The sequence below is a fragment of the Spirillospora sp. NPDC029432 genome, assembly GCF_040703975.1.
Lineage (GTDB): Bacteria > Actinomycetota > Actinomycetes > Streptosporangiales > Streptosporangiaceae > Spirillospora.
This window is the reverse complement of the sequence record NZ_JBEZWH010000011.1, coordinates 1-57,671: the sequence shown is the minus strand read 5'-3', so window position 1 is coordinate 57,671 and position 57,671 is coordinate 1. Positions and strand designations below refer to the sequence as shown.

49 protein-coding genes, 2 tRNA genes and 1 pseudogene (1 of these 52 running past the window's edge) are annotated in these 57,671 nt (G+C 72.8%); 32 read left to right on the top strand and 20 right to left on the bottom strand.

What is annotated here, in order from left to right; genetic code table 11:
* The 4 genes in view from AB0881_RS11540 to AB0881_RS11525 are tightly spaced (at most 28 nt apart) and all read left to right on the top strand, a layout consistent with a single transcriptional unit that may run on beyond the window.
* Positions 1-1,257, top strand: partial view of an AMP-binding protein gene (locus tag AB0881_RS11540; RefSeq protein ID WP_366616274.1) — the 3' portion only. It extends 393 nt beyond the left edge of the window; 1,257 of the gene's 1,650 nt are visible here — the last part of the coding sequence; its start codon lies beyond the left edge, outside the window; its stop codon occupies positions 1,255-1,257.
* Between the two features lie 11 nt (positions 1,258-1,268).
* Complete coding sequence (locus AB0881_RS11535; RefSeq protein ID WP_366616273.1) at positions 1,269-2,150, top strand: CoA ester lyase; 882 nt, start codon at positions 1,269-1,271, stop codon at positions 2,148-2,150.
* 23 nt (positions 2,151-2,173) lie between these two features.
* A complete protein-coding gene (locus tag AB0881_RS11530; protein ID WP_366616272.1) occupies positions 2,174-4,138 on the top strand; it encodes an NAD(P)-binding protein in 1,965 nt (654 codons plus the stop codon).
* Positions 4,139-4,166: 28 nt separating this feature from the next.
* Positions 4,167-4,937: an SDR family NAD(P)-dependent oxidoreductase gene (locus AB0881_RS11525; protein ID WP_366616271.1), complete on the top strand. Its 771-nt coding sequence runs from the start codon at positions 4,167-4,169 to the stop codon at positions 4,935-4,937.
* Between the two features lies 1 nt (position 4,938).
* On the opposite strand, the gene AB0881_RS11520 is transcribed toward AB0881_RS11525, so the two are convergent.
* Positions 4,939-5,583, bottom strand: coding sequence for a TetR/AcrR family transcriptional regulator (locus AB0881_RS11520; protein WP_366616270.1), 645 nt, complete (start codon positions 5,581-5,583; stop codon positions 4,939-4,941).
* Positions 5,584-5,714: 131 nt separating this feature from the next.
* On the opposite strand from AB0881_RS11520, the gene AB0881_RS11515 reads away from it, so the two are divergent.
* Positions 5,715-6,911, top strand: coding sequence for a YncE family protein (locus AB0881_RS11515; RefSeq protein WP_366616269.1), 1,197 nt, complete (start codon positions 5,715-5,717; stop codon positions 6,909-6,911).
* A gap of 28 nt (positions 6,912-6,939) precedes the next feature.
* On the opposite strand, the gene AB0881_RS11510 is transcribed toward AB0881_RS11515, so the two are convergent.
* From AB0881_RS11510 to AB0881_RS11500, 3 genes are all read right to left on the bottom strand, one after another.
* Complete coding sequence (locus AB0881_RS11510; RefSeq protein WP_366616267.1) at positions 6,940-7,212, bottom strand: GlsB/YeaQ/YmgE family stress response membrane protein; 273 nt, start codon at positions 7,210-7,212, stop codon at positions 6,940-6,942.
* 135 nt (positions 7,213-7,347) lie between these two features.
* Positions 7,348-8,778 (bottom strand): MFS transporter, encoded by a 1,431-nt coding sequence (locus tag AB0881_RS11505; RefSeq protein ID WP_366616266.1) that lies wholly within the window; start codon positions 8,776-8,778, stop codon positions 7,348-7,350.
* A gap of 17 nt (positions 8,779-8,795) precedes the next feature.
* Entirely contained in the window at positions 8,796-9,491 is a 696-nt protein-coding gene (locus AB0881_RS11500) for a hypothetical protein (RefSeq protein ID WP_366616264.1), read from the bottom strand.
* Positions 9,492-10,165: 674 nt separating this feature from the next.
* On the opposite strand from AB0881_RS11500, the gene AB0881_RS11495 reads away from it, so the two are divergent.
* Entirely contained in the window at positions 10,166-11,215 is a 1,050-nt protein-coding gene (locus AB0881_RS11495) for a hypothetical protein (RefSeq protein ID WP_366616263.1), read from the top strand.
* Positions 11,216-11,323: 108 nt separating this feature from the next.
* On the opposite strand, the gene AB0881_RS11490 is transcribed toward AB0881_RS11495, so the two are convergent.
* On the bottom strand, positions 11,324-11,503 hold the full coding sequence (locus AB0881_RS11490; protein WP_366616262.1) for a hypothetical protein: 180 nt from the start codon (positions 11,501-11,503) through the stop codon (positions 11,324-11,326).
* A 294-nt stretch (positions 11,504-11,797) separates the two neighbouring features.
* On the opposite strand from AB0881_RS11490, the gene AB0881_RS11485 reads away from it, so the two are divergent.
* Entirely contained in the window at positions 11,798-12,046 is a 249-nt protein-coding gene (locus AB0881_RS11485; protein WP_366616261.1) for a DUF2798 domain-containing protein, read from the top strand.
* A 991-nt stretch (positions 12,047-13,037) separates the two neighbouring features.
* Here AB0881_RS11485 and AB0881_RS11480 read toward each other — a convergent pair.
* Positions 13,038-13,111 (bottom strand) — tRNA-Gly (locus tag AB0881_RS11480).
* 146 nt (positions 13,112-13,257) lie between these two features.
* Between AB0881_RS11480 and AB0881_RS11475 the strand changes: the two genes are divergently transcribed.
* The 5 genes and pseudogenes from AB0881_RS11475 (at position 13,258) to AB0881_RS11455 (ending at position 17,050) form a co-directional block, all read left to right on the top strand.
* Positions 13,258-13,331 (top strand) — tRNA-Pro (locus tag AB0881_RS11475).
* A gap of 61 nt (positions 13,332-13,392) precedes the next feature.
* On the top strand, positions 13,393-14,094 hold the full coding sequence (locus tag AB0881_RS11470) for a nucleotidyltransferase domain-containing protein (RefSeq protein ID WP_366616260.1): 702 nt from the start codon (positions 13,393-13,395) through the stop codon (positions 14,092-14,094).
* 7 nt (positions 14,095-14,101) lie between these two features.
* A pseudogene (locus AB0881_RS11465) lies at positions 14,102-14,722 on the top strand (SDR family NAD(P)-dependent oxidoreductase); the annotation flags it as partial.
* A 109-nt stretch (positions 14,723-14,831) separates the two neighbouring features.
* Entirely contained in the window at positions 14,832-15,860 is a 1,029-nt protein-coding gene (locus tag AB0881_RS11460) for an NAD(P)-dependent alcohol dehydrogenase (protein WP_366616259.1), read from the top strand.
* A gap of 92 nt (positions 15,861-15,952) precedes the next feature.
* Positions 15,953-17,050 carry a hypothetical protein gene (locus tag AB0881_RS11455; RefSeq protein ID WP_366616257.1) on the top strand — a complete coding sequence of 366 codons (1,098 nt, stop codon included), beginning with the start codon at positions 15,953-15,955 and terminating at the stop codon, positions 17,048-17,050.
* Here the strand turns inward: AB0881_RS11455 and AB0881_RS11450 are convergent.
* The 6 genes from AB0881_RS11450 to AB0881_RS11425 form a co-directional block, all read right to left on the bottom strand.
* Complete coding sequence (locus AB0881_RS11450; protein ID WP_366616255.1) at positions 17,044-17,556, bottom strand: hypothetical protein; 513 nt, start codon at positions 17,554-17,556, stop codon at positions 17,044-17,046. The two genes, AB0881_RS11455 and AB0881_RS11450, sit on opposite strands and share 7 nt — an antisense overlap.
* A 44-nt stretch (positions 17,557-17,600) precedes the next feature.
* Positions 17,601-20,231 (bottom strand): alanine--tRNA ligase, encoded by a 2,631-nt coding sequence (alaS, locus tag AB0881_RS11445; RefSeq protein ID WP_366616254.1) that lies wholly within the window; start codon positions 20,229-20,231, stop codon positions 17,601-17,603.
* 174 nt (positions 20,232-20,405) lie between these two features.
* Entirely contained in the window at positions 20,406-21,098 is a 693-nt protein-coding gene (locus AB0881_RS11440; protein WP_366616253.1) for an HAD family hydrolase, read from the bottom strand.
* Positions 21,095-21,931 carry an alpha/beta fold hydrolase gene (locus AB0881_RS11435; protein ID WP_366616252.1) on the bottom strand — a complete coding sequence of 279 codons (837 nt, stop codon included), beginning with the start codon at positions 21,929-21,931 and terminating at the stop codon, positions 21,095-21,097. The genes AB0881_RS11440 and AB0881_RS11435 overlap by 4 nt, the downstream gene beginning before the upstream one ends.
* Positions 21,932-21,956: 25 nt before the next feature.
* Positions 21,957-23,225: a glycoside hydrolase family 18 protein gene (locus AB0881_RS11430; RefSeq protein ID WP_366616250.1), complete on the bottom strand. Its 1,269-nt coding sequence runs from the start codon at positions 23,223-23,225 to the stop codon at positions 21,957-21,959.
* Positions 23,226-23,320: 95 nt separating this feature from the next.
* Entirely contained in the window at positions 23,321-23,794 is a 474-nt protein-coding gene (locus AB0881_RS11425) for a MarR family winged helix-turn-helix transcriptional regulator (RefSeq protein ID WP_366616249.1), read from the bottom strand.
* 71 nt (positions 23,795-23,865) lie between these two features.
* On the opposite strand from AB0881_RS11425, the gene AB0881_RS11420 reads away from it, so the two are divergent.
* On the top strand, positions 23,866-24,267 hold the full coding sequence (locus AB0881_RS11420; RefSeq protein WP_366616247.1) for a cupin domain-containing protein: 402 nt from the start codon (positions 23,866-23,868) through the stop codon (positions 24,265-24,267).
* Positions 24,268-24,271: 4 nt separating this feature from the next.
* Here AB0881_RS11420 and AB0881_RS11415 read toward each other — a convergent pair whose 3' ends face one another.
* Positions 24,272-24,916 (bottom strand): response regulator transcription factor, encoded by a 645-nt coding sequence (locus tag AB0881_RS11415; RefSeq protein ID WP_366616245.1) that lies wholly within the window; start codon positions 24,914-24,916, stop codon positions 24,272-24,274.
* Complete coding sequence (locus AB0881_RS11410; RefSeq protein ID WP_366616243.1) at positions 24,868-26,184, bottom strand: sensor domain-containing protein; 1,317 nt, start codon at positions 26,182-26,184, stop codon at positions 24,868-24,870. Before AB0881_RS11410 ends, AB0881_RS11415 begins: the two co-directional genes overlap by 49 nt.
* Before the next feature lie 486 nt (positions 26,185-26,670).
* Between AB0881_RS11410 and AB0881_RS11405 the strand changes: the two genes are divergently transcribed.
* Positions 26,671-29,133, top strand: a complete 2,463-nt coding sequence (locus tag AB0881_RS11405) for a Tex family protein (protein WP_366616242.1) — start codon at positions 26,671-26,673, stop codon at positions 29,131-29,133.
* 51 nt (positions 29,134-29,184) lie between these two features.
* On the opposite strand, the gene AB0881_RS11400 is transcribed toward AB0881_RS11405, so the two are convergent.
* Positions 29,185-30,525 (bottom strand): hypothetical protein, encoded by a 1,341-nt coding sequence (locus tag AB0881_RS11400; RefSeq protein ID WP_366616240.1) that lies wholly within the window; start codon positions 30,523-30,525, stop codon positions 29,185-29,187.
* Between the two features lie 320 nt (positions 30,526-30,845).
* On the opposite strand from AB0881_RS11400, the gene tig reads away from it, so the two are divergent.
* The 4 genes from tig to clpX all read left to right on the top strand — a co-directional run bounded on the left by tig (position 30,846) and on the right by clpX (position 35,402).
* Complete coding sequence (tig, locus tag AB0881_RS11395; protein ID WP_366616239.1) at positions 30,846-32,333, top strand: trigger factor; 1,488 nt, start codon at positions 30,846-30,848, stop codon at positions 32,331-32,333.
* A gap of 262 nt (positions 32,334-32,595) precedes the next feature.
* Positions 32,596-33,228 (top strand): ATP-dependent Clp protease proteolytic subunit, encoded by a 633-nt coding sequence (locus AB0881_RS11390; protein WP_366616238.1) that lies wholly within the window; start codon positions 32,596-32,598, stop codon positions 33,226-33,228.
* A 66-nt stretch (positions 33,229-33,294) separates the two neighbouring features.
* Complete coding sequence (locus AB0881_RS11385) at positions 33,295-33,954, top strand: ATP-dependent Clp protease proteolytic subunit (protein WP_366616480.1); 660 nt, start codon at positions 33,295-33,297, stop codon at positions 33,952-33,954.
* Between the two features lie 173 nt (positions 33,955-34,127).
* A complete protein-coding gene (clpX, locus tag AB0881_RS11380) occupies positions 34,128-35,402 on the top strand; it encodes an ATP-dependent Clp protease ATP-binding subunit ClpX (protein WP_366616237.1) in 1,275 nt (424 codons plus the stop codon).
* 87 nt (positions 35,403-35,489) lie between these two features.
* Here clpX and AB0881_RS11375 read toward each other — a convergent pair whose 3' ends face one another.
* The 3 genes from AB0881_RS11375 to AB0881_RS11365 form a co-directional block, all read right to left on the bottom strand.
* The gene (locus AB0881_RS11375; RefSeq protein ID WP_366616236.1) at positions 35,490-36,167 is read right to left on the bottom strand and encodes a response regulator transcription factor; all 678 of its coding nucleotides are present in this window, start codon (positions 36,165-36,167) and stop codon (positions 35,490-35,492) included.
* Positions 36,164-36,949 carry a histidine kinase gene (locus tag AB0881_RS11370; protein WP_366616235.1) on the bottom strand — a complete coding sequence of 262 codons (786 nt, stop codon included), beginning with the start codon at positions 36,947-36,949 and terminating at the stop codon, positions 36,164-36,166. Before AB0881_RS11370 ends, AB0881_RS11375 begins: the two co-directional genes overlap by 4 nt.
* A 148-nt stretch (positions 36,950-37,097) precedes the next feature.
* Positions 37,098-37,823: a hypothetical protein gene (locus AB0881_RS11365; protein ID WP_366616233.1), complete on the bottom strand. Its 726-nt coding sequence runs from the start codon at positions 37,821-37,823 to the stop codon at positions 37,098-37,100.
* A 169-nt stretch (positions 37,824-37,992) separates the two neighbouring features.
* Here AB0881_RS11365 and AB0881_RS11360 point away from each other — a divergent pair, with 169 nt between their 5' ends.
* Entirely contained in the window at positions 37,993-40,617 is a 2,625-nt protein-coding gene (locus AB0881_RS11360; RefSeq protein ID WP_366616232.1) for a valine--tRNA ligase, read from the top strand.
* 52 nt (positions 40,618-40,669) lie between these two features.
* A complete protein-coding gene (locus tag AB0881_RS11355) occupies positions 40,670-41,668 on the top strand; it encodes a hypothetical protein (RefSeq protein WP_366616230.1) in 999 nt (332 codons plus the stop codon).
* Here the strand turns inward: AB0881_RS11355 and AB0881_RS11350 are convergent.
* Both AB0881_RS11350 and AB0881_RS11345 read right to left on the bottom strand, forming a co-directional pair.
* On the bottom strand, positions 41,665-42,867 hold the full coding sequence (locus AB0881_RS11350) for a hypothetical protein (protein WP_366616228.1): 1,203 nt from the start codon (positions 42,865-42,867) through the stop codon (positions 41,665-41,667). The genes AB0881_RS11355 and AB0881_RS11350 overlap by 4 nt on opposite strands.
* Positions 42,864-44,090, bottom strand: coding sequence for a hypothetical protein (locus tag AB0881_RS11345; RefSeq protein ID WP_366616227.1), 1,227 nt, complete (start codon positions 44,088-44,090; stop codon positions 42,864-42,866). Before AB0881_RS11345 ends, AB0881_RS11350 begins: the two co-directional genes overlap by 4 nt.
* Positions 44,091-44,217: 127 nt before the next feature.
* On the opposite strand from AB0881_RS11345, the gene AB0881_RS11340 reads away from it, so the two are divergent.
* The 12 genes from AB0881_RS11340 to AB0881_RS11285 all read left to right on the top strand — a co-directional run.
* Entirely contained in the window at positions 44,218-45,591 is a 1,374-nt protein-coding gene (locus AB0881_RS11340; protein WP_366616479.1) for a folylpolyglutamate synthase/dihydrofolate synthase family protein, read from the top strand.
* A 40-nt stretch (positions 45,592-45,631) separates the two neighbouring features.
* The gene (locus tag AB0881_RS11335) at positions 45,632-45,985 is read left to right on the top strand and encodes a DUF4233 domain-containing protein (RefSeq protein WP_366616225.1); all 354 of its coding nucleotides are present in this window, start codon (positions 45,632-45,634) and stop codon (positions 45,983-45,985) included.
* Positions 45,986-46,097: 112 nt separating this feature from the next.
* Positions 46,098-47,480: a hypothetical protein gene (locus AB0881_RS11330; protein ID WP_366616223.1), complete on the top strand. Its 1,383-nt coding sequence runs from the start codon at positions 46,098-46,100 to the stop codon at positions 47,478-47,480.
* An 89-nt stretch (positions 47,481-47,569) separates the two neighbouring features.
* Positions 47,570-47,980, top strand: a complete 411-nt coding sequence (ndk, locus tag AB0881_RS11325) for a nucleoside-diphosphate kinase (RefSeq protein ID WP_366616222.1) — start codon at positions 47,570-47,572, stop codon at positions 47,978-47,980.
* A gap of 187 nt (positions 47,981-48,167) precedes the next feature.
* Positions 48,168-49,202, top strand: coding sequence for a rod shape-determining protein (locus tag AB0881_RS11320; RefSeq protein WP_366616221.1), 1,035 nt, complete (start codon positions 48,168-48,170; stop codon positions 49,200-49,202).
* 93 nt (positions 49,203-49,295) lie between these two features.
* The gene (gene mreC, locus AB0881_RS11315) at positions 49,296-50,312 is read left to right on the top strand and encodes a rod shape-determining protein MreC (protein WP_366616220.1); all 1,017 of its coding nucleotides are present in this window, start codon (positions 49,296-49,298) and stop codon (positions 50,310-50,312) included.
* A 1-nt stretch (position 50,313) separates the two neighbouring features.
* On the top strand, positions 50,314-50,910 hold the full coding sequence (gene mreD, locus AB0881_RS11310; RefSeq protein ID WP_366616218.1) for a rod shape-determining protein MreD: 597 nt from the start codon (positions 50,314-50,316) through the stop codon (positions 50,908-50,910).
* The gene (gene mrdA, locus AB0881_RS11305) at positions 50,907-52,988 is read left to right on the top strand and encodes a penicillin-binding protein 2 (protein ID WP_366616216.1); all 2,082 of its coding nucleotides are present in this window, start codon (positions 50,907-50,909) and stop codon (positions 52,986-52,988) included. Before mreD ends, mrdA begins: the two co-directional genes overlap by 4 nt.
* On the top strand, positions 52,985-54,181 hold the full coding sequence (rodA, locus tag AB0881_RS11300; protein ID WP_366616215.1) for a rod shape-determining protein RodA: 1,197 nt from the start codon (positions 52,985-52,987) through the stop codon (positions 54,179-54,181). The genes mrdA and rodA overlap by 4 nt, the downstream gene beginning before the upstream one ends.
* Positions 54,182-54,254: 73 nt before the next feature.
* The gene (locus tag AB0881_RS11295) at positions 54,255-56,177 is read left to right on the top strand and encodes a TIGR03960 family B12-binding radical SAM protein (RefSeq protein ID WP_366616213.1); all 1,923 of its coding nucleotides are present in this window, start codon (positions 54,255-54,257) and stop codon (positions 56,175-56,177) included.
* A 129-nt stretch (positions 56,178-56,306) separates the two neighbouring features.
* Positions 56,307-57,164, top strand: coding sequence for a TIGR03936 family radical SAM-associated protein (locus AB0881_RS11290; protein ID WP_366616212.1), 858 nt, complete (start codon positions 56,307-56,309; stop codon positions 57,162-57,164).
* A gap of 206 nt (positions 57,165-57,370) precedes the next feature.
* On the top strand, positions 57,371-57,671 hold a 301-nt coding region (locus AB0881_RS11285), incomplete at its 3' end, for a hypothetical protein (protein WP_366616210.1).

The following is a 57,671-nucleotide window of genomic DNA, read 5'->3' as shown; positions in this document are numbered from 1 at the left end:
TTCGCCGAGGTCGCCGAGGCGGCCCGGGACATCACGAAGTTCTGGGTCATCGACACCGGCACGGGCCGGCAGGCCGAGGCGATCGAGACGCTGCGCAGCGCCGGGTGGGAGGCCGCGCCCTGGGACGAGCTGCTCGCCGGCGGCGGCGCCGAACTGCCCGAGGTGCTGCCGCGCGACCTGGCCTCGGTGTTCTTCACCTCCGGGACGACCGGCCCGTCCAAGGGCGTCGCGATGCCGCACGCCCAGATGTACTTCTTCGCCAACGAGTGCGTGTCGCTGACCCGGCTCACCGACGCGGACGCCTGGATGGCGGTGACCCCGCTCTTCCACGGGAACGCGCAGTTCATGGCGGCATACCCGACGCTGGTCGCGGGCGCCCGGTTCGTCGTGCGGAGCCGGTTCAGCGCCAGCCGGTGGATCGACCAGATCCGCGAGAGCCGGGTCACGGTCACCAACTTCATCGGCGTGATGATGGACTTCATCTGGAAGCAGGACCGCCGCCCCGACGACGCCGACAACGTCCTGCGCTGCGTGTTCGCCGCGCCGACCGCGGCCACGATCCTGGAGCCGATGAGGGAGCGCTTCGGGATCGAGGCGTTCGTCGAGGTGTTCGGGCTGACGGAGACCTCCGCGCCGATCCTGTCGCCGTACGGCGAGGCCCGCCCGGCCGGCGCCGCCGGGCTGGCCGCCGACGAGTGGTTCGACGTGGCCCTGGTGGACCCGGAGACCGACGAGGAGGTCCCGGTCGGCGAGATCGGCGAGCTGGTCATCCGGCCGAAGGTCCCGTTCATCTCCAGCAACGGCTACTTCAACATGCCGGACAAGACCGTCGAGGCGTGGCGCAACCTGTGGTTCCACACCGGCGACGCGCTGCGGCGCGACGCGGACGGCTGGTTCTACTTCGTCGACCGGTTCAAGGACGCGCTGCGCCGGCGCGGCGAGAACATCAGCTCGTACGAGGTCGAGACCGCGGTCCTCAGCCACCCCGCCGTCGTGGAGTGCGCGGTCATCGCGGTGCCCGCCACCACCGAGGCGGGCGAGGACGAGGTCATGGCCTACCTCGTCACCCGCGAGGACACCACGCCCGAGAGCGTGTGGGAGTGGTGCGAGAGCCGCATCCCGTCCTTCGCCGTACCGCGCTTCCTGCGGTTCGTGGACGAGCTGCCGAAGACGCCGTCGCAGCGGGTGCAGAAGGCCAAGCTGCGCGCGGCCGGGGTCACGCCCGACACCCACGACCGCACGCCCGAGACCCGCTGAGGGGCCGCCCGATGCACCCGTACCGATCGGTCCTGTTCGTCCCCGGCCACAAGTCCGCCTGGGCGCGCAAGGCCCTCGCCGCCGGCGCCGACGCGATCGTGCTCGACCTCGAGGACTCCGTGCCCGAAGGCCTGAAGGCGGAGTCGCGGGCGACGGTCCGCGCGACGCTGGCCGAGCTGCGCGCCGAGGCGCCGGGCGCGGGCCTGTTCGTCCGGCCCAACGCCCTGGACACCGGCACCGCCGGCGCCGACCTGGAGGAGGTCGTCGGGCCCGGGCTGACCGGCCTGTTCACCCCCAAGATCCGCAACGCCGCGGACGTGCTCCGCTGGGAGACGCTGATCGACTGGTTCGAGACCCGCAACGGCGCCTCCGGCCTGGAGATGATCGTCCCGGTCGAGACGGTCGACGCGATCGTGAACTGCCACGAGATCGCCGGGGCCTCGCCGCGCGTCGGCGCGATGATCGGCCCGACCTCCGCGCACGCCGACATCGCCCGCGCGGTCGGCTACCGCTGGTCGCCCGAGGGCACCGAGACCCTCTACCTGCGCAGCCGCATCCTGCTCGCCTGCCGCCAGCACGGCCTGCACGCGCTGACCGGCCTCTGGGAGGACCTCGCCGACCTGGACGGGCTCCGCGCGTTCGCCGACTCCGGCCTGCAGCTCGGCTTCCGCGGGCAGATCGTCATCCACCCCTCGCACGTCCCCGTGGTGAACGAGGTGTTCACGCCCTCCGACGCGGAGGTCGCCTACCACCGGGACCTCGTCGCGGCGGTCGAGAAGGCGGTCGCCGAGGGGCAGGGCGCCGTCCGGTTCCGCGGGCAGCACATCGACCTCGCGCACGCCGACAAGGCGCGCGACTGGCTGGAGCACGCCCGGCGCGTCCGCGGCGCATGACCTTCCCTGGAGAGCCTCGCACGATGACATACCCGCACGTCTTCCAGCCCGTCCGGATCGGCCCGATGCGGCTGCGCAACCGGGTGATGGTGCCGCCGCACGGCTCGGCCATCGGCGACCTGTGGGGCACCGAGGAGCAGGCCGCCCGGCACATCGCGTACTGGAGGGAGCGCGCCAGGGACGGCGCGTCGTGGTTCGACGGCGTGCGCGGCCGCGTGCTCAACCCGGTGGTCCCCGGCTTCGAGCCGCACGGGTACGGCGCCGAGACCCGCGGCAACTACCGCTCGCCGAACTACGTCGAGCGCGTCCAGGAGCTGGTGTCGGTCCTGCACCGCGAGGGCGCCGTCGTCACCTCCCAGCTGACCGTGATCGGCGGCGTCCCGCAGGCGCCCTCGGCGCGGACCAGCTCCCCGATGCACACCTCGCGGCCGCACGTCATGCGGCGCGACGAGATCAAGGGGTACGTGGAGGAGTACCGCTACTCGGCGTCGCGCGCCCGCCAGGCCGGGCTGGACGGCATCGAGCTGCACCTCAACCACGACGACATGCTCGAATGGTTCCTGTCGCCGTACACCAACGACCGCGACGACGAGTACGGCGGCTCCCTGGAGAACCGCGCCCGCTTCGCCGTCGAGGCGCTCACCGCCGTCCGCGAGGAGATCGGCGACGGCATGGCCCTCGGCGTGCGGTTCAACCTGCGCGAGGAGATGCCCGGCGGGTACGACGCCGACGACGGCCTGGTCATCGCCCGCTACCTGGAGTCGACCGGCCTGATCGACTTTCTGCACACCGTCATCGGCTCCCCGTGGGGCGACCCCAGCTACATCCAGCCGCAGTTCTACCGCTCCGCCGAATGGGCGGACCTGGCGGGCCGGGTCCGCGCGGCCGTCGCGCTGCCGATCGTCTACACCGGCCGGGTGAACTCGGTCGCCGTCGCGGAGGAGGTCCTGGCCGCCGGGCACGCCGACGTCGTCGGGATGGCCCGCGCCTACATCGCCGAGCCCCGGCTGCTCACCAAGGCCCGCGAAGGCCGCGCGGACGAGTCGCGCCCCTGCGTCGGCGGCAACGACTGCATCAGCCGCGCGTACGTCGAGCGGCTGCCGTTCGGATGCGCGGTCAACCCGCACTCCTCCCACGAGGTGGAGGGCCCCTGGGGACGGGCCTCGCGCCCGCGTTCCCTCCTCGTCGTGGGCGGCGGCCCGGCCGGGATGGAGCTGGCGGGGCTGGCCGCCGAGAGCGGCCACGCGGTCGAACTCTGGGAGGCCGCGGACGAGCTGGGCGGCCAGCTCCGCATCGCCGCCAAGGCTCCGAGCTACGAGCAGTACGCCAGATACCTCGCCTGGCAGGCCGGACGCCTGGACCGCGCCGGCGTCAAGGTCCGCCTCGGCCACCGCGCGACCGCCGCCGACGTCACGGCCGTGGGCGCCGACATCGTGGCCGTCGCGACGGGCGCCACCGCGTACCGCCCGCCCATCGACGGCATCGGCGGACCGAACGTCGCCGACGGCCGCGAGATCCTCACGGGCGCGGCCACGCCCGGCGAGCGCGTCCTGGTGATCGCCCAGGACGACCACCTGCCGCCGCTCAGCCTCGCCGATCACCTCAGCGAGCGCGGGCACCAGGTGACGCTCGTGTACGGCACCGCGCAGCCCGGCCAGCTCCTCGGCCGCTACATCCTCGGCGGCATCCTGGCGCGGCTGCACAAGCGCGGCGTCGCGTTCCGGCAGCTCGAAGAGGTCGTCGCGATCCACCCCGACGGCGTCCGCGTGCGGAACGTGTACTCCCTCGCCACCGAGGACCTGCGCGGCTTCGACACGATCGCCCTCTCCTGCGGCGGCGACTCCGACGCGGCCCTGTTCGGCGAGCTGCGCGAGCTGCCGCCCGGACGGCTGCCCGAGCTCCACGTCCTCGGCGACGCGTACGCGCCGCGCCGCCTCGTCAACGCCACCCGCCAGGCGTACGCGCTCGCCCGGCTGCTCGCCGAATGACCCCCCTGGTGACCTTCTGGAGGACCGCATGACCGGCCGGCTCGACGGCAAGAACACCCTGATCACCGGCGCCGGATCGGGCCTCGGCCGCGCCACCGCGCTCCGCTTCGCCCGCGAGGGCGCCCGCGTCGCCGTCGTCGACCGCGACATCGAGACCGCCAAGGCGGTCGCCGCCGAGATCGGGCCGGCCGCCCTGCCCCTCGCCGCGGACGTGACCTCCCGCGCGCAGACCGAGGACGCGACCCGTTCCGCGATCGGGGCGTTCGGCCACCTCGACGCGGTCTTCGCCAACGCCGGGATCTCCGGAACGGGCACCGCCGCCGAGACCTCCGAGGAGCAGTGGGACCGGGTCGTCGACGTCAACCTCAAGGGCGTCTGGCTCACCGGCCGCGCCGTCCTGCCGCACCTGGTCGAGCGCGGCGAGGGCGTCATCATCAACATGGCCAGCATGGGCGGGCTGGTCGGCATCGCGGGCATCTTCCCGTACACCGCGGCCAAGGGCGGGGTCGTCGCGATGACCAAGCAGATGGCCGTCGAGTACGGGCCGTCCGGCGTCCGCGTCAACGCCATCTGCCCCGGCACGATCTTCACCCCGCTGGTCGCGGAGAGCCGGGCCGCGCGCGGCGTGCCGGGCCGTACCGACGAGGAGGCCAACGCCGACGCCGCGCAGCGCTTCCCGCTGCGCCGGCTGGGCGAGGTCGGCGACGTCGCCGCGCTCGCGCTGTTCCTGGCGTCCGACGAGGCGAACTGGGTGAGCGGCGGGATCTACACCGTCGACGGCGGCCGCGCCGCGATGTGAGTCAGGCCGCCGGGCGCATCGCGCCCAGGAGCATGCGGACCAGCTCGTCGATGATCTCGTCGAGGGTGGCGTCGACCCAGCCGACGGTCCAGTCGTGCAGGAGGCCGTTGACGCCGCCGATGAACGCGGTCGCGGCGAGGCGGTAGTCGCGGTCGGCCAGCTCGCCGCGCTCGACGGCGCGGGCGGCCTCCGCGCACAGGAAGTCGATCCAGCGGCGGCGCCGGGCGAGGCGCTGGTGGTCCAGCCGCGGGCTCACCCCGATGATCTCGACGAACGCGATCCTGATGCGGCGCGGGTCGCCGGTGACGTCGGTGGCGTACGCGTGGAACAGGGCGGTGGCGCGCTCGGGGAGCGGGAGATCCCCGGCGCCCGCCAGGGCGGCGAGCACGGCGCGTTCCGCGCGGTCGTTCACCTCCAGGTGCAGCTCGGCGAGGAGGTCTTCGAGGGTGCGGAACTCCTCGTAGAACTGGCGGGTCGACAGGCCGGCGGCCCGGCTCAGCTCGGCGACCCCGGTGGCGCGGTAGCCGGGGCCGCCGCCGAACAGCTCCAGGCCCGCGTCCAGGAACCGCCGCCGCCGCTCGGCCCGCCGCTCCTCGGCCGTCCGGCCGCCGTAGGCCCCGGTCGGCCGCCTGAGCCTGCCCGCCATCGCGCCCCCTCTCGCCTCCCCACAGTTTCGCGGATGTGGGCCTTGCCGCCCGCCCCGCCCGCTGTTACCTTCCAGTAACCCAAATCTGAATACGCCGGTATTCGGATTTATCCGCCCCCTGGAGGTGGACCATGGCCCGCACACGCACACGCGCCCTGAGCGCCGCGGTGACGATCGCCGTACTGGCCGGGACCGGCACCGCGAACGCCGCCGCCCCGGCCCTGCGGGAGGTGATGGCGATCGGCAACGGCCAGGGCGGCACGGTCAGCTTCATCGACACCGCGACCCTGGAGAACCTCGGCTCCATCAACGTGGTCCCCGACCTCCAGGAACGCCTCGACGCCATGAACCCGGTGGAACGCGTCGGGTACGAGGCCGTCAACGCCGCCCAGGGCTACCGCAAGCTCGTCGACGACATGGCCGTCTCCCCGGACGGCACCACGCTCTACATCTCGCGCGGCAACCTCGCCGACAGCGTCGCGTTCGACATCGCCTCCAAGCGGATGCTGTGGCGGCACAAGACCGAGGGCTTCAAGGCCGACCACGCCGCCCTGTCCGCCGACGGGAAGCACTTCGTGGTGTCGGCCACGACCGCGAGCAAGTCCGAGGTCATCGACACCGCCACCGGCCGTACCGCCGCCTCGTTCGCCACCGGCACGTACCCGCACGCCAACGACTACTCGCCGGACGGGACGATCCTCTACAACTCCAGCATCGGGATCACGTCCCTGCCGAGGGCCCTCAACGCCCTCAAGGGCAGCAAGGCCGTCACCGCGGTGGACGCGAAGACGTTCCGGCCGCTGCGGACGTACTCGTTCCAGTTCGGCATCCGCCCCGCCGCGTTCACGCGCGACAACAGGACGATGTACGCGCAGCTGTCGTACCTGAACGGCTTCGTGGAGTACGACCTCGCCGCCGGCCGGATCGCGCGCACCGTGAACATGCCGCTCAGCGACAAGGCCGCCGCGATGAAGCCCGACGACTACCCGCAGAACTCGGCGCACCACGGCATGGCCATGAACGGGTCCGAGTCCAAGCTGTGCGTCGCCGCCACGATCAGCGACTACGTCTCCATCGTCTCCCGCCCGGGCCTGACCACGGACGGGACCGTCCGGTACGACACCGACTCCCTGCCGTACTGGACGCAGACCAGCGGCAACGGCCGGCACTGCTTCGTCTCGCTCGCCGAGAAGAACCAGATCTCGGTCGTCGACTACGCCACCGCCAGGGAGGTCGCCCGCATTCCCGTCGGCGACTTCCCGCAGCGCCAGCGGCTGGCCGGGCTGACCCCGCAGGCGGTGGCCGCGCTCGACCCGTCCGACGGCTGACCGGCCCCCGGAGCGGGGGCCGGAGCGGTCAGCGGCCCGAGCGCCTGGCGTACAGGCCCGCGGTCGCCGCCACGCCCGCCGCCGCGACGCCGATCTGCAGCGCCAGCTCGATCCAGTCGATCCCGGCGGTGTCGGCGACGCCGAAGCCGCCGGCGACGGCGGTCCCGATGAACGCCGCGACGATGCCGATGACGACCGTCAGCCAGATGGGGATCGACTGGCGGCCGGGGAGCACGAGCCGTCCCAGCGCGCCGATGATCAGGCCGATGACCAGTGCCGAGATGATGCCGGAGATTTCCATGGCTACCCTGCCTTTCCGGTCGGCGCCAGGTACCTACCACCGGGTACGGATTTCACACCATCCCGGCGGCCCCAATGTCCTGGCCTTCTCACACCGATGAGGGGGGCCGCTGGATGCGGCCCCCCATCCCGCTGGTCAGCGGCTCGCGACCTGATCGCGTTCCACCGTTGAGGCGGCTTCGGGCTTGGGCGTACGCAGGGTCACGGCGGCCAGGACGGCCCCCACAAGGGCGATCAGCCCGGCACCGACGAACGCGGCGGAGAAGCCGTCGGTGAGCGCGGGCAGGTTCCCGACCTCCCCGGCGCCGCCGGCGGCCGCGATGGCGGTCATGGCGGCCAGGCCGAGCGCCGAACCCACCTGGTAGCCGGTGTTGACGATGCCGGACGCCAGCCCGCCCTCCTCGGGCCGCGCGGCGGAGATCGCCGTGCCCAGCGAGGGGATGAAGGCCAGCGACATGCCCAGCGCCGCGAGCAGCGACGCGGGCAGCACGTCCACCAGGAACGAGCCGTCCGGCCGGATCAGCGACAGCCAGCCCATCCCGGCGGCCAGCAGCGCCAGCCCCGCCACGGTGACCGCCTTCGGACCGAAGCGCCCGATCGCCCGCGGCGCCAGGACGATCATCCCGGCCATGATGAGCACGGTCATCGGCACCAATGCCGCGCCCGACGGGAAGGCGCTGTAGCCGAGCACCTGCTGCAGATAGAGGTTCAGGAAGAACCACATCGGGATCCACGCCGCGCCGAGCAGCAGCTGGGCCAGGTTGGCCGCGCCGAGGTTCGGCGTACGGAAGATCGACAGCGGCATCAGCGGCTCCCGCCGCCTGGCCTGCACCGCCAGGAACACTCCCAGCAGCACCAGCCCGCCCGCCAGCACGGCCCAGGTCCCGGCCGCCGTCCAGCCGACCTCTGGAGCGCGGACGATCGCGTACACCACCGCGCCCAGCCCGGCGGTCACCGTCAGCGCGCCCAGCACGTCCACCGAACCGCGGGAGCCGCCGCCGGCGGGCATCAGGAACGGCGCGGCGGCCAGCGCCAGCACCGCGATCGGGATGTTGATGTAGAACACCCAGGGCCAGGAGGCGTACTCGGTGATGACGCCGCCGAGGAAGACACCGGCCGTGCCACCCGCCGGGGCCGCCGCGCCGTACAGGGCCAGGGCCTTCGTCAGCTCGCGTGGCTCGCCGCCGAACAGCATCATCAGCAGCGTCAATGCCGCCGGCGCGATGAGCGCGGCCCCCGCGCCCTGAACCGCACGCCCGGCCAGCTCCACACCGACGCCGCCCGCCGCGCCGGCCATGGCCGAGCCGACGAGCAGGACGGCCCAGCCGAGGCCGAACATCCTCCGCGCGCCGAACAGATCCGACAACCTGCCGCCGAGCAGCAGCAGCCCGCCGAGCGCGACGACGTAGGCGTTGAAGACCCACGACAGGTCCTCCTGCGAGAACCCGAGGTCCTCCTGTATCCGGGGCAGCGCCACCCCGATGATCGAGGTGTCCATGATGACCATGAACTGGGCCAGCGCGATGAGCGCCAGCGCCCACCAGCGGCGGGCCGAGGAAATGGACATGATCACTCCTTGGGAGATCAGGCGGTCACGGTGAAGTCGGCGGTCCGGACGGTGCCGCCGTGCTTGAAGTCGAGGAACAGCCGGTACGTGCCGGGCCCGGGAAGCTCGATGTGGAACCCGATGCCCGGCCCGGGCTCGCCGTCCGGGTGCACGTGGACGTAGGCGAGGTCGCCGGCCCGCAGCACCACCAGGTGCCCGTACGCCGCCAGGTACGGCTCCAGATCATCGACCGGCCGCCCGTCCTTCCGGACGGTGAAGGTCAGCGCCCGGCCCTCGCCGGCCGCCGGCTCGCCCTCCAGCGCGATCTCGTACGCGCCGTCCGTCCAGGTCCGCGCGGGCCCGGGCAGCGGCCGGGGCGCGTACGCACCGGCGACCTCCACGTCCGCGCCGAGCGTCAGCGTGCGGCCGAGTTCCTCCGGAGCGACATCGGCGAAGACCCGGTACGCCCCCGCCTCCGGCAGGTCCAGCCGCACCGTCCACACGCCCCCGTCCTCGACCGGGTGCACGTGCCAGAAGGCGGTGAGGTCCCGGCGGGCCACGATCAGGTGCAGCTTCCTGTCATGGACGGTCGCGTACTCGCGCACGGGCTCCCCGTCCGGCCCCAGGACCCGGAACCGGAAGTCGGCCGCGCCCGGCCGCAACACCCTCGCCTCCGGCTCCAGCGTGTACCCGTCCTCCTTGATGGCGGGCCCAGCGTGGTGCGTCACGTTCATCATCGGCTCCTTCGCTCGTCACTGTGCCCGCCACAACCAGATACCCCTAGGGGGTATTTCACGAACAGACCACTGTTACCTCTTCGTGACCTTCCTGGTCAGAGCAGATCCGCTTGACGCTCGCGTGCCCCAAAGCGGAGGGTGCTACCGGACAGGAGCCCCCTCGCCGCCCTGGCCGCCGCAAGGCCAGAACCCGAATCACCGAGGACTGAGCCGTACCGGTCTGGTGAAGTCTGGTGTACCCCGGGTTTCGTGGTGTCGGGATACTGGAAGCTCATGCCGGTAGTCGGTTCGGGTGGAGTCTTTCGTACTCGATGGGGCTGAGCATGCCCAGTGCGCTGTGGCGGCGTCCGGCTCATTCGCGGTCGTCGGGGGTGGTGATCCACAGCGAACCCTGTGATCGTTGGAGCACTGTCAGTGGTGCCCCCCGACACGGATGAGGCTGGACGATGGCGACTCCAAGAATGCGGACCGACTCGGTGACCAGGGAGCGGCTCGGTCCGCGGGTGCTCGCCGATCTGGAGGCGAACCTGTGGCCGGTCGACTGCCAGACGTGCGGGCGGTCGCTCGGGCGATGGGGGAGCCCCGCGCTGGAGGTCCGGGGGGAGGACGGGTTCGCTACGGCGTCACTGCACCACCGGCGGTGCCGCCCGCCCGCGTGGGTCGAGGGCGGCGTGCAGGCCACCGGGCGACAGCACCTCACATGGCGGGCGGGCTGTTTTCGGCTGCCGCCCGGTGAAATGCCCCTCTTCCTGGTCAACCCCTCGTACGAGTGCGCCCTGCTGCGCGAGGACGGCGGATGGCGGGTCGCCAACCTGGAGCCGTTCACGCGGTTGGGGTTCGGCCTGGAGTTCCCGTCGAGGCCGCTCCCTCCGCTTCCCTCACTGTCGGCGTCGATCGACGGAGACCGCATCCGCGTCGACGTCCGGCACGAAGGCGCGGTCCTGCACGCTTGGCACGACGTTCCGATCGCGCACGACATCGCCAGGGTGACGCACGAGTGGGGAGTCATCATGGTCGCGGCCACCACGCTCATGGACGTCAGCAAGCGGTTCACGATCGGGCAGGTGATGGATCTGATGGCGGCGGGCAGGGTAGCGCTCGCGCAGGCGCCGCTCGTCTCCGTCTCGTACGCGCCGCAGGCCCAGAAGCTCAAACCGCGCGACACCTCCGACCAGCAGGTCAGGGCGTTCAGCCTGGCCGCCGAGGCGATTCGGAGAACCTTCGCTCTGGAGGTGGACGACAGGCAGGTCGCCGCCGGACTCGCGTTGTCGGACGGCGAGACCCTGCTGATCCGGCAGCTGACAGGTAGGGACAGGATCGCAGTCCTGTTCTTGTTGAGCGTTTACTACGCGCTCTGGTCGCGGGACCGGGACGGCGAGCCGGACCGGGCGTGCGGTGTGCACCTCATCGCCCCCGACGCCGCGAGCGCCGACGAACTCGCGGAGTTCTTCTCGGCCGCCGGAGAGACGGGCGTGCTCAAATCGGTCGGCAGATTGGGCGCCCCGCCTCTGTCCGACGAGGGCTCGACCGCGTACCTGTCCGATGCCGTCATCGGGACAGCGGAGCAGTTCGCCGCCGCCTTCACTGCTTACCGCGACGCGGGCGACGACTGGTCCCTTCACGCGAGCCGCGGATACATCGCCATCGCGATCGACGCGTCCGAGCCGGACATCACTCGGACGGACTTCATCCGGCACTACCCGAAGGTGGCCGCCTTCTAAGGAGTGGTCGCCCCGGTAAGGTGCCCGGCGCTGGCCTGTGCATGGGGCGGTGGGCGGGCTATTCGCCCAGGGCGTGGAAGCGGGCGAGCGGGTCCAGGCGACCGCCGTTCACCGCGCGCAGCAGGTCCAGCGCCAGCGCGCGGTAGGCCGGGTACTGGTCGACCTGCAGGGTGAGGTCGGTGTCGCGGCGACCTTGTCGACCAGCGCGGTCTGTGCCTGGTCCAGTTCGCCGGCGACGGCGATCAGGGCGGCCAGGCGCTGGGCGAGGCCGGCAAGGTAGGCACTCATACCCCTTAATGTCCTGGGGTTCGCCTCGATGGCCAGGTATCTGCCGTGGAAGTGCCGGTTCCCGCAGGGACGGTCGGCAACGTTCCTGGGCACCGGACCGGCCGCGAGGATCCGTTATCCTGACCGGGCCTAAAAGATTCAGGCTGGTGTGGTTATTCCAGCCCTCGCGCTCCCGTGAGATGCAGTCGCAGCCGATCATGCGAACCCGAGGCGCAGCCCAACTCCCGCAATGCAGGGGTCGGCGGCGCCACTGCGAGCATCGACGGCGTCGTCGTCCTGGACAAGGAACCGACGATGAACAAGAAGAGCGCCCTCCTGACTCAGGTCATCATGACCTTCATCATGGCTGCGACGATGTCGGGCATCATGGGCCTCATTTTCACGGGGCCGTCCATGGAGTGGCTGACCGGATGGCCCGGGCAGTTCATCATCGCGTGGCCGATCGCCTTCGCTGTCACGATGGTCGCCTGGCCGGCGTCGATGGCATTGAGCAGCGCGATCCTTCGGTCCCGCAAGGGCACGCCTGGCGCCGAAGAGGCCTGACCTCTGCCCTCGAGCGGGCGGTACAGGGCTCGCCGCGCCTGGGCTGTCATCGCCTCCCCGTGATGACCTAGACCAGACCGACCCGCGCCCGCCGTCCGGGCCGTTTCGTCGCCGAGGCCTCCGCCGCGGTGCGCGCGCCGGAAGGCCCGCGGGAGGCTGCGTCACCGTGGTCGATGACCCGGTCACCGACCCATCGGCGGCGATCGCTCCGGCACCCGACGCCGCCACCTGCTTTGGGGGCACCGGTTCCAGGTTGGGTGCCGCCCGGTAGGTCAGCCAGCCCAGCAGGCCACCACCAACCACCACGCACGCCACCGTCGCCGCCAGCCACGCCAGCCCCCACTGCTGGGTCAGCATCCCGGTGGCCACGTTCACCACCGCCCCGACCCCCCACCCCCCCCAGCAGCAGCGGCCGCCTGCCGCCGCCGACCGCTCCCACCGCTCATCACGCTTCCCACAGCGGCGCCCGCCGTACACCAATTGCTTCGCGCCACCCGACGACCCGCCGCTATTTCGCCGTACCCGGACACGACCTACAGAGGCCGAAGTCGTGGCCTTGCCAGGAGCGCGGGTCCTCGGCGGGCAGGCGCAGGTGGCTGCCGATGAGCCGGATGATCGTGTGCCGGACCTCGCGTAGCCCCAGGTAGGCGGTGCGGCGCTGGTTTGTCTGGTGTCCCGTGTCAGCCCGGCAATTCGTCAGGATGCGATCCGGACCACCTCCGCCTGCGCGGAGAGACCACTCCCTGACCTGTATCTCTCTGCGGATGTTTTACGGAGGGAGCCCATGGCTCGGTCGGCTTCCGTGGAACGGTCGAGCAGGCGTCTGTGCTCGACCGTCGACGGAGCATCGGGCCGGGCGGGAAGGCAGTGGGCCTTCCTCGTGGGGTGCCGGTGGAGTCTCAAGGAGCCCGGGAGGAGAGGGGGGCGCGGACAAACGATCACCGACGTGATCGTGGATCCGCGTGATCATGGTGCTGACCTGCGAGAACTCTGGAGCGGGCGACGGGAATCGAACCCGCGTAGCCAGTTTGGAAGACTGGGGCTCTACCATTGAGCTACGCCCGCGCGCTGATGCGGCGCGGCCCCGCGTGCGGGGGCGCCGATCGCCTTCCGTAGGGTACAGGGTTTCGGGGGTGGTCGCGTTCTCCCTGAAAATGGGCGAGGCGTTCGCCGCTGATCGGGTCTAGACTTCACGCGTCGCCGTGACGGAACGGGCTGTGGCGCAGCTTGGTAGCGCACCGGCTTTGGGTGCCGGGGGCCGTGGGTTCAAATCCCGCCAGCCCGACATGAGGTGAGGGGCCCTGTCTCCCGAGGGAGGCGGGGCCCTTCGCGTCCGAGGAGGGGTCGTGGAGATCGCCGAGGTGCTGCTGGCCGGGGTCGTGGGATCGACGGCGTACGGGCTGGCGACGCCCGAGTCCGATGTGGACCGGCTGGCGGTGTTCGCCGCGCCGACGGTGCTGTTCCACGGGCTGCGGCCGCCGACGGGGAAGCAGGCCACGCGGGTCAGGACGGACCCGGACGTCACCGAGCACGAGGCGGGGAAGTTCGCCGGGCTGTGCCTCGGGGTGAATCCGACGGTGACCGAGCTGCTGTGGCTCGAGGAGTACGAGGTCCGGACGGAGCTGGGGGAGCGGCTCGTCGGGATCCGGGAGGCGTTCCTGTCGGCGGCGCGGGTGCGGGACGCCTACTTCGGGTACGCGGTGTCGCAGTTCAGGCGGCTGGAGGGCCGCGGGGACGGGTCGTTCTCGGCGGACACGCGGAAGCGGACGGCCAAGCACGCCCGGCATCTGGCGCGGCTGATCCATCAGGGGCTCGGGCTGTACCGGACGGGGACGCTCAAGGTGCGCCTGGACGATCCGCAGTGGTACCGGGACTTCGGCGAGCGCGTGGCGCGGGGCGAGCTGGACGAGGCCAGGGCCGTGCTGGCGAAGGCCGAGGAGGACTTCGACGCGGCACGGACGCCGCTGCCGGAGCGGCCCGACGAGGCCGCGGTGGAGAAGTGGCTGCACGCGGTCCGAGCGGAGTTCCTGCCGCCCCGCGGGGAATGATCTCGCCATGAGCGAATTCGAGGGCAGGGTCGCGCTGGTCACCGGCGGGGCGTCGGGGATCGGGCTGGCGGTCGTGCGGCGGCTCGTGGCGGGCGGTGCGCGGGTCGTGATGGCCGACCGGGACGAGCGGGTGCGGCGGGTCGCGCGGGAGGAGGGCGCGTCGGCGGCCGTGTTCGACGTCTCGGACCCGGCGGCGGTCGAGCGGGCCGTGGAGGAAATTGGAACGCTCCACCTCGCCGTCAACAACGCGGGGATCAGCGGCGCCGGCGCGACCGTGGGGGAGTACGAGCCCGCGGAGTGGCGGAAGGTCATCGACGTCAACCTGAGCGGCGTCTTCTACTCGATGCGGTACGAGCTGCCCGCGATCGTGGCGTCCGGGGGCGGGGCGATCGTGAACGTGGCGTCCATCCTCGGGACGAACGGGTTCCCGACCGCGCCGGCGTACGTGGCGGCCAAGCACGGGGTCGTGGGGCTGACGAAGTCGGCGGCGTTGGAGTACGCCGAACAGGGGGTACGGATCAACGCGGTGGGCCCGGGGTTCATCGACACGCCGCTGCTGTCGGCGGGTGGGGCCGAGAAGGAGGCGGTGGTCGCGCTGCATCCGGTGGGCCGGCTCGGCCGGCCGGAGGAAGTGGCGGAGATGATCGCGTTCCTGCTGGGGGAACGGGCCTCGTTCGTTACCGGGGAGCTACCACCTGGTCGACGGCGGCTACTCGGCGCGTTGAGATGGGGGAGACATGAAGGCTGTTCAGTACCGGGAGGTCGGGGGATCGCCCGAGGTCGTGGACGTGCCGGAGCCGGAACCGGGGCCGGGGCAGGTCCTGCTGAAGGTGACCGCGGCGGGGGTGTGCCACTCCGACATCGCGGTGATGAGCTGGCCGGAGGTGCCGTTCGGGCTGCCGCTGACGCTGGGGCACGAGGGCGCGGGCACGGTCGCGGCGCTGGGCGACGGCGTCACCGGGCTGGAGGTCGGTGAGTCGGTCGCGGTGTACGGGCCGTGGGGCTGCGGTACGTGCCTGGAGTGCAGCCGCGGCAAGGAGAACTACTGCCTGCGCGCCGACGAGTTGGGGATCCGGCCGCCGGGGCTGGGGGCGCCGGGGGCGATCGCCGAGTACATGCTGGTCGACGATCCTCGCCATCTGGTGCCGCTGAAGGGCCTCGACCCGGTCCAGAACGTGCCGCTGACGGACGCGGGCCTGACGCCGTACCACGCGATCAAGACGGCGCTGCCGAAGATGGTGCCGGGCAGCACCGCGGTGGTGATCGGCACCGGCGGGCTCGGGCATGTGGGGGTGCAGCTGATCCGGGCGCTGTCGCCGGCGCGGGTGATCGCGCTGGACGTGTCGGAGGAGAAGCTGGAGCTGGCCCGCAAGGTGGGCGCGCACGAGACGCTGAAGTCGGACGAGCGCGCGGCCGGCCGGGTACGGGAGATGACCGGCGGTGCGGAGGCGGTGTTCGACTTCGTGGGCGTCCAGCCGACGGTGGAGCTGGCGGTGGCGGTCGCGGGCGTGGACTCGGCGGTGATGCTGGTCGGGGTCGGCGGCGGCGCGGCCAAGGTCGGGTTCGGGGTGAACCCGTACGACATGGCCGTGCGGACGCCGTACTGGGGGAGCCGGTCGGAGCTGATCGAGGTGCTGGAGCTGGCGCGGGCCGGGGCGGTCGACGTGCACGTGGAGACGTACTCGATCGACGAGGCGCCGCGGGCGTACGAGCGGCTGCACGCCGGCAGGGTCAACGGCCGGGCGGTCATCCTGCCGAACGGCTAGCGGGTAAACCGGCGCGGCAGATCGTCCGTCCTCCTGGGTAGGCGACGCGTGCTCACGACTCCCCGCTTCGGCGAGCGCGGGATGGAGGGAGCATGCGATCCACGGTTTTCACGACGCTGGCCTGCGCGGTGCTGCTGGGCCTGGGGGCGGCGCCGGCCGCGGCCGGTACGGGCTGGCAGGTGGCGCACACCTCGCCGGGATTCCCGCAGGACGAATTCGGCGACATCGCCGCGACCGGGCCGGACGACGCATGGGCGGTCGGGTCCGGTCCGTGCTGCGGGGCGCCCGGCGAGCCCCAGAAGATCAGCCGCTGGGACGGCACGGCCTGGCGGGACGTCGCCGCGCCCGCGCCGCCGGGCGCGACGTCCTACGCGACGCTCACGCACGTCGGCGCGTCCTCGCCGCGGAACGCGTGGGTGTTCGGCATCGACGGGAACGGCCTCACCTACGGGCACCGCTGGGACGGTACGGCGTGGCGGACGAGCGTCTTCGAGGAGTACGCCCGGATCCACGACACCGCCGTGACCGGCCCGCGCAGCGCATGGGTCGTGGGGATGCGGCCGACCGCCGACGGTGAGGAGCCGGTGTCCCGGCGCTGGGACGGGCAGGGCTGGACGGTGGCGCCCATGCCCGTCCCCGCGCAGGCTGTGAGCGACCCGCCGCGCGGGCGGCCGTGGGCGATCGGGCAGGGCGAGGGCCAGCCGGTGGTCGCCATGCGCTGGACGGGCTCCGCGTGGCGGACCGTGCCCCTTCCGAAGCCGGAGCTGCCCCCGGACGTCGACGCGTACCCCGGCGACATCCTCGCCCTGGCGCCCGACGACATCTGGGCGAGCGCGGTCCTCGGCAAGGGCGAGAGCGTGTGGCCGGGGGCGGTGCTCTGGCACTGGAACGGGCGCCGCTGGCGGCAGGTGAGGATCGACGCGCCGCGGGACTCCGTGGAGCGGCTCGCGTCCGACGGGCGGGGCGGGCTGTGGATCGCCTCCACCAACGTCCACGAGTCCTCGTACCTGCTGCACTACTCGAAGGGCCGGGTCACCAGGCATCCGGCGCCGCTCGGGGACGGCACCGCCGCGAACGTCCAGGCGATCGCGCGCGTGCCCGGCACGGGCACGGTGCTGGCGGCCGGGCGGCTGCACGGCGACAACAGCGGGGCGTGGGCCGCGACCGTCTGGCGGTACGCGGGTCAGTAGCCGCCTTCGCGCGGTCCCGGGCGGACCGCGACCGTGGCCCGGTCTCTGGCGCGGACCTCGTCGAGGACGGTGGACACCGTCCGCACGATCTCGGCGAGGTCCGCGGGGGCCGGCGGCCCGGCCTTCGGGGCGTCGATCCCGGCCGCCTCCAGGAGGGCCGCCGGGTCGGAGAGCTGCTGTTCCAGCCAGCCCATCGGGTCGCCGGTCAGCTCGTCCACGAAGGTGCGGCGGCCGGGCTCGTTGTCCTTCATGCCGGGGTGGAAGTGCATCCGGTCCCTGGTGCCCGGCCCGCCCGCGGCGGTCTCCAGGAAGTCGGCGCGCCAGACCGCGCGGTCGGCCACGACCTTCTGGGACGCGCTGCGCGAGCCGCGCCAGGGTTCGGGCGCGAGCAGCCGCAGCTCGACCCGCACGCCGCGCTCGCGCCCGCCCCGGACGGGATCGGGATCCACCAGGTAGACGTCCTCCACGGTCACGCCGAGATGGCCGAAACAGAACACCCGCAGCACCGCCGTCTCCTTTCGCCCGGTATGTCGGACGATACGCCGGGCCGTCAGGAGATCAAGGCGCGCGCGGTCCGCGCCGCCCGCGCGACCGCCCGTTCCAGGTGCTCGGGACGGCCGCCGCCCGCGTGGGCGACACTTCCCTTGCCTCCCGCCCCGCCGCCGACCTCCGCCGCCGCCTCCGCGAGGATCTCGCGGGCCGGGACGCGGCCGTCCGACAGCGCCGCGACGAGCGTCGCCCTGCCGCCCGCGCGGGTGCCGAGGACGACGGTCCCGGGCCGCAGCGCCAGCACGTCCAGCGCGAGCGGGCGCAGGTCGCCGTCGGTGACCTCGTCGGGAACGACCTCCGCGACCAGCCACGAGCCGTCCGGCAGGCGCTCGGCCCGTTCCGCCAGGCGGGACGTGAGCGCGGTGCGTTCCGCCGCGCGCAGCGCGTCCAGCTCGCGGCGGGTCTCCGCGAGCACGTCCAGGCGCTGCCGCAGCCGCGCGGGCGCCTGGTCCGCCGGGACCTTGAGCAGCGCCGCCAGCTCCGCCAGCAGCGCGTGCTCGTGGTCGTGATGGCGCAGCGCGTCCGCGCCGGTCAGCGCCTCGATCCGGCGGAGGCCCGTCCCGACGGACGTGTCGCCGACGATCCGCAGCGGGCCCGCCTGCGTGCCGTGCCCGACATGCGTGCCGACGCACAGCTCGCGGGACGCGTCGCCGATGTCGACGACCCGGACGCGGTCGCCGTACTTCTCGCCGAACATCGCGACCGCCCCGGCCGCCACCGCCTCGTCCCGGCCCGCCTCCCAGACCCGCACGTCCGGGTCGTCGAGCAGGTAGTCGTTCACCAGCGCCTGCACCGCCTCGACGTCCACGCCGGTGAAGTGCGCGAAGTCGAAGCGCAGCCGGCCGGGCTCGACGCGGGAGCCGCGCTGGCCCGCGTGCTCGCCCAGGAGCCGGCGCAGCATCGCGTGCAGGACGTGCGTCGCGCTGTGCGAGCGCGCCACCGCCGCCCGGCGCCGGCCGTCCACGACCGCCTCCGCCTCCTGCCCGGTGCGCACCTCGCCCTCGGTCACCCGCACCGCGTGGACGTGCAGGCCGTCCACGCCGAGGCGGGTGTCCACGACCTCCAGGACCGCCGAGTCCGTGCGGAGGGTCCCGGTGTCGCCGACCTGGCCGCCCGACTCCGCGTAGAACGGGGTCCGGTCCAGGACCACCTCGATCTCGCCGCCCTCGGACGCGTGCCCGACGAGGCCGGGGCCGTCCAGCAGCGCCACCACGCGGCCGGTCCCGGACGTCGCGCCGTACCCGGTGAACGACGTGGGCCCGTGCCGCGCCGCGACCTGCCCGTAGACCTCGCGCCGCGCGACCGCGCCGCCCTTGCGGTCCCGCTCGTCGCGGTGCGCGCGGCGCTGCTGCTCGTCCAGCAGCGCCGCGAACGCGTCCTCGTCCACCGTCAGCCCCGCCGACCGCGCCGCGTCGATCGTCAGCTCGACCGGGAACCCGTGGATGTTGAGCAGGTCGAACGCGGTCCGCCCGGGAAGCACCGGCGAGCCCGCCGAGCGCGCCTTCGCGATCTCCGACTCCAGCACCCGCGACCCCTGCCGCAGCGCCCGGTCGAAGCCCTCCTCCTCCGCCTCGGTGACCTGCCGGATCAGCTCGCGGCCGCGTTCCAGTTCGGGCCACGCGGGCGCGAGCGTCTCGACGACCCGGGACGTGAGCGCGGGCAGCACCGGCCCGTCGATCCCGAGCAGCCGCGCGTGCCGCACCGCGCCGCGCATCAGCCGCCGCAGCACGTGCCCGCGCCCGTCCTGGGACGGCAGCACGCCGTCCGCGACCAGGAACGCGATCGTCCGCGCGTGCTCGGCCGCCACCAGGAACGACCGCGACGCCTCCGACCCGTCCCGCCCCGGGTACTCGCGCCCCGCCATCTCCTGGACGAGCCGCAGCACGGGCCCGACGAGGTCGGTCTCGCACAGCGTGTCGACGCCCTGGAGGATCGCCGCGAGCCGGTCCAGGCCGAGGCCGGTGTCGATGCTGCGCGCCGGCAGCCCGCCGACGATCGGGTAGCCCTCCTTCGCGGGGCCCTCGCCGCGGACGTCCTGCATGAAGACGAGGTTCCAGATCTCCAGGTACCGCTCGCCGTCCACCGCCGGGCCGCCCTCGCGCCCGAACGCCGGACCCCGGTCGTAGTGCAGCTCCGACGACGGCCCGCACGGCCCCGGGACGCCCATCGACCAGTAGTTGTCGGCCATCCCGAGCCGCTGGATCCGGGACGCGGGGACGCCGAGCCGCAGCCACAGCCGCTCGGCCTCGTCGTCGTCGCGGTAGACGGTCGCCCAGAGCCGCTCCCGCTCCAGCCCGAAGCCCTCGGTGAGCAGCTCCCACGCCCAGCCGGCCGCCTCCTCCTTGAAGTAGTCGCCGAACGAGAAGTTGCCGAGCATCTCGAAGAACGTCGAGTGCCGCGCCGTGCGGCCGACGTTGCCGATGTCGGACGTCCGCGCGCACTTCTGCACCGACGCCGCGCGCGGATGGTCGGGCACGGACCGCCCGAGGAAGTACGGCTTGAACTGGTCCATCCCCGCGCCGGTCAGCAGCAGCGTGGGATCGGACGGGACGAGCGTGCTGGACGGCACGACCCGGTGGCCGCGCGCGGAGAAGAAGTCGAGAAAGATCTGCCGGATTTCAGGCGAACGCATGGAAAGCCCTCACGAGGTCGACGGGACGACGGCGCACACCGCCGAGCCGGACCGCGCGCGACCGCGCGTTCTCCGGCTCGGCGCGGCTAGCTCGCCGCCCCACCTCGTGGAAGGACATGCCGCCAAAGTACCTCGCGCCAGCGGCCCCGGGCAGCCCATTATCCGTGCCGCGCGCTACGGCGACACGGGACCGCCCGAGTCCAGGACGGCCGCCAGGTCCGCGAGGGTGGTGATGCGGACGACGCCCGGATCGTCCGGCGCGGCGGCGCCCGAGCGGTCCAGCCAGATCCCGCGCAGCCCGGCCGCCCGCGCGCCCAGCGCGTCGGTCGTCAGCCGGTCGCCGACGTAGGCCGTGCGGGACGGCTCCACGTCCAGCAGCCGGCAGGCCACCCGGAAGATCTCCGGGTCGGGCTTGGCGACGCCGACGTCCTCGGACGCCACGACGACCGGGAACCGGCCGTCCAGCCCCACGGCCGCCAGCTTGGCCCGCTGGAAGTCGCCGTTGCTGTTGGTGACGACGGCCATCGGGAGCCCGCACGCGTCCAGGCACGCGAGCACGTCCGGGAAGAGCCGCCAGTTCGCCTCGTAGCGCTCCGCGTACGCGGCGATCCAGGCGTCGGCGCGGGCCGCCGCCCACTCGCCCAGGTCCAGCTCGGCGGCCAGGGCCGTCACCCGCAGCCGGCGCTGCTCGGCGAAGCCCAGCTCGCCCGCCAGGTAGCGGCCGTAGTACTCCTCCTCCAGCTCGAACCAGCGGCGCGCGACCAGGGCCGCGTCGGCCTCCGGGAACGCCGCCACGACGGCCGCGCGGGCCGCGCCCGAGTGGTCCACGAGCGTGTCGTCGATGTCGAAGAGGACGGCCTCGATCACGCGTCCGGCCCGTCCAGGAAGCCCATGAGGGCGGCGGTCAGCTCGGCGGGCGCGTCCTCCTGCACCAGGTGCCCGGCGCCCTCGATCAGGTGGAGGCGGGCGCCGGGGATCGCGGCGGCCAGCTCGTGCCCCTTGGCCACCGGGATCCAGGCGTCCGCGGTGCCCCAGCACACCAGGACGGGGATCGCGATCTCCCCGTACCGGCCCTGGACCTCGTCGGTGTACCGCTGGTCGGCCTGCGCGATCTGGCGGTAGAACGCCGGCCTGCCGTCCTCGCCCAGCCACGGCTCGACGAGGGCGTCCAGCGTCGCCGGGTGCAGGCCGGGCCCGCCGGTCGTGGTGATGTACTCGCGGACGAGCGCGCGGTGCAGGTTCTCCGGGAGCTGCTCGAACACCTCCGCGCTCTCGTTCACCAGCCGGAAGAACGGCGAGCCCCACGGGGCCAGGGCGACCGGGTCGACCAGTGCCAGCCGCCGGTACCCGGCCCCGTGGAGCAGATGCGCGCGCAGAGCGACCGCGCCGCCGAAGTCGTGCGCCACCACGTGCGGATCGGCCAGCCCCCAGTGGTCCAGCAGGTCCGCGAACGCGCGGCCCTGCGCGGCCAGGGAGACGTCCTGCCCGGCGGACTTCTCCGACGTCCCGTATCCGGGCATGTCCCACACGTACACGCGGTGGCGGCTCGCCAGGGCGGCCCCGACGTGGCGCCACACGTACGACGAGAACGGGGTTCCGTGCAGGAGGACGACGGGGTCGCCGTCCTCCCTGCCGAAGGCCGTCCAGCGGATCTCGCCGGAGGCGCCGTCGTACGTACGGTCCGGTTTCCAGTCGCTCATGCGTTCATGATCTCAGCCGGGACCGTCAGCCGAGACCGCCGCGCAGCGCGGTGACCAGCTCCCCTCCGGCGGTGTCCCCGCTCAGCTCCCAGAAGAAGGCGCCGCCGAGGCCCTGGCCCCGGGCGTACGCCGCCTTGCCGCCGATCGTGTCCGGGGTGTCGTAGCTCCACCACTGGTCGCCGCACTTGGCGTACGCGGTGCCGCCGGCCGTTCCGGTGGCCGGGCAGCGGGTCTTGAGGACCTTGTAGTCCTCGATGCCCTGCTCGTACGTGCCGGGCGCGGCGCCCGCCGCCGACCCGCCGGGCGCGCTCTGCGTGACGCCGCGCCACCCGCGGCCGTAGAACCCGACGCCGAGCAGGAGCTTGCTCGCCGGGACGCCCTTGGCCTTGAGCTTCTGGATCGCGGCGTCGGAGTGGAAGCCCTCGATCGGGATGCCGTCGTACGAGCGCAGCGGCGAGTGCGGCGCGGTCGGGCCGTCGGCGTCCCAGGCGCCGAAGAAGTCGTACGTCATCGGCAGGTACCAGTCGACGTACTGGGCCGCGCCCCCGTAGTCGGCGGCGTCGATCTTGCCGCCGGCGGTGGCGTCGGCGGTGATCGCCGCGGTGACCAGGTTGCCGGAGCCGAACCGGGAGCGCAGCGCCGACATCAGGTTCGGGAACGCGGCCGGCCCGCTGGTGTCGCAGGTCAGCCCGCAGGCGTTCGGGTACTCCCAGTCGATGTCGATGCCGTCGAACACGTCCGCCCAGCGCGGGTCCTCGACGAGCCGGTAGCAGGACTCGGCGAACGCGGCCGGGTTCCGCGCCGCCTGGCCGAAGCCGCCCGACCAGGTCCAGCCGCCGAACGACCAGATGACCTTCAGGTGCGGGTGCTTCCTCTTGAGCTTGCGGAGCTGGTTGAAGCTGCCGCGCAGCGCGCCGGCGTCCCAGGTGTCGGCCTGGCCGTCGACGCTCTCGGACGCCTGGTAGAAGCGGTCGTAGTCCGCGTACGCGTCGCCGATGGCGCACTGGCCGTTGGTGACGTTGCCGAACGCGTAGTTGATGTGGGTGAGCTTGGCGGCCGAGCCGCTGGTGTCGATGTTCTTGACGTGGTAGTTGCGCCCGTAGACGCCCCACTGCGCGAAGTAGCCGATGACCTTGTCGCCGGGGGCGGCGGCCGCGGCGTTCGCGTTCGCCGGGGCGTGCGTGCCGGCCGTGGCCGCCGCGGGAGTCTGCGGCGCGGCCAGCAGTGTCGTGGTGGCCGCGACCGCCAGTGCCATGGCGGCCCGTGCCCGTGCTCGTGGCTTCCCTCTGGACATGAGTTCTCCGTTCAGCTCGTCCCCCGAACCTCACAACAGAACCCCGCTCTTAGGAAAGTTTCCTAATAATTAGCGCGGATGGCAAGGGCCCGCCGTCAGGCGCCGCCGAACCAGCCGGGCGTGTCCAGCCGGAAGAAGTCCGCGGGCGTCAGCCGGCGCAGGTCGGCCTCCAGTGCCGCCAGCCGGTCCGCCCCCAGGTCGGCGGCCCAGCGGGCGCGGATCCGGTCGAACGCGGCGGCCGACCGGGCCAGCGAGTCCAGCCCCCGCCCGGTGAGCCGGACGATCTTGCGCCGGGCGTCCCGGGGATCGGTGGCGCGCTCCACGTACCCCATCCGCTCCAGCGACTCGACGGTCTTGCCCGCGGCCTGCTTCGACACGCCGAGCCGCTGGCCCAGCTCGGCCGCGGTGGTGCCGTGCGGCCCGATCGCCTGGAAGACGAAGCCGTGCATGGGGCGCAGGTCCGGATGGCCGGCGCGCGCCAGCTCGGCGTGCACCTCGTCGATGATCGTGCGGAACGCCATCAGCATCCGCAGCGGCAGCTCGTAGCCCGCGCCCGGCTCGCTTGACATGAAAGACAACCTCGTTGACTATTGGAGGCAATTGGACAACCTGATTGACCATTCTAGGGAAGGAACCCCAGATGACCCTCATCCGCCATGCCGACCGGCGCCGTACCGAAACCCCCAACGGCGTCATGACCACCTTCGCCTCGCCCACCCAGGGCGGCACCGGGACCGCCGTCTGGCACGTGGACATGCCCGCCGGAAGGCAGGGACCCCGGCACGCCTTCGAGACCGAGCAGATCTGGTGCTTCCTGGACGGCGCCGCCACCATCGACCTGGGCGCCGAGACCCTGACCGTCACCGCCGGCGACACCGTCGTCATGCCCGCGGACGTCCCCCGCCAGGTGACCACCGGAACCGAGACCGGCTTCACCGCAGTCGTCACCGCCCCCGCCGGCAGCCGCGTCTACAACGCCGACTCCGACTGCGACATCGCCCCCAAGGACGGCGAGCGCCTCGTCCCGCCGTGGGCCCGGTGACCGCTCACGTGCCCAGGTAGGCGAGCACCGCCAGCACCCGCCGGTTGTCGTCCTCGGACGGCGGCAGCCCCAGCTTGCCGAAGATGCTGTTGGTGTGCTTGCTGATCGCCTTCTCCGTCACGAACAGCGCCGACGCGATCGCCGCGTTCGACCGGCCCTCGGCCATCAGCCCCAGCACCTCCCGCTCGCGGGGAGTCAGCGCCTGCAGCGGCTCCTCGCGGGCGTGCCGGGTCAGCAGCTGCGCCACCACGTCCGGATCGAGCGCCGTACCGCCCGCGGCCACCCGCCGCACCGCGTCCACGAACTGCCCCACCTCCGACACCCGGTCCTTCAGCAGGTAGCCGATCCCGCCGGAACTGTCGGACAGCAGCTCCCGCGCGTACAGCTGCTCCACATGCTGCGACAGCACCAGCACCGGCAGCCCCGGGATCTCCTTGCGCGCCTCCAGCGCCGCCTTCAAACCCTCGTCGGTGAACGTCGGCGGCAGCCGCACGTCCACCACCGCCACGTCCGGACGGTGCGTCGTCAGCGCCCGCAGCAGCGACGGCCCGTTGTCGACCGCCTCCACGACCTCGAACCCGAACGCCTCCAGGAGACGGATCAGCCCGTCCCTGAGGAGGGCCAGATCCTCGGCGATGACAACGCGCACGGCAGCTCCATGGTCACGACGGTGGGCCCGCCCGGCGGGCTCGTGACCGCCATCGTCCCATCGAACGCCGCCAGCCGCCGTTCGATACCGCGCATACCGCTCCCCGCCGCCGGATCGGCGCCGCCCGTCCCGTCATCCCCGACGATCAGGACCAGCCGCCCGCCGCCGTGCTCGATCTGGATCCACGCCCGCCCGGCCCCGCTGTGCTTGGCGGTGTTGGCCAGCATCTCGGCGACCGCGAAGTACGCCGCCGACTCCACCGGGGCGTCCGGCCGTCCCGGAAGGTCGATCCGGACGTCCACCGGGAACGGCACCGACAGCGCCAGCGCCCGCACGGCCCCGTCCAGCCCCCGCTCCGCCAGCACCGGCGGATGGATGCCGCGGACCAGGCCGCGCAGCTCGGTGAGCGCCTGCCCGCTGTCCGCCCGCGCCTCCGCCAGCAGCTTCCCGGCCGCCTCCGGATCGTGCTTCATCAGCTCCTCGGCCAGCCCGATGCTCATGCTCAGCGCCACCAGCCGCGCCTGCGCCCCGTCGTGCAGATCCCGCTCGATCCGGCGCAGCTCCGCCGCCGACGCGTCCACCGTCTCCGACCGCGTCTCCGCCAGCTCCCGCACCCGCTCGGCCAGCGCCGTCCGCGCGGGCGACAGCAGCGACTGGCAGAACAGCGCGTGCCCCTTCAAGATCCGCGACCCCACCGGGAACGACACCACCAGGAGCACCGCGCCCAGCACCATCGGCGCCACGATCCCGATCGGACCCCAGGCGTCCAGCGGCCAGAACGGCCCCCACCCGTAGAACGTGATCTGCCCCAGCCACGGCGCGACCAGGATCCCCTCCAGCCCGTACGCCAGCAGGCACGCCGGCAGCAGCCCCAGCAGCAGGCCGACCGGCGCGTTCAGCAGCGTCCACAGCAGGTCCCGCCACGTCGCCGGATCCCGCAGCAGCCCCCACAGCCGCCGGAACGGCCCGCCCCCCGCCTGCGCCGGCCGGTACGGCACCGGGATCGGCACCCCCGACCACTCCGCCGCCCACACGCGCTGCGCGTTCGCCAGCCCCCGCATCGCCCCGATCGCCACCGGCGCCAGCACCACCCCCACCCCGATCGGGATGAACGCGATCGACAGCACCGTCACCACGAACAGCGGGATGCACGCCGCCTGCGACAGAACGGCCTGCACGAGCCCCCGCACACAGGTCAGCAGCCCGGCCCGGACGACCCCGCCCCACCCGCCGTCCACCATCGCCGCCTCCCCGTTCCGTCCCGCCATGCCCACATTGTCGCGCCGCCGGCCGCCAGGAATCAGGGGTGCTACGTCCACCTTCCCAGGGGTGGCGGGCCGACTTTACGGCCGAGGTTCCAGGGAGACGCGACAAGCGCCCGAAATCCCTGGAGAATGCTTGGGCTACAGCTCAGGGGGAGATGACGTGGTGGCTGATCGTTGTTCGCGGGTTCCGCGACCGGAGCGGCGCGAGCCTGCCGACGGTGGCCCATGAAGGTAACCCGCGTCGCCTTCTCCGAGAACCTCAACCCCGGCAGTACGCTCAGCTCGAGGAACAGGCCGTTCGTCTCGGCCGCGTACGGTCACTGGTGTGGCGCAGGCACGGCTCCATCGCCGGTGCGGGCATCGATGACAGAGCCGTCCGTTGGACCAGGACTCCAGCGGCCGGCGGCCCTGCCGGTGCGGAGAGCGAATCATCCGACCTCGATGCTCAACCCTGAGTACTGAATAGGAAGCAGAAAGCGAATCGAATCCGTGACCGCATCAATCAGCCAGACACCCACCACCGGCCCCGCCGTCGTGCCGATCACGCAGCGGATCGCGACGGAGCTCGACGTTCGCGAGGGCCAGGTACGGGTCGCCGTCGACCTGCTCGACGGCGGCGCCACGGTGCCGTTCATCGCCCGCTACCGCAAGGAGGCCACCGGGGCCCTCGACGACGGCCAGCTCCGCGCGCTCGAGGAGCGGCTGCGCTACCTGCGCGAGCTGGACGAGCGGCGCGCCGCGATCCTGGAGTCGATCGAGTCCCAGGGCAAGCTGACCGACGAGCTGCGCGCGCAGATCACCGCGGCCGAGTCCAAGGCCCGGCTGGAGGACATCTACCTCCCGTACAAGCCCAAGCGCCGCACCAAGGCACAGATCGCCCGCGAGGCCGGGCTGGAGCCGCTGGCCGTGCTGCTGCTGGAGGATCCGTCCAACGACCCGCAGGCCGCCGCGAAGGCGTACGTGGACGCCGAGAAGGGCGTCGCCGACGAGGCCGCCGCGCTGGAGGGCGCCCGCGCGATCCTGGTCGAGCGGTTCGCCGAGGACGCCGACCTGATCGGCGAGCTGCGCGAGCGGATGTGGAACCAGGGCCGGATGGTCTCGCGCGTGCGGGCGGGCAAGGAGGAGGCGGGGGCCAAGTTCTCGGACTACTTCGAGTTCGCCGAGCCGTTCGCCAAGCTGCCCTCGCACCGCGTGCTCGCCCTCTTCCGCGGCGAGAAGGAGGAGGTCCTCGACCTCGACCTGGAGCCCGAGGAGGGCGTCGAGGCCGGCGAGAGGAGCTCGTACGAGATCGAGATCGCCCGCCGCTTCCGGATCACCGACCAGGGGCGGCCGGGTGACAAGTGGCTGGCGGACGCGGTGCGCTGGGCCTGGCGCACCCGCATCCAGGTCCACCTCGGCATCGACCTGCGCACCCGGCTGCGGCAGGAGGCGGAGGACGAGGCGGTGCGGGTGTTCGCCGCCAACCTCAAGGACCTGCTGCTGGCCGCGCCCGCCGGCACCCGCGCCACCATGGGCCTGGACCCGGGCCTGCGCACCGGCGTCAAGGTCGCGGTCGTGGACGCCACCGGCAAGGTCGTCGCCACCGACACGATCTTCCCGCACGAGCCGCGGCGCCGCTGGGACGAGTCGATCGAGACGCTCGCGAAGCTCGCCCGGGAGCACAAGGTCGACCTGGTCAGCATCGGCAACGGCACCGCCTCGCGGGAGACCGACAAGCTGGCCGCCGACCTGATCGCCCGGCACCCCGACCTCAAGCTCACCAAGATCATGGTGTCGGAGGCGGGCGCGTCGGTGTACTCGGCCTCCGCGTACGCCGCGCGCGAGCTGCCCGGCATGGACGTCTCGCTGCGCGGCGCCGTCTCGATCGCCCGCCGCCTCCAGGACCCGCTGGCCGAGCTGGTCAAGATCGACCCCAAGTCCATCGGGGTCGGCCAGTACCAGCACGACGTGTCCGAGGTGAAGCTGTCGCGCTCGCTGGACGCCGTCGTCGAGGACGCGGTGAACGCCGTCGGCGTGGACGTCAACACCGCCTCCGCGCCGCTGCTGACCCGCGTGTCGGGCATCGCGGAGGGGCTGGCGGAGAACATCGTCGCCCACCGGGACGCGAACGGCCCGTTCCGTACCCGGGCGGGGCTGAAGGAGGTGCCGCGGCTCGGGCCCAAGGCGTTCGAGCAGTGCGCGGGCTTCCTGCGCATCCCCGGCGGCGAGGACCCGCTGGACGCCTCCAGCGTGCACCCCGAGGCGTACCCGGTGGCGCGCCGGATCGTCGCGGCGGGCGGCGGCGACATCCGCGGCCTGATCGGCAACACCGCGGCGCTGCGGTCGCTGCGGCCGGCCGACTTCGTGGACGACACGTTCGGGCTGCCGACCGTCACCGACATCATCGCCGAGCTGGAGAAGCCCGGCCGCGACCCGCGTCCGGCGTTCAAGACGGCGACGTTCAAGGAGGGCGTGGACAAGCTGTCGGACCTGGAGCCCGGCATGGTCCTCGAGGGCGTGGTGACGAACGTGGCGGCGTTCGGCGCGTTCGTGGACGTCGGCGTCCACCAGGACGGGCTCGTGCACATCTCCGCGATGTCGAACAAGTTCGTCGAGGACCCGCGGGAGGTCGTGAAGCCGGGCGACATCGTCCGGGTCAAGGTGCTGGAGGTCGATCTCCAGCGCAAGCGGATCTCGCTGACGCTGCGGCTCGACGACGACGCCCAGAAGGGCGGCGGCGAGCGCGGTGAGCGCGGCGGCCGGGGCGACGCGCGGCCGCGCCAGCAGCGCAAGGGCGGCGGCGGTGGCGGTGGCGGCCGCGGCGGCCAGGGCAACCGCGGCGGGCAGGGCGGCAACCGCGGGGGAGGCCGCGGCGACCAGGGCGGCGGTGGCGGCGGCGCCATGGCGGACGCGCTGCGCCGGGCCGGCCTCGACAAGGGCCTGCCGGACCAGAAGCGCGGCAAGCGCCGCTGACGGGCGCAAGCGCCGGGCCCGCCGCACTTGCGGCGGGCCCGGCGTCTGTTGTCAGCGGGGGCCGCGCCAGCGGTCGTTCTCCGCCGGGGCCTCCGCATCGGAGCCGACGATCCCGAACGGCCCGGTGCCGAACTGCTCCTCGATCTCGTATGTGCCGTCGTCGAACACGTCCCGCCGCGCGTCGGGGCCGCGGCCCAGCGGGTCCTGGGCGTACGGGCCGGGCCGCGGCGGCGGTACGGGCAGCGGCCGCTCGCCCGTCTCGTACGGGCCGGCCGCGACCGGGTCGAACAGCGCGTGCGGGCCGGTGTCGCGGTCGGGGGCGAGATGCCCGGCTGCCGACCGCGGCGGCCCGCCGTGTCCTGGCACCGCCCGGCCGTGCGGCCGGTCGAACGCGCTGGGCCCCTCGGCCGGCGGCGCCGGCAGCGGCTGCGGGAAGGCGTGCGGGCCGGGGGCGAACCGGTCGTGCGCCGGCCGCCCGAACGGGTCGGATCCCGGCCGCGGGCGTCCACTACCGGCCTCGGGCGGCGGCGCGGACCCGGCGACCGGCCGGTGCCGGGGGAACTGGAGCAGGGCGATCGCGGCCAGCAGCAGCGCGCCGACCCGCATCGCGAAGTGCGGCGCGTCCCCCGGCCACGGCTCGCCGAACAGCAGCGTCCCCGTGACCAGCAGATGCGCCTTCGCGGTCACCGTCATCACGGCGGCCACGATCGACACCCGGCAGCGCTGGAACGCCAGCATCAGGATGCCGAACCCGATCACCGCCGACACCACCGTGACGTACGGGTACGGCGTGGCCAGGCCGTCCGGGCCGATCCCGGCGTCGCTCCAGCCCTTGATGCAGAGTTCGGCGGTGCCGATCGGGACGCCGGAGCCGAGCCCGTACGCGATCCCGGTGATCGGCCGGGCGTGCCGGCCGTCCGGCCGCGACTCGCCGGTGAGCAGCAGGATCAGCGGCACCAGCAGCGCGGGCGCGACGACCATGGCGAGGCGCCATCCCGGCACGTCCACCGCCCGGATCGGCGGCGGGTTGCCGATGGACGCGGCGAGCAGCCCGGCCGCGGCGGCGATGAGCAGGAGGCTGAGCCATTCACGCCCGGTCAGCCGGTCGCCGAAGAACACCATGGCGATCACCAGCAGCGGCAGCACGCCGGACATGAAGATGGGTACGGCGATGCCCAGCGACAGCTCGCGCAGCGCCAGGATCTGCAGCCCGAGCCCGCCGAGCACGAGCGCCAGCCCGCCCAGGAAGACCCCGCTGGACAGGATGATCCGGGCGATGTGGAAGACCCGGTCGCCGCGCAGCGGCTCCATCCGGTCCGCCGCCAGCTTGAACACGGCGAAGCCGATGTAGTACAGGCCGGTGGCCGCGAAGGCAGCAACTATCCCGTTCATCCTTGCCGATTATGAACGCGGCGATGCGCAATGTCACACTCTCGCGACACACAGTCGATCATCAAAGATTAGCCAAAAACACATGTTCTCGTCCCGCTGCACCCTGTAACCGGAACCTCACGCCCGCCCGAACTTCCCGCGCTGGGAACGGGCGGATGTCCGCAGTCCTCGCCGCTACCCCATAGACTTGGCGCGCGAACGCGCGGACCCGGCTATTCGGCGTGCCCGCGCCCGCCACATGAGAGCTGGAGAGACCGGCTGGCTGAGTACGCGTCGAACGCCGCGGCCGAGACAGCGCCCGATCAAGGAGACCAACCCCAGTGAAGACCGATGTCGAGGAGCTGACCCCCACGCGGGTCAAGCTCACCGTCGAGGTACCGTTCGACGAGCTCAAGCCGAACCTCGACAAGGCGTACAAGGAGATCTCGCAGCAGGTGCGGATCAAGGGCTTCCGGCCCGGCAAGGTCCCCGCCCCGCTGATCGACAAGTACGTCGGCCGGGGTGCGGTCCTGCAGGAGGCGGTCAACGACGCGCTTCCCGAGCTGTACGGCCGCGCCGTCGAGGAGACCGAGATCTTCGTCCTCGGCCAGCCCGAGGTCGAGGTCACCGAGCTGGACGACGGCAACCAGTTCGCGTTCACCGCCGAGGTGGACATCCGGCCCAAGTTCGAGGTGCCGGACTACGACGGCCTCGAGGTGACCGTCGACGACGCCGAGGTCGGCGACGAGCAGATCGACGAGGCCATCGGCAACCTGCGCGAGCGCTTCGCCTCGCTCACCGCCGCGAACCGGCCGATCGAGCGGGGCGACTTCGCCACCATCGACCTGTCGGCCAAGATCGACGGCGAGGAGATCGAGGACGCCTCCACCTCCGGCTACTCCTACGAGGTCGGCAGCGAGTCGGCCATCGAGGGCCTGGACGAGGCGCTGGTCGGCCTGTCCGCCGAGGAGAGCAAGACGTTCACCGGCACGCTGGTCGGCGGCGAGCGGGCCGGCGAGGAGGCCGAGATCACGGTCACCGCGCAGAGCGTCAAGGTCAAGAACCTGCCCGAGCTGGACGACGAGTTCGCCCAGATGGCCAGCGAGTTCGACACCATCGACGAGCTCCGCGAGGACGTCCGCACCCGGCTCGGCCGGCAGGTGCGGCTGCAGCAGATCTCCGACGCCCGGGACAAGGCCCTGGAGGCCCTCCTGGAGAAGGTCGACATCCCGCTGCCGGACAAGGTCGTCACCGAGGAGATCGAGCGCCGCGAGCAGCAGCTGGAGCAGCAGCTGCAGATGGCCGGGATGACCAAGGAGGACTACCTCAAGGACGAGGAGAAGTCCGAGGAGGACTTCGAGACCGAGCTGGCCGAGGCCGCCCGCCAGGCGGTCAAGGGCGGCTTCGTGCTCGACCAGCTCGCCGTCCAGGAGGAGCTCGGGGTCGAGAACGAGGAGCTCAGCGAGTACGTCGTCACCCAGGCGATGCAGATGGGCGTGCAGCCGCAGCAGCTCGCCGAGTACCTCACCCAGAACAACCAGCTCCCGGCGATCGTCTCCGAGGTGCTGCGCAGCAAGGCGCTCAACCTCCTGGTCGAGCACGTCACGGTCAAGGACGAGTCCGGCAACGAGATCGACGTCGAGGCCGTCCGCCGCGAGCTGAACGGCGAGACCGGCGAGACCGTCCAGGCCGAGGACGCCGAGGCCTCCGAGGACGCCGAGAGCGCTGAGAGCGCTGAGGACGCCGCCGAGGCCCCCGCGGCCGAGGCGGAGGAGCCCGCCGAGGCCGCCGACAAGGACGAGAAGAAGGACGAGCCCAAGGACGCCTGAACGGTGCCCAGCGGTGGATCACGTACCGTACCGGCGCGTGATCCAGGGCCCCGTGCCCGCCCGTACCTCCGAACGCCCCGTGCCCCCCGTCGGGCACGGGGCGTTCCCCGTTCCGCGGGGGCGGGGTGCCCGTTCAATGAGATGTTCATGCGGGGGTACGCCCCCAGCGAAAAGCAGGGCCTGCGGGCTTAACCGGCCCTCGCGGCGCGTTAATGTCCAATCATCCGAACCGATAAAAGGACCGGAGGAACACCCGGTGAGCATGCCTCCGACTTTCGAAGAGTCGACCCGGATCCAGGCGCGCGTCGCTGAGGCGCCGCTGCTGCCCCTGGGCGACCAGCTCTTCCAGCGGCTGCTGCGCGAGCGGATCGTCTTCCTCGGCCAGCAGGTCGACGACGACATCGCCAACCGCATCTGCGCCGAGCTGCTGCTCCTGTCGGCCGAGGACGGCCGCCGCGACATCACCCTGTACATCAACTCGCCCGGCGGCTCGGTGACCGCGGGAATGGCGATCTACGACATCATGCAGTACGTGCCGAACGACATCGTCACGGTCGGCATGGGCCTCGCCGCCTCGATGGGGCAGTTCCTGCTGTGCGCCGGCACGACCGGCAAGCGCTACGCGCTGCCGCACGCCCGGATCATGATGCACCAGCCGTCCGGCGGCATCGGCGGCACGGCCTCCGACATCAAGATCCAGGCCGAGCAGATGCTGTACGTGAAGAAGACGCTCGCCGAGAAGATCGCCGAACACACCGGGCAGCCGCTCGACCAGATCGAGAGGGACTCCGACCGCGACCGCTGGTTCACGGCCGAAGCGGCCAAGGACTACGGCTTCGTGGACCACGTGGTGCTCAGCGCGAACCAGGTGCCCTCCGAGGGCACGGTCTCTTGACGGCCTGAACGACTTACGGAGGCACCCACCATGAGCGACATGATCCGGCCGGGCTTCAGCGATCTGATGCGTCCCGGCGCCGCGGGCGGCGGCGCGCCGATGCCCGTGGACAACCGCTACATCATTCCGTCGTTCGTCGAGCGCACCACGTACGGGGTCAAGGAGATGAACCCGTACAACAAGCTCTTCGAGGAGCGGATCATCTTCCTGGGCGTCCAGATCGACGACGCCTCGGCGAACGACGTGATGGCGCAGCTGCTGACGCTGGAGTCGATCGACCCCGACCGCGACATCAGCATCTACATCAACTCGCCCGGCGGCTCGTTCACCGCCATGACGGCGATCTACGACACGATGCAGTTCGTCAAGCCGGACATCCAGACGGTCTGCATCGGCCAGGCGGCCTCGGCCGCGGCCGTGCTGCTGGCGGCCGGCACCCCGGGCAAGCGGGCGGCGCTGCCGCACTCGCGGATCCTGATCCACCAGCCGGCCACCGAGGGCACCTACGGGCAGTCCAGCGACATCGAGATCCAGGCCCGCGAGATCATGCGGATCCGCGAGCTGCTGGAGGAGATCCTGGCCCGGCACAGCAGCAAGAGCCTGGAGGACGTCCGCCGGGACATCGAGCGCGACAAGATCCTCACGGCCGACGAGGCCAAGGACTACGGTCTGGTGGACGACGTCTTCCTCAGCAGGAAGCGCAAGGCCGAGGTAGTGTCGTCCTGAGACGGCATTAGGACGTGGTGGACCCCCGGCCCGGTCGTCACACTTCCGGGCGGGGGGCTTACCAAGTCCGCTGGAGGCGGTAACGTCGAGTCCAACGTCGAAAGCCTTCGGGACGCAACCGAGCTGCGCCGCATCCTCCAAGGCGGGCGGCCCCACGAAAAGGAGACAGTTGGGTGGCACGCATCGGCGACGGTGGTGACCTGCTCAAGTGCTCGTTCTGCGGAAAGAGCCAGAAGCAGGTCAAAAAGCTCATCGCGGGTCCGGGCGTGTACATCTGCGACGAGTGCATCGATCTCTGCAACGAGATCATCGAGGAGGAGCTCTCCGAGACCTCCGACCTCAAGTGGGACAGCCTGCCCAAGCCGCGGGAGATCTACGAGTTCCTGGACTCCTACGTCATCGGGCAGGACACGGCCAAGAAGGCGCTCTCGGTGGCCGTCTACAACCACTACAAGCGCATCCAGTCCGGCGACACGGGGCGGGACGACGTGGTCGAGCTGGCCAAGTCGAACATCCTGCTGCTCGGTCCCACCGGGTCGGGTAAGACGCTGCTCGCGCAGACGCTCGCCAAGCTACTGAACGTCCCGTTCGCGATCGCCGACGCCACGGCGCTGACGGAGGCGGGCTACGTCGGGGAGGACGTCGAGAACATCCTCCTCAAGCTGATCCAGGCGGCCGACTACGACGTCAAGAAGGCCGAGACGGGGATCATCTACATCGACGAGGTGGACAAGATCGCTCGCAAGAGCGAGAACCCCTCGATCACCCGCGACGTCTCGGGCGAGGGCGTCCAGCAGGCGCTGCTGAAGATCCTGGAGGGCACCACCGCGAGCGTCCCGCCGCAGGGCGGCCGCAAGCACCCCCACCAGGAGTTCATCCAGATCGACACCACGAACGTGCTGTTCATCTGCGGTGGCGCCTTCGCCGGCCTGGAGAAGATCGTCGAGTCCCGGGTCGGTAAGCAGGGCATGGGCTTCGGCGCGGTGATCCGCTCCAAGGCCGACTTCGACGAGTCGTCGGCGTTCCTGGGCGACGTGATGCCCGAGGATCTGCTGAAGTTCGGCATGATCCCGGAGTTCATCGGCCGGCTGCCGGTGATCACCAGCGTGCACAACCTGGACCGGGACGCGCTGATCAACATCCTCACCGAGCCCAAGAACGCCCTGGTACGCCAGTACCACCGGCTCCTGGAGCTGGACGGCGTCGACCTGGAGTTCAGCGACGACGCGCTGGAGGCGATCGCCGACCAGGCGATCCTGCGCGGCACCGGCGCCCGCGGGCTGCGCGCGATCATGGAGGAGGTCCTCCAGTCGGTGATGTACGAGGTGCCGAGCCGCCAGGACGTGGCCCGCGTCGTCATCACCCGCGAGGCCGTCCTCGAGCACGTCAACCCGACCCTCGTCCCGCGCGAGCGCACCAAGCGCGAGCCGAGGGAGAAGTCGGCCTGACGGCGCGGCGCGCATAGCGGCGGCGTACGGACGCCCCTCCCGGCCGGAGGGGCGTTTCGCCGTCCGTCCTGGACGCCGCCGCCCCCGCTACAGGGAGGGCGACTCGCCGAGCCCCGCCTCGCGGGCCAGCACGATCGCCTGGGCGCGGTCGGCGACGTGCAGCTTCATGAAGATGTTGCTGACGTGGTTGCGGACCGTCTTCTGGCTCAGGAAGAGCGTGCCGGCGATCTCCTGGTTGCTGCGGCCCTGGGCGACCAGCTCCAGCACCTCCCGCTCCCGCTCGGTGAGCTGCGGGAACGCGGCCTGCCTGGGGTCGGGCATCTCGGTGAAGTACGCCAGCACGCGGCGGGCGATCTCGGGACCGTAGATGGCCTCGCCGGCCGCGACCGCCCGCACCGCGCGGGCGATCTCCTCGGCGCCGGACTCCTTGAGCAGGTAGCCGCGGGCGCCGGCGCGCATCGCGGCGAAGACCGAGTCGTCGTCCTGGAACATCGTCAGCACCAGCACCCCGATCCGGGGGCTGGTCCGGGTGATCGTGCGGGTGGCCTCGATGCCGTTGCCGCCCGGCATGTGCAGGTCCATCACGACCACGTCCGGCTGGAGCTCGGCGGCGAGCCGTACCGCGTCCGGGCCGCACTCGGCCTCGGCGACGACCTCGACGCCCAGCGCCTGCAGCAGCCCCTTGAGGCCCTGCCGGAACACCGGGTGGTCGTCGGTGATCAGGACCCTGATCAGCTCCCCGCCGGGGTTCGTGCCCGTGCTCATGTACGCCCGCCTTCGCCGGTGAATGCCCGATGGTAGCCGGGCACCGCCAGCGGCAGGCGGGAGGTGACGATCGTGCCGACTCCGGGGCGGGTGGTGACGGTGCAGCCGCCGCCGACCTCGGCGGCCCACTCCCGCATCCGGGCGAGCCCGCCGGTGGGCGGCAGGCCGTTGCCGCGCGGCTGCTCGGGCAGGCCGACGCCGGAGTCGGCGACCATGATGTGCAGGTCGGCGTCGCGGCTGATCAGCACCAGCGCGGTGCCGGCGCGGGCGTGCTTGCGGACGTTGGCGACCGCCTCCTCGACGATCCGGTACGCGGCGACCTCGACGGCGGCGGGCAGCCCGCCCTGCTCGCCGTCGAACCGCACGTCCACGCGCTCGCAGCAGCCCTCCGCGAGCGACTCGATCGCCGCGGCGAGGCCGAGGTCGTCGAGCGCGGGCGGGCGCAGGCCGTACGCCATCTCGCGGATCTGCCCGACGGCGGTCGCCAGCCGGTCGCGGAGCTCGGTGAGCACCGGCTCGATCCGCTCCGGCTCCCCGGACAGCGTGAGGCGGGCGGCGTCCAGCGACATCGCCAGCCCGGCCAGGGTGGGGCCGAGGCCGTCGTGCAGGTCGTTGCGCAGCCGCCGCCGCTCCTCCTCGCGGGTGGCGAGGATCCGCTCCCGGGAGCGCTGCAGGTCGCCGGTCAGCCGGTTGAGGTAGGGGAGGCCGGCCAGATGCGCGGCCGCCGCTCCGGCGGCGAAGGCCCCCGCCAGCGCGGCGGCACGCGCCACTACCGATCCCATCCGGTGCCTCCCGCCGTTCCCTCGTCTCCGCCGCCGGACGCCGGACTCCAGCCTGACCGGTGGTGCGGCCCGGCGTCAGGTGACCGGAGTCCCGATCACGGCGGGAAACCGGGGAACGGCGGGAGGCCCGACTCTCGATGGGCGCCCGTCAGCTCTCGATGTCGTCCCGCATGCTGCGCATCACGCTCGCCACCGTGCTGTAGGTGTAGCTGCGCGGGAGCGACAGCGACCCGGTGGTCTGCGGCACCGGCATGACCATCCCGAACGTGCTGCCGGTGGCCCAGGCGCAGACCGCGGTGGAGTACGAGACCGTCGTGGTCCGGCTGCGCAGCGTGGAGCACACGGCCTTCCCGTCGCCGCCGGCGTTCGCGAGCGGGATGGTGTAGGACGAGATGCCGCTGGTGGTCTGCTGGCTCATGGCCCGGCGGAAGTCGGTGTAGAGGGTGTCGGGGTCGACGTCGCCCTCGCCGCCGACGAAGAGGTACTGGCTGGAGCCGGTGCCGTACACGGCGGTCTGCACGTTGCTGATCTCGTAGCCGGTGGCCCGGCGCATGAGGCTGCGCTGGCTGCTCAGCTGGGACGAGAGCCGCGCCTCGGCCGAGCTGTTGCGGCTCATGCCGCCGGCGGTCGGCGGGGTGCTGATGCTGTGGCCGCTGTTGGCGATCACGACGACGACCACGACGACGATCAGGATGACCACCGCGAAGCCGCCGACGAGCAGGCCGATGATCAGGCCCGCGCTGGACGATTTCCGGGGCGGTGGCATCGGCGGGGCGTACGGGCCGCCGGGGCCGCCCGGGCCGGGCATGCCGCCGTATCCGTAACCGCCGGGGGCGGGACCGCCGGGCGGTGGCGGGGGGTTCCAGCCGCTCATTCAAGGACTCCTTGGTCAGGGCCCGTCGAGCCCTGCCAGGGGTCGGCTCGGCCGGGTAGGCGCGTCAGGGGCTCGTCAGGGGGCGCTATGCGAAGTTCGTACCGATCATTTGGACGCATCAGGACGTCATGGCGTTCTCGCTTTTCGCGGACCCGTAGAATCCGGTCCCGTGACAACGCCCAGCCATGAGCGCGGCCCCGCGGCCGCCGACGTCGATCTGCCCACCCAGTATCAGCCTGGGAACGTCGAAGGCAAGCTCTACGAGCGCTGGGTAGCCGCCGGGCACTTCACCGCAGACCCGGCCCGCCGCCCGGACGCCCCCGCCTACTCGATCGTGATCCCGCCGCCGAACGTGACGGGTTCGCTGCACATGGGGCACGCCCTCGACCACTCCATCCAGGACACGCTGATCAGGCGCCGCCGGATGCAGGGGTACGAGGCGCTGTGGGTGCCGGGCATGGACCACGCCGGCATCGCCACCCAGAACGTCGTGGAGCGGGAGCTGGCCAAGGAGGGCCTGTCCCGGCACGACCTGGGCCGCGAGGCGTTCGTCGAGCGGGTCTGGAAGTGGAAGGGCGAGTCCGGCGGCCGGATCCTCGGCCAGATGCGCCGGCTCGGCGACAGCGTCGACTGGACGCGCGAGGCGTTCACGATGGACGACGCGCGCGCCCGCGCCGTCCGCACGATCTTCAAGCGGCTGTTCGACGACGGCCTCATCTACCGGGCCGAGCGGATCATCAACTGGTGCCCGCGCTGCCTGACCGCGCTGTCGGACATCGAGGTCGAGCACGCCGAGCGCGACGGCGAACTGGTCTCGATCCGGTACGGCGACGGCGACGACGCGATCGTGGTGGCCACCACCCGCGCCGAGACGATGCTGGGCGACACCGCGGTGGCCGTCCACCCCGGCGACGAGCGGTACGCGCACCTGGTCGGCCGCGAGATCGAGCTGCCGCTGACCGGCCGCACGATCCCGGTGGTCGCCGACGAGCACGTCGACCCCGAGTTCGGCACCGGCGCCGTGAAGGTCACCCCGGCGCACGACCCCAACGACTTCGAGATCGGCCGCCGCCACGACCTGCCGTCCCTGTCGATCATGGACGAGCGCGGCGTGATCACCGCGCACGGCCCGTTCGAGGGGCTGGACCGGTTCGAGGCGCGGCCCGCCGTGGTCGCCGCGCTGCGCGAGCAGGGCCGGATCGTCAAGGAGATCCGCCCGTACGAGCACTCGGTCGGGCACTGCCAGCGCTGCTCCACGGTCGTCGAGCCGCGCGTGTCGCTCCAGTGGTTCGTCAAGGTCGAGCCGCTGGCCAGGGCCGCCGGAGACGCGGTCCGCGACGGCCGGGTCGCGATCCACCCGCCGGAGATGTCGGCCCGCTACTTCGAGTGGGTCGACAACATGCACGACTGGTGCATCAGCCGCCAGCTGTGGTGGGGCCACCGCATCCCCGTCTGGTACGGCCCGGACGGCGAGGTCGTCTGCCCCGGCCCCGACGAGGAGCCGCCCGCCGGCTGGACGCAGGACACCGACGTCCTCGACACGTGGTTCTCCTCGGCGCTGTGGCCGTTCTCCACCCTCGGCTGGCCGGACGCCGACGCCGAACTCAAGCGCTTCTACCCGACGTCGGTGCTGGTCACGGGCTACGACATCCTGTTCTTCTGGGTCGCCCGGATGATGATGTTCGGCCTGTACGCCATGGACGGCGCCGAGCCCTTCAAGACCATCGCGCTGCACGGCATGGTCCGCGACCAGCACGGCAAGAAGATGTCCAAGTCGTTCGGCAACGTCGTCGACCCGCTGGACTGGATCGACCGCTACGGCGCCGACGCGACCCGCTTCACGCTGCTGCGCGGCGCCAACCCCGGCGGCGACGTCCCGGTCGCCGAGGAGTGGGCGCAGGGCTCGCGCAACTTCTGCAACAAGCTGTGGAACGCCACCCGCTTCGCGCTGATGAACGGCGCGCACGTCCGCGGCGACCTGCCCGCGGCGGACGAGGTGACCACGGTCGACGCGTGGATCCTGTCCCGCCTCAACCGCGTGATCACCGAGGTGGACGCGCAGCTGGAGGGCTACGACTTCGCCAAGGCGTGCGAGACGCTCTACCACTTCGCGTGGGACGAGGTCTGCGACTGGTACGTGGAGCTGGCCAAGGTGCAGCTCGCCGACGAGCGCGCCGGCGTCACCCGCCGCGTGCTGGGCGAGGTGCTCGACAAGCTGCTGCGGCTGCTGCACCCGGTGATCCCGTTCGTGACCGAGGAGCTCTGGATCTCTCTGACCGGCGCGGAGACGCTGGTGCGGGCCGAGTGGCCCGCCGGGGACGCTTCCCGCCACGCCGGAGAGGCCGAGGCGCTCGTGGAGTCGCTGCAGCGGATGGTGACCGAGGTCCGCCGGTTCCGCAGCGACCAGGGCCTCAAGCCCGGGCAGCGGGTCGTGGCCGCCCTCGACTTCGGCGGGTCGCCGCTGGCCGCGCACGAGGAGGGCATCCGGACGCTGCTGCGGCTCACCGAGCCGGGCGAGGCGTTCACGGAGACGGCGTCGCTGCCGGTCGAGGGCGTCACCGTGCGGCTCGACACGGCCGGGGCGATCGACGTGGCCGCCGAGCGCAAGCGGCTGGAGAAGGACCTGGCCGCCGCCCGCAAGGAGGCCGACCAGGCCCGCCGCAAGCTCGGCAACGAGGCGTTCATGGCGAAGGCGCCCGAGCAGGTGGTCGCCAAGAACCGCGACCGGCTCGCCGCCGCCGAGGCCGACATCGAGCGACTGGAAGCCCAGCTGGGCGCGCTGCCCGCCGCCTGACCCGACGATCCCCCGGCCGGCCGGCCGGGGGATCCCCGTTTCGGGAGATCTGTTGACCGAATCGCCTCCCCGGCCCGCGGACGACCCGGCCGATCCGCCGGCGGACGCCGGGCGGCCCTTCGTGCTGCCGCCCGCGCCGCCGCCGGTCGCCCCCTGGTGGGCGGCGTCCTCCCTGGAACCCGCCCCGCCGGAGTCGCTCGCGGACCCGCCGGCGACCCGTACCGACGGGTTCCCGGTGGTCCAGGCGGAGCCGCCGCCCGCCGCGGCGGCCGTGGCGCCTCCGCCGCCCGTGCCGCCCGTGCCGGCTGCTCCGGAGCCCGTCCCGGCGCCCGTTCCGGCCGCCGAAGCGGTGATCACGACGGGCCCGCAGCCGCGCGCCGCCGGATGGACCGCGCCGCAGCCCGTCCAGGCACAGCCCGTCCAGCCGCAGCCTGCCCAGCCGCAGCCTGCCCAGCCGCAGCCAGGCCCCACGAAACGGGGCCGCTCGAAGAAGGGCCTGGCGGCCGGGCTCGCGGTCGGCGCGGGCGTGCTGGCCGCCGCCGTCGCCGCGGGCGGGCTGGCGCTCGTCGCCGGCGGCGAGGACGTCCCCGTGCGCAAGGTCAGCGCCGCCGGTACGGCCGGCGGCCTCCGCAAGGACGCCGAACCGCCCGCCGCGAGCGCCGCGTACCCGTTCATCGCGGCGGGCGCGCGGGCGGCCGGCGTCGAGAAGGACGCCAAGGCCGGCGCCGTCTACCGCGATCCGGCGACCGGGGCGCAGAACGTGCTGTTCCTCGGTGGCACGGCCCCGGTCGGCGATCCGGCCGCGTTCCTCCGGAAGGCCCGTCCCAGCACCGTGATCAAGACGGCCGCGGCCCGGCCGCTCAAGGGCGGCGGCAGGATCTCCTGCGGCACGTTCGCCGTCCTGGCGGCCACGCACCTCTACTGCGCCTGGGCGACCGAGAACTCCTTCGGCTTCGTCGCCGCCAACACCCCGGCCCCCGACGGCCGGGTCGACGGCCTGGACGCGCTGACCCGGCGCATGCGGGCCGACCTGGAGAAGACCCCGGCCTAGGGCACGTCGAAGAGCCGCTCGGTGTCGGCGTCCACCAGGTCGAGGACGCGCCCGACGAAGTAGACGGTGCCGAGGGCGACGAGGCGGCGTCCCAGGGCGCCCAGATCCGCCGTACGCAGGTCCGCGGCGTCGACCACCCGCCAGGACTCCGGGAGGGGCCGGGAGAAGCGCAGGTGCTCGTACGGGAGCCGGACGAACGTCACCGGCAGCCCGCCGAGCTCGGTGATCGCGCCGTCCAGGTCCTTGTGGTCGGGCAGGCACAGCAGGACGTGGTCGACGGCGCCCCAGCGGGCCCGCGCGGCGGTCAGCGCCACGGCGATCCCGGCCCGGTCGATCGCCGAGTCGGCCAGCAGCTCGCCGTCCGCACCCGGAACGGGGTGCCAGGACAGCCGTCCGGGCAGCGAGAGCGTCTCCAGCGCGGCCCGCAGCCGCCGCGCCGGCGGGACGTCCCGCCCGAGCGCCTCCAGCATCCGCACGGCGGCCAGATGCCCCACCTCGGCCCCCGCGCGGGCCAGCCCTTCGGGCGCCAGGCCGGACGGCAGCGCGCCCGGCGAGGCGGTCTCGACCTCCGGGAGCGCCTCCGCGACATCCCCGGTCTGCGGCGCGGAGACGGCGGCGCGGGTGGTGTCCGGCACGACCACGCCGGCCTTCTCCCGGGCGATCTCGGCGGGGGAGTCGCCCAGCACGCCGAGGTGCTCGCCGAAGATCGGCGTGATCGCCACCGCGGTCGCCGGGAACAGCGAGACCTCGTCCGACCGGCCGCCCATGCCCGCCTCCAGCACCAGCGCGTCCGCGCCGGCGAGGCGGCCGTGCAGCGCCCCCGCCAGCAGGAACAGGCCGGACGGAGACAGGTAGCCGCGGCCGCGCCGGGGGAGCCGCCGCATCGCGGTGCGCAGCCTCCCGGCCAGCCCGTCCAGCTCCGCCTCGCTCACGGCCCACTCGCCGAGCCGGATCCGCTCCCGGTTGGCCCGGTAGGCCGGGCTGGTCACGGTGACGGCCGTCAGGCCGGCGGCGGCGAGCACGGCGGACGCGTACGCGGCGGCGGTGCCCTTGCCCTTGGAGCCGACGACGGCCAGCACGGGCCGGTCCGGATCGGGCAGCCCCAGGATCTCGGCCAGCGCCCGCGCCCGCTCCAGGTCGCGGCGCGCGCCCGTACCGCGCTCCCGCCACTCGCGGAAGAACACCTCGTCGGCGGTCATCGGCTCCGTCCCCTCGGATCGCGCCGCAGCCGCAGCGGCGCCAGCAGCAGCGCGGTGATCACCACCCCGGCGGCCACCAGGCTCCATGCTTTCAGCTTGATGTCGGCGGTCAGCGCCACCATCAGCGCGGTACTGGGAACGATCAGCTCGTTGAGCTTGGCCACGATCAGCGGCCCGACCCGGCGGCGCACGGTCACCACCGCCACCCGCGGTACGCCGAGCGCCGCGCGGCTCATCGCGCCGACGCCCGCCACCGCGACGCCGGGCGGCCGTTCCGCGGTCACCGCGCGCCCCACGACGTAGGTGTCCGGCCAGTCGTCCCGGCCGACCTCGCCCAGCGGCAGGGCCGTGGCGATCGTCCGGTTGCCCGGGCCCCACTCGACGTACACCTGCTTGCCGGGCTGAGTGCCGAGCAGCGGGAACAGCTCCTCGGCGAGCCGTACCGTGGGCGCCTGGTCCTCGCCGGGGGTGGCCGCCTCCAGCGTCCGGAAGGTCAGCGCGGGAGCGCGCAGCGCGCCCTGGGCGGCCCGCTCGAACGCCGCCCCCAGCGCCCGGTACGCCCGTACCGGCCACCGCGTCCCCCGGTCGCCCCAGCGCGGCTCGCGGACCCGCAGCCGCCGCCGGCCCCGCGCGGGCGGCGCGGCGACCAGCACCTCCCGCGCGAAGCCGCCCTCGCCCGGCGGGATCCCGAGCAGCATCCTGGTCTGGTACGACAGCCGCACGTGGCCGCGGTCGCGCTCCTCCTTGGTGCGGCGCACCCGGCACAGCGCCGGGATCCCGCCGTGGTTGACGAACGCCCACCGGCGCACGCCGAGCCGCCGGGCGTCGTCGGCGTGCAGCCCGATCTCGTTCCCCGCGAGCAGCCGTTCGATCCGGGCGGGCAGCACCGGCATCCGCTCCCGCCGTACCGTGATCTCCACCCGCTCTCCGGCGGCGGGCGGGGTGCGGCCGCCCAGCGCGTTCCAGACCGGTGCGGACAGCCGTACGGTCGAGTGCCAGGGCGTCGGGCAGCTCCGCCACCGCCGGTTGTCCGAGCCGACCAGCCAGGCCGCCGTCGCGGTGCGCCCGCGCGTCACCGCCGCCAGCGTGTGGTCGGGGAGGCCGAGCGCGGTCATGACGCTCCGGTGCAGGAGGACCACCGGGATCTGGCGGAGCGGCAGCGACCGGGTGTCGACGGCCGCGTCGAAGGTGACGATGCCGGGCATCCGCCCCGAAATGATCACGGATCGGGAGTGTAGTGGTCCGGTCGGGGCTCGCGGAGGGGGCAAGTAGGCTGGCGAGGGCCACTTCTCGCAGCGTTGGAGCGTCGTGAACCAGGGAACCGACTACCGTGCCGCCGTAGGCGCGATCATGAGCCGCGGGGTCGAGTGGGACATCGATCCGACCCTCGACCGCGTCCGCGATCTGGTCGACCTCCTGGGCGAGCCGCAGCGGGCGTACCCGGTGATCCATGTCGCCGGCACCAACGGCAAGTCGAGCACCGCCCGGCTGATCGAGGCGCTGCTGCGCGAGCGCGGCCTGCGCACCGGGCTCTACACCAGCCCGGAGATGACCACGCTCCGCGAGCGGATCGCGATCGACGGCGAGCCGATCTCCGAAGAGGACTTCGTGCGCGCCTACGAGGACGTGCTGCCGTACGCGGGCCTGATCGACGACAAGCACGGCGTCCGGCTGTCGTTCTTCGAGCTGCTGACGGGCATGGCGTTCGCGGCGTTCGCGGACGCGCCGGTGGACGTGGCGATCGTCGAGGCGGGCATGGGCGGGTCCTGGGACGCCACCAACGTCGCCGACGGCGCGGTCGCGGTGATCACGCCGATCGGGCTGGACCACACCCGCTACCTGGGCGACACGGTCGAGGAGATCGCCGGTGAGAAGGCCGGGATCATCAAGCCGGGCGCGGTCGCGGTGCTGGCCCAGCAGCCGGTGGCGGCCGCCGAGGTGCTGCTGCGCCGGGTCGTCGAGGTCGGCGCCACCGCCGCCCGCGAGGGCATCGAGTACGGCGTGCTGAACCGCGACGTCGCCGTGGGCGGCCAGCAGCTGCGGCTCCAGGGCCTGCACGCGGTGTACGACGAGATCTTCCTGCCGCTGTTCGGCGACCACCAGGCGGGCAACGCCGCGACCGCGCTGGCGGCCGTGGAGGCGTTCGCGGGCGGCGCGCCGACCCGCGGCGAGGTCGATCTGCAGGCCGCGACGCGGATCGCGCCGGGCGAGGTGTTCACCGGCGGCGACGCCGGCCAGCTCGACCCGGCGCTGGTGCGCAGCGGCTTCGCCAAGTCCGCCTCGCCGGGCCGCCTGGAGGTGGTGCGGACGGGCCCGACGGTCCTGCTGGACGCCTCGCACAACCCGGCCGGGATGGCCGCGACCGTGCAGACGGTCACCGAGTCGTTCGGCTTCACCCGGCTGGTCGGCGTGCTGGCGGCGGCGGCCGACAAGGACGTGGCGGGCATGCTCGACCAGCTGGAGCCGGTGCTCGCCGAGCTGGTCGTCACCCGCAACTCCTCGCCCCGCTCGCTGCCGCCGGAGGAGCTGGCGGAGCTGGCGGAGGGCATCTTCGGCACGGAGCGCGTGCACGCCGTGCCGCGCCTGGACGACGCGATCGACCGCGCGATCGGCCTGGCCGAGGAGACGGGGGAGTACCGGGGCGCCGGCGTGCTGATCACCGGCTCGGTCGTGACGGCCGGGGACGCCCGCACGCTGCTGCGCGTGGAGGAGAAGAAGCGATGAGCCGCCATCCGGGGTGTGCGCGGCGAGCGGAGGCGGGACGATGAGCGCGAGCGGGCGCGGGACGGTGCGGAACCCGGTGCGGAGCCTGCAGGCGGCGGTGCTGGCCAGCGAGGCGGTCGTGATCGGGCTGGCGATCCCGGTGGCGGTCGCGGTGCTGAAGGTGGACGGCGCGCTGGCGGGGCTGGTGTGCGGCGGGCTGGCGGTGCTGTGCGTGCTGCTGGCCGGGCTGCTGCGGTTCCCGTGGGCGGTGCCGGTCGGGACGGGGCTGCAGGTGCTCATCGTCGCGACCGGTTTCATGGTGCCGACCATGTTCTTCCTCGGTGTCCTTTTCGGCGCGTTGTGGGGAACGGCCATCTGGATGGGACGCAAGGCGGAGCGCGCGGCGGCGCGCTAAATTCGCGGGGACGGCTTCACCATTAGCCCGCCGAATGGCCGGCGAATATTCCGGCATTTTTCTTTAATGGAGCAAATGCCTCGGCGGGCGGCGACCTCCGAAGGAGAGGGCCGTGTCCATCCGTTCCGCAGCCGCCGCCGCGGGGCTCGCCCCGCTCGCGGCCGCCGTCCCGGCCGCCGCGGCGCTCGTGCCGCCCGACACGTCCCTCGAGGTCCTCGCCGCCGCGCGCACCGGCCTCGGGCTCGGCGACGCGCGGGGGTTCCTGCGGGCGGCCGGGCTCGGGTTGCCCGCCCTGCTGGTCGCCGTCCCGCTGGCGGCGGCCGCGGCGCGCCGGCTGCCCGCGCGGGCCGTGCTGGGCACCGGGCTGATCTGCCTGGTCGCGGGCCTCGGGGCGGTACGGCTCGCGGACGCGGTGCCGCAGATCGCGGCGGGCCGGCTGGCCCAGGGCGCCGGGGCGGGGATCGCCCTGTCGGCGAGCGCGGTGCTGGTCTGGGAGCGCCGCAGCCGCGTCCTGACCGCGCTGTGGGCGGGCGCCCTCGCGGGAGGCCTGCTGGTCGCGATGCCGCTGGCGCTGTCGCTGGTGCCGCGCGAACCCGACTGGCGCGCGGGGCTGGCGCCGTTCCCGTGGCCCACGTTCGTCGCCTGCGGGGCGCTGCTGCTGTGCCTCGTGGGGCCGAAGGCGCCGCCCGACCTCCCGAAGCGGGCCGAGCGCGGGCAGATCGTGCTGCCGGTCGTCCCGGCGGCGGGGCTGGCGTTCCTCGCCGTGGCCGCCTCGTACGGCTGGTCGCCCGGCGCGCTGCTGGTGGTGGCGTGCATCGCGCTGGTCGCGCTGTGCGGGCTCGCGACGGCCGCCGGATGGGACGACACGGCGGGCAGCCCGCTCGGGTGCGCGGCCGTCATGGTGACGGCGGGCCTGTTCACGTACCCGCTGGCCGCGCCGCTGGCGGGGCTCGCCGCGGCGGGCGGCGGCGTCCCGCTCGGGACGTTCCTGGCGGGCGGCGCGGCGGCGCTGCTGGGCGCCCTGCTCACCGTGTGGCCGCCGGTCGTGCGGCGGGCCGTGCCGGCGGGGCACGCGCTGGTGGCCGCGGCCGCGGCGATCGGGTTCGCCACCGCGTCGCCGCTGGCCGTGGTGCCGCTCGGGCTCGGCGTCGGGGCGGCGCTCGCGGCGTCGCTGCGGGACGCGGGCGTGGGCGCGGCGCTCTTCGGCCTGGGCCTGTGCTTCCCCGCCGTCCTCACCGGGCAGCTGCTGGCCCTGTCGCTGCAGGCCGGGCGCTGGCACCGGGCCGATCCGGGCACGCCCCCGGAACGGCTCGCCGTGCTGGAGGCCGGCTACCGCGACTGGCTCGTCGCGGCCGGGGTGCTGGCCGTGGCGGCGGCCGCGGCGTTCTGGCGCCGCCGGCCCGCCGCGCCGGCCGCGCCGGCCGCGCCGGCCGCGCCGGCCGGGCCCGCCGAGCCCGCCGGGCGCGAGGCGGTGCCGGAGCCCCTGGCCGGGTAAGCTTCGCGCGCAGTGGTGCACGGCCTGTCCGGCCAGGCCCCCGAGAGGGGCGCGCCCACCCATCCCATCTGTTTCCAAGGAGAACTTTCGTGTCCGAGCGCACTCTTGTCCTGGTCAAGCCCGACGGCGTCCGCCGCGGTGTCATCGGTGAGGTCGTCTCCCGGATCGAGCGCAAGGGCCTGAAGATCGCCGCGCTGGAGCTGCGGACGCTGCCCCGCGAGACCGCCGAGGCGCACTACGAGGAGCACGCGAGCAAGCCGTTCTTCGGCGAGCTGGTCGAGTTCATCACCGGCGGCCCGCTGGTCGCCATGGTGGTCGAGGGCCCGCGCGCGATCGAGGCCTTCCGCGCCCTGGCCGGCGCCACCGACCCGGTCAGCGCGTCCCCCGGCACCATCCGCGGGGACTTCGCCCTGGAGATCGGCGAGAACATCGTGCACGGCTCCGACTCCACCTACTCCGCCGAGCGCGAGATCAAGCTCTTCTTCCCCGACCTGGGCTGATCGCGACCGTCCGGACACGCGGGCCGGATCTTCCGGCCCGCGTTGTCTTTGGCTTAAAACTCACCTGTTCAACACCGGTATTTTGGGCAACGCGCGGAGGAAGGGTGCCTGCCCTGCCCGGCTTCGTCGCGTTACGATGGGACCGCCGCTCTGCACGCCCGTCAAGCACGAAGGGCTCCCTTTTTCCATGGGTAACAAGCTGTCGTTTCTCGGCCGTGACATGGCGGTCGACCTTGGCACCGCGAACACGCTCGTCTACGTGCGCGGGCGCGGCATCGTCCTCAACGAGCCCTCGGTCGTGGCGATCAACACCAACACCGGGAAGATCGTCGCGGTGGGCATCGAGGCGAAGCGGATGATCGGCCGCACTCCCGGGAACATCGTCGCTGTGCGCCCCCTGAAAGACGGGGTCATCGCCGATTTCGACGTCACCGAACGGATGCTCCGCTACTTCATCCAGAAGGTCCACAAGCGGCGGCACTTCGCCAAGCCGCGGATCGTGGTGGCGGTGCCGAGCGGCATCACCGGGGTGGAGCAGCGCGCCGTCAAGGAGGCCGGCTACCAGGCCGGCGCCCGCCGGGTCTACATCATCGAGGAGCCGATGGCCGCCGCGATCGGCGCCGGGCTCCCGGTGTACGAGCCGACCGGCAACATGGTCGTCGACATCGGCGGCGGCACCACCGAGGTCGCGATCATCTCGCTCGGCGGCATCGTCACCAGCCAGTCCGTACGGGTCGGCGGTGACGAGCTCGACCAGGCCGTCATCTCGTTCTCCAAGAAGGAGTACTCCCTGATGCTGGGGGAGCGCACCGCCGAGGAGATCAAGATGGCGATCGGCTCGGCGTTCCCGGCCGGGGACGAGGAGCCGCACGCCGAGATCCGCGGCCGCGACCTGGTCAGCGGCCTGCCCAAGACGGTCGTGATCTCCGCCGAGGAGGTCCGGCGGGCGATCGAGGAGCCGGTCAACGCCATCGTGGACGCGGTCAAGACCACCCTCGACAAGTGCCCGCCCGAGCTGTCGGGCGACATCATGGACCGCGGCATCGCCCTCACCGGCGGCGGCGCGCTCCTCAAGAACCTCGACGAGCGGCTCCGCGAGGAGACCGGGATGCCGATCCATCTCGTCGACAACCCCCTCGACTCGGTCGTCCTCGGCACCGGCAAGTGCGTGGAGGACTTCGAGTCGCTGCGGCAGGTGCTCGTGCCGGAGCCGAGGCACTGATGAGTAGGCGAAGCCTTTCTGGGGGCATGGGGGACCGCCCCGAGAGGGGAAACTGACCCTCCGCCCACAGACGACGAATCGGGAGGTCGGTGGGTGAAGGACACCCGGCGGACCCGCGTGGTGTTCGGCGTGCTGCTCGCCGTCGCGCTCACGCTGATCACGGTCGACTACCGGGGCGGGGACGACTCCCCGCTGCGCGGCCTGCGCGGACTCGGCGCGACGATCTTCGGCCCGGTCGAACGGGTGTCGGCGGCCGTCGTCCGGCCGATCGGCAACACGTTCGACGCGGTGACCGACGCGCCCGACCAGCGCCGCCGCGCCGACCGGCTCGAACGCGAGAACCAGCGGCTCCGCGAGCAGCTGCGGGCGCGCGGCCTGGACCAGGCCAGGTCGGCGCAGCTCGACCGGCTGCTCGGCACCGCCGGGATCGGCGGCTACAAGATCGTGGCTGCTCAGGTGATCTCCGCGGGCCAGGGCTTCGAGGACACCGTCACGCTGGACGTCGGCAGCCGCAGCGGCGTCAAGCCCGACATGACGGTGATGAGCGCCGACGGGCTCGTCGGCCGCGTCACCCGCGTCGGACCCGCCACCGCGACCGTGCTGCTGGCCACCGACGTGACGTCCTCGGTCGGCAGCCGCCTAGAGGACTCCAAGGAGATCGGGATCCTCCAGGGCACCGGCCGCCGCGGCTTCGGCGGCGGCGGCGCGACCCCGCTGAAGTTCCAGCTCCTGAACGCGCACGCCCCCATGAAGGTCGGCCAGCGGCTCGTCACGCTCGGATCGCAGGGCGAGCGGCCGTACGTCCCGGGCGTGCCGATCGGCACCGTCGAGCGCATCGACGCGCCGGCGGGCGGGCTCACCCGGATGGCGTACATCCGCCCGTTCACCCGGTTCACCACGCTGGACGTGGTCGCCGTCGTGGTCGCGCCGCCCAAGGCCGACCCGCGCGACGCCGTACTGCCGCCCAAGCCCCGGCCCAGCCCGACGGCGACGCCCACCCCCACCGCGAAGCCGACCGACGGGCCCGGCGACGAGCCCGGCGACCGGCCGCGTGAGCGGTCGAGCCGGGAACCGCGCCCGACCACCGCCCAGCCGACCTCGGGGGAATGACGTGCTGACCGCACCGGAGACGTCGCCGGCAGGCCGCAACCTCGTCACGGGAGCCGTTCTCGTGGTGGCGCTCATCCTGCAGGTGTCGGTGGCCAACCGGCTGCCGCTGCCCGGCCAGATCACGCCCGACCTTGTGCTGCTCGCCGTGGTCGCGCTGGCGCTGGTGTCGGGCTCGCTGACCGGGATGGTCGCCGGGTTCGCCGCCGGGCTGGCCGCCGACATCATCCCGCCCGCCGACCACACCATCGGCCGGTACGCGCTGGTCTACTGCCTGATCGGCGCCGTCTGCGGGCTGGCCGCCGCCGAGATGGACCGCCAGACGCTGGTGCCGTTCCTGGCGGTCGCCGCGGGCGCGCTGGCCGGGACGATCCTGTACGCGCTGACCGGCATGATGCTCGGCGATCCGAGATCCAGCTGGGACCTGGTGTCGCGGATGGTGCCGCTCCAGGTCCTGTACGACGTGATCGCCAGCCCGTTCGTGGTCTGGTCGGTCCTCAAGGTCACCGGACGCCAGGAGCGCGCCGAGCGGTCCCGCGACGGGCTGTCGGTCCCGCCCGCCCGCTACCGCGCGATGTCGGGGCGGGGGTCCGGCCTGTGAACCCGCGCACCCACTTCCGGCTCGTGGTCCTGTACGTCCTGGTCGGCGCGCTGCTGCTGGTCCTCATGGGCCGGCTGTGGACGATGCAGGTCCTCGACGGCGAGCACTACCGGCAGATCGCGGCGCAGAACCGCACCCGCGACATCGTCGTCCCGGCCGTCCGCGGCTCCATCCTCGACAGCTCGGGCCGGGCGCTGGTCCGCAACCGCAGCGCGCTGGTGGTGTCGGTCGACCGGACCACCCTGTCGCGGCAGAAGGACCGCGGCCGGGGCGTGCTGACCCGGCTGGCGGGCGTCCTCGGCACCTCCTACGACGAGCTGTCCAAGCGGATCCGGCTGTGCGGCCCCGGCATCAAGCGGCCCTGCTGGCCCGGCTCCCCGTACCAGCCGATCCCGGTGGACGACCGGGTCGACCCCAAGCGCGCGCTCCAGATCATGGAGCGGCAGGAGGAGTTCCCCGGCGTGACCGCGGCGGTCCAGGCCATCCGGGAGTACCCCAAGCCGGAGGGCGCCGCGGCCGTCCAGGCGCTCGGCTACCTCCAGCCGATCACGCAGGAGGAGGTCGACAAGCGCAAGGGGCTCCGGGTCACCGGCTACAGCGGCGTCGACCTGGTCGGCCGGGACGGCCTGGAGGCGATGTACGACGGCGACCTGCGCGGCGAGCCCGGGCTGCGCCGCGTCCTGGTCGACAGCCAGGGGCGCGTCACCGGCACCAAGTCCGAGCAGCAGGCCGTCCCCGGCGGCACGCTGGTCACCAGCATCGACGCCAAGATCCAGGGCGCCGCCGAGAAGGCGCTGGACGACGCGATGAAGTCGGCCCGGCAGCAGGGCGAGAAGGCCGACGCCGCGGCCGCGGTCGTGATGGAGGTCGGCACCGGGCGGATCGTGGCGATGGCCAGCCGCCCCACCTACGACCCGTCCATCTGGACCGGCGGCATCTCCCAGGACGACTACGACGCGCTGCTCGGCAAGAAGCGCGGCGAGCCGCTGATCTCGCGGGCGATCGCCGGGCAGTTCGCGCCCGGCTCCACGTTCAAGATCTCCTCGACGGCGGCGGCGGTCGCCGACGGCTACGACCTGAACGGCATCTACCCGTGCCCCGGCTCGTACAACGTCGGCAGCCGCGCGTTCACCAACTTCGAGAGCACCGCGCACGGGCCGGTCGACCTGCACAAGGCGCTGGTCGTCTCCTGCGACACGATCTACTACAAGTTCGCGTACGAGCAGTGGCAGCGCGACGGCGGCATGAAGCCGAAGAAGGACCCCAAGGACCCGATGGTCGAGATGGCCCGGCACTGGGGCTTCGGCTCCCGCAGCGGCATCGACCTGCCGAGCGAGACGCCCGGCCGGATCCCCGACCGGGGCTGGAAGCGCGACTACTGGAACGCCACCAAGAAGGCCGACTGCAAGGGCGCCAAGCAGGGCTACCCGGAGGTCGCCAAGACCGATCCGGCGCGCGCCGCGTACCTCAAGGCCGTCGCCGCCGAGAACTGCGCCGAGGGGTACGTGTGGCGCGCCGGCGACGCGGCCAACTTCTCGGTCGGCCAGGGCGACATCCTGGTCACCCCCTTGCAGCTCACCCGGGCGTACGCGGCGCTGGCCAACGGCGGGAAGCTCGTCGTCCCGCGAGTCGGCCTCGCGGTCATGAACCCGGACGGCAGCGTGGCGCGGCGCATCCAGCCGCCCGAGCCGAAGAAGCTGCCGGTCGACGGCAAGGTCCTGAAGTACATGCGCGACGCCCTCGCCGAGGTGCCCAAGAAGGGCACGGCCGGCGGCGCGTTCAACGGCTTCGACTTCAAGCGCGTCACGGTGGCCGGCAAGACCGGCACCGCCGAGGTCTGGGGCAAGGGCGACACCTCCTGGTTCGCCTCCTACGCCCCGGCCGACAAGCCGCGGTACGCCGTGGTCGCGATGGTCTCCCAGGGCGGCACCGGCGCCTCCACAGCCGCGCCCGCCGTCCGCGCGATCTACGAGGCCATGTACGGGGCCAAGGGCAAGGAACCCGCGCTCAAGGACGGCAGGCTGCCCGCGGAGCTCCCCCAGCTGCCGCAGGCCCGGCGGGAGGGCACCGCACCATGATCCTGGGGGGCGACGCCGGGGCCGGGGTCGGCTCGCTCGGCGGCTACGGCGACCACAGCCGGCGGCAGCGCCTGGTGGCCGTGCTCGCCCGGCTCGACTGGGTGCTGGTGCTGACCGTGCTGGCGCTGTCGGTGATCGGCGCGCTGCTGGTCCGCTCCGCCACCTGGCAGCTGCTCACCGAGCAGGGCAAGGACCCCGAGGGCTTCCTCAAGCGGCACCTGCTCAACCTCGCGCTGGCGTTCGGCGTCGGCGGCCTGGTCGCCGTGCTCGACTACCGGCTGCTGCGCGCGTACGCGCCCATCCTGTACGGCCTGGCCTGCGTCGGCCTGGTCGCGGTGCTCACCCCGCTCGGCGACACGATCAACGGCTCGCACTCGTGGATCGTGATCGGCGGCGGGTTCCAGCTCCAGCCGTCGGAGTTCGCCAAGGTCGGCCTGGTCGTGCTGCTGGCGATGATCCTCGGCGAGCCGCGCGACGGCGAGGTCGGCCCCGGCGACAAGGACATGCTGCTGGCGCTGGTGCTGGCCGGCTTCCCGGCCGTACTGATCATGCTCCAGCCCGACCTCGGCACCACGCTGGTCTTCATCGCCGTCGTGCTCGGCATGCTTGCCGTCTCCGGCGCCCGGAAGCGCTGGCTGGGCGGACTCGTCGGCGCCGGGCTGCTCACCGCGTTCGCGGTCTGGTTCCTCGGGCTGCTCAAGCCGTACCAGATCGCCCGGTTCACGGCGTTCATGGACCCGTCCGCCGACCCGCGCGGCGCCGGCTACAACGCCCAGCAGGCCCGGATCGCGGTCGGCTCCGGCGGCGTGACCGGCAAGGGCCTGTTCAACGGCGAGCAGACCGGCGGGCACTTCGTCCCCGAGCAGCAGACCGACTTCATCTTCACGGTCGCGGGCGAGGAGCTGGGCTTCCTCGGCGCCGCGGTGATCGTCCTGCTGCTCGGCGTGGTGATGTGGCGCGGGCTGCGGATCGCCACCCAGGCCGCCGACCTGTTCGGCACCCTCGTCGCCTCCGGGATCGTGTGCTGGATGGCGTTCCAGGCGTTCGAGAACATCGGGATGACGCTGGGGATCATGCCGATCACCGGGCTGCCGCTGCCGTTCGTGTCGTACGGCGGGTCCGCGACGTTCGCCAACATGATCGCGCTGGGGCTGCTGCAGGCCGTCCACCTGAGGCGCCGGCCGTTCGATTGACGGACCGGGCGCGGTCGCGCCCGGCGGTACGCTGGATGACTCATCACGCGTCCATGCCATCGGAGGACCTTGCATGCCTGTCGAGTCGATCTTCCCGCGACTGGAGCCGCTGCTCCCGCGCGTGCAGAAGCCGATTCAGTACGTCGGCGGCGAGCTGAACTCCCAGATCAAGGACTGGGACGCGGCCGACGTCCGGTGGGCCCTGATGTACCCGGACGCCTACGAGGTCGGCCTGCCCAACCAGGGCGTCCAGATCCTTTACGAGATCCTGAACGAGCGCGACGGCGTCCTCGCCGAACGCACCTACAGCGTGTGGCCCGACCTTGAGGCGATCATGCGGGAGCACGGCATCCCGCAGTTCACCGTCGACGCGCACCGCCCGGTCGGGGCGTTCGACGTGCTGGGCGTGTCGTTCTCGACCGAGCTCGGCTACACCAACCTGCTCACCGCGCTGGACCTCGCGGGCATCCCGCTGGAGGCCGCCGACCGCGGCGAGGAGCACCCGATCGTGCTGGCCGGCGGGCACGCCGCGTTCAACCCGGAGCCGATCGCCGACTTCCTGGACGCCGCCGTGCTCGGCGACGGCGAGGAGATCGCGCTGGCGATCACCGAGGTGATCCGGGAGTGGAAGGCCGAGGGCCGGCCCGAGGGCCGCGACGGGCTGCTGGCGCGGCTCGCGGCGTCCGGCGGCGTGTACGTGCCCAAGTTCTACGACGTGACCTACCTGCCCGACGGCCGCATCCAGCGGGTGGCGCCCAACCGGCCCGGCGTGCCGTGGCGGGTCGACAAGCACACCGTCATGGACCTCGACCAGTGGCCGTACCCGAAGAAGCCGCTGGTCCCGCTGGCCGAGACCGTGCACGAGCGGTTCAGCGTGGAGATCTTCCGCGGCTGCACCCGCGGCTGCCGGTTCTGCCAGGCCGGCATGATCACCCGGCCGGTCCGGGAGCGTTCGATCACCACGATCGGCGAGATGGTCGACACCGGCCTCAAGGAGTCGGGCTTCCAGGAGGTCGGGCTGCTCAGCCTGTCCAGCGCCGACCACAGCGAGATCACCGACGTCGCCAAGGGGCTGGGCGACCGGTACGAGGGCACCAACACCTCGCTGTCGCTGCCGTCCACCCGCGTCGACGCCTTCAACATCACCCTCGCCAACGAGTTCAGCCGGGGCGGGCGGCGCTCCGGGCTGACGTTCGCGCCCGAGGGCGGCTCCGAGCGGATGCGCAAGGTGATCAACAAGATGGTCACCGAGGACGACCTGATCCGCACCGTGACCACCGCGTACGAGAACGGCTGGCGCCAGGTCAAGCTGTACTTCATGTGCGGCCTGCCGACCGAGGAGGACGAGGACGTCCTCGCCATCGCCGGGATGGCCAAGCGCGTGATCCAGGCCGGGCGCGACGCCACCGGCCGCAAGGACATCCGCTGCACGGTGTCCATCGGCGGGTTCGTGCCCAAGCCGCACACGCCGTTCCAGTGGGCCGCCCAGTGCGACCACGAGACCGTCGACCGCCGCCTGCGCGCGCTCAAGGACGCCCTGCGCTCCGACAAGGAGTACGGCCGCGCGATCGGCCTGCGCTACCACGACGGCCAGCCGTCGATCATCGAGGGCCTGCTGTCGCGCGGCGACCGCCGGGTCGGCAAGGTCATCCGCGCGGTCTGGGAGGACGGCGGCCGCTTCGACGGCTGGAGCGAGCACTTCTCCTTCGACCGCTGGACGGCCTGCGCCGACAAGGCCCTGGACGCCGAGCCCGTCGACCTCGCCTGGTACACCGTCCGCGAGCGCGACGAGGTCGAGGTGCTGCCCTGGGACCACCTGGACGCCGGCCTCGACCGCGAGTGGCTCTGGCAGGACTGGCAGGACGCCGTCGACGAGACGGAGGTCGAGGACTGCCGCTGGACGCCCTGCTACGACTGCGGCGTCTGCCCCACCATGGGCACCGAGATCCAGATCGGCCCGACGGGCAAGAAACTCCTGCCCCTGTCGGTCGTTTAGCCAGGTCGCGACGGGGCGTCCGGAGCGTCACCGCCCCCTCGCCGGGCGCGGTCGCTTCGGGCGCCCCGTACTCTATAGGGAGACGTTTTCGACTCGGCACGAGTAGGAAGGACTAGAGCCCTGGCTCCCATGCCGGAGGGTCCCGCACCGGCCCCCGTGATCCAGCGCCTCCGCGTTCGCTATGCCAAGCGCGGCAGGCTGCGGTTCACGAGCCACCGCGACATTTCCCGGGCCGTGGAACGCGCCGTCCGGCGCGCCGGGATTCCGGTCGCGTTCAGCGCGGGATTCACTCCGCACCCGAAGATCTCGTACGCGGGTGCGGCGGCGACCGGGGTGGCGAGCGAGGCCGAGTACCTGGAGATCGCGCTCACCGAGACCCGCGACCCTGCGCGGGTGCGGGCCGACCTCGACGCCGCGCTGCCGGCCGGGCTCGACATCGTGGATGTCGTCGCCGCCGGCCAGGCCAAGACCAGCGCGCTGGCGGATCGGCTCGCGGCGTCCGAGTGGCGGATACGGCTGGACGGCGTCGCCGAGACCGACGCCGCCGGGGCCGTGGCCGCGTTCCTGGACGCGGGCGTGATCGAGGTGGAACGCCTCACCAAGAAGGGACGCCGCCGTTTCGACGTGCGCGCCGCCGTGTCCAGCCTCCGCCTGGAGGCCGACCGGCGCGCCGAGGAGGCGGCGGATGCCCCTTGTGCAATACTTCGAATGGTTGTACGGCATACAACACCTGCCGTGCGACCCGACGACATCCTCACCGGACTGCGCCAGGTCGCCGACCTCGCGCCGCCGTCACCGCCACTGGTGACCAGGCTGGCGCAGGGGCCCCTCGACGCGGACACCGGTGAGCTCACGGATCCGCTCGAGCCCGACCGGGACATTTCCTCCGGTCGGGTGGCCGAACGGCCGTCCGGCGACGAAGCCGTGACGGCGCGCGGCGCTGCGCTGCCGGCCGCGGGCACGGATGTCGCCGGCGCCCGTTCGTAGAGCCGAAGCCGTGGCGACACGGAACCGGTTCCCAGGGGACGACGGGCGCGCCCCCGACGACTTCGTCGTCGCTGCCGGGCCACGACCGTGGCCGGGCCGCGACGGCACCGACGACTGACGGAGAGTTCCCGTGCGGCGCACCGCACCGTCCCGCCCAGAACGGCGGAACGGGGTCGCGCCCGGGAGCCTGACGGGAGATTGCCCGCATGCTTGAGAACGAAGCCGACTCGGCCACCGATAACGATCAGGACGGCACCGGCACGGCCTCCGTGCGACGCCGCGCCAGCCGCCCCGCCGGCCCACCGCCCGAGATCGACGACACCCCGGCCCCGCCCCCGCCCGCGGCGGAAGAGCCCGCCGCCGAGGAGGAGGAAGAGGCGGATACAGCGGACCAGCAGCCCGCCGACGAGCAGGCCGCCGCGTATATCGCGTCCATGCTGAGGAGACTTGGTTCTCCAGGTATCCCATTCTTGATGAGATCAAATATTTGGCCGCTGAAGACCGTAT

Bases quoted from the DNA above. Each gene is read 5' to 3' on its own strand.
- AB0881_RS11535 (WP_366616273.1), top strand. From the start codon at position 1,269: ATGCACCCGTACCGATCGGTCCTGTTCGTCCCCGGCCACAAGTCCGCC.
- AB0881_RS11530 (WP_366616272.1), top strand. From the start codon at position 2,174: ATGACATACCCGCACGTCTTCCAGCCCGTCCGGATCGGCCCGATGCGG.
- AB0881_RS11525 (WP_366616271.1), top strand. From the start codon at position 4,167: ATGACCGGCCGGCTCGACGGCAAGAACACCCTGATCACCGGCGCCGGA.
- AB0881_RS11520 (WP_366616270.1), bottom strand. From the start codon at position 5,583: ATGGCGGGCAGGCTCAGGCGGCCGACCGGGGCCTACGGCGGCCGGACG.
- AB0881_RS11515 (WP_366616269.1), top strand. From the start codon at position 5,715: ATGGCCCGCACACGCACACGCGCCCTGAGCGCCGCGGTGACGATCGCC.
- AB0881_RS11510 (WP_366616267.1), bottom strand. From the start codon at position 7,212: ATGGAAATCTCCGGCATCATCTCGGCACTGGTCATCGGCCTGATCATC.
- AB0881_RS11505 (WP_366616266.1), bottom strand. From the start codon at position 8,778: ATGTCCATTTCCTCGGCCCGCCGCTGGTGGGCGCTGGCGCTCATCGCG.
- AB0881_RS11500 (WP_366616264.1), bottom strand. From the start codon at position 9,491: ATGAACGTGACGCACCACGCTGGGCCCGCCATCAAGGAGGACGGGTAC.
- AB0881_RS11490 (WP_366616262.1), bottom strand. From the start codon at position 11,503: ATGAGTGCCTACCTTGCCGGCCTCGCCCAGCGCCTGGCCGCCCTGATC.
- AB0881_RS11485 (WP_366616261.1), top strand. From the start codon at position 11,798: ATGAACAAGAAGAGCGCCCTCCTGACTCAGGTCATCATGACCTTCATC.
- AB0881_RS11460 (WP_366616259.1), top strand. From the start codon at position 14,832: ATGAAGGCTGTTCAGTACCGGGAGGTCGGGGGATCGCCCGAGGTCGTG.
- AB0881_RS11455 (WP_366616257.1), top strand. From the start codon at position 15,953: ATGCGATCCACGGTTTTCACGACGCTGGCCTGCGCGGTGCTGCTGGGC.
- alaS (WP_366616254.1), bottom strand. From the start codon at position 20,231: ATGCGTTCGCCTGAAATCCGGCAGATCTTTCTCGACTTCTTCTCCGCG.
- AB0881_RS11435 (WP_366616252.1), bottom strand. From the start codon at position 21,931: ATGAGCGACTGGAAACCGGACCGTACGTACGACGGCGCCTCCGGCGAG.
- AB0881_RS11430 (WP_366616250.1), bottom strand. From the start codon at position 23,225: ATGTCCAGAGGGAAGCCACGAGCACGGGCACGGGCCGCCATGGCACTG.
- AB0881_RS11425 (WP_366616249.1), bottom strand. From the start codon at position 23,794: ATGTCAAGCGAGCCGGGCGCGGGCTACGAGCTGCCGCTGCGGATGCTG.
- AB0881_RS11420 (WP_366616247.1), top strand. From the start codon at position 23,866: ATGACCCTCATCCGCCATGCCGACCGGCGCCGTACCGAAACCCCCAAC.
- AB0881_RS11410 (WP_366616243.1), bottom strand. From the start codon at position 26,184: ATGGCGGGACGGAACGGGGAGGCGGCGATGGTGGACGGCGGGTGGGGC.
- AB0881_RS11400 (WP_366616240.1), bottom strand. From the start codon at position 30,525: ATGAACGGGATAGTTGCTGCCTTCGCGGCCACCGGCCTGTACTACATC.
- AB0881_RS11390 (WP_366616238.1), top strand. From the start codon at position 32,596: ATGCCTCCGACTTTCGAAGAGTCGACCCGGATCCAGGCGCGCGTCGCT.
- AB0881_RS11385 (WP_366616480.1), top strand. From the start codon at position 33,295: ATGCGTCCCGGCGCCGCGGGCGGCGGCGCGCCGATGCCCGTGGACAAC.
- AB0881_RS11375 (WP_366616236.1), bottom strand. From the start codon at position 36,167: ATGAGCACGGGCACGAACCCCGGCGGGGAGCTGATCAGGGTCCTGATC.
- AB0881_RS11370 (WP_366616235.1), bottom strand. From the start codon at position 36,949: ATGGGATCGGTAGTGGCGCGTGCCGCCGCGCTGGCGGGGGCCTTCGCC.
- AB0881_RS11365 (WP_366616233.1), bottom strand. From the start codon at position 37,823: ATGAGCGGCTGGAACCCCCCGCCACCGCCCGGCGGTCCCGCCCCCGGC.
- AB0881_RS11350 (WP_366616228.1), bottom strand. From the start codon at position 42,867: ATGACCGCCGACGAGGTGTTCTTCCGCGAGTGGCGGGAGCGCGGTACG.
- AB0881_RS11340 (WP_366616479.1), top strand. From the start codon at position 44,218: ATGAGCCGCGGGGTCGAGTGGGACATCGATCCGACCCTCGACCGCGTC.
- AB0881_RS11335 (WP_366616225.1), top strand. From the start codon at position 45,632: ATGAGCGCGAGCGGGCGCGGGACGGTGCGGAACCCGGTGCGGAGCCTG.
- AB0881_RS11320 (WP_366616221.1), top strand. From the start codon at position 48,168: ATGGGTAACAAGCTGTCGTTTCTCGGCCGTGACATGGCGGTCGACCTT.
- rodA (WP_366616215.1), top strand. From the start codon at position 52,985: ATGATCCTGGGGGGCGACGCCGGGGCCGGGGTCGGCTCGCTCGGCGGC.
- AB0881_RS11295 (WP_366616213.1), top strand. From the start codon at position 54,255: ATGCCTGTCGAGTCGATCTTCCCGCGACTGGAGCCGCTGCTCCCGCGC.
- AB0881_RS11290 (WP_366616212.1), top strand. From the start codon at position 56,307: ATGCCGGAGGGTCCCGCACCGGCCCCCGTGATCCAGCGCCTCCGCGTT.